Origin of the sequence: Commensalibacter sp. ESL0382 (genome assembly GCF_009725775.1) — a bacterium.
Lineage (GTDB): Bacteria > Pseudomonadota > Alphaproteobacteria > Acetobacterales > Acetobacteraceae > Commensalibacter > Commensalibacter melissae.
The window spans coordinates 230,687-288,357 of record NZ_WNII01000011.1; the positions used below are offsets into that span (position 1 = coordinate 230,687).

The 57,671-nt window shown below is 36.6% G+C and carries 52 protein-coding genes (2 of these 52 running past the window's edge); 17 read left to right on the top strand and 35 right to left on the bottom strand.

What is annotated here, in order from left to right; translation table 11 throughout:
• The 7 genes from era to folK all read right to left on the bottom strand — a co-directional run.
• A protein-coding gene (gene era / locus GM552_RS05330; RefSeq protein WP_155565586.1) for a GTPase Era crosses the window boundary here: on the bottom strand, positions 1 to 332 show its 5' portion. The gene continues 553 nt to the left of window position 1, outside the view; the window shows 332 of its 885 coding nt (coding positions 1-332); the start codon lies at positions 330 to 332; its stop codon lies beyond the left edge, outside the window.
• Positions 332 to 1,084: a ribonuclease III gene (rnc, locus tag GM552_RS05335; protein WP_155565587.1), complete on the bottom strand. Its 753-nt coding sequence runs from the start codon at positions 1,082 to 1,084 to the stop codon at positions 332 to 334. The genes era and rnc overlap by 1 nt, the downstream gene beginning before the upstream one ends.
• Positions 1,081 to 1,941, bottom strand: a complete 861-nt coding sequence (gene lepB, locus GM552_RS05340) for a signal peptidase I (RefSeq protein ID WP_155565588.1) — start codon at positions 1,939 to 1,941, stop codon at positions 1,081 to 1,083. The genes rnc and lepB overlap by 4 nt, the downstream gene beginning before the upstream one ends.
• 69 nt (positions 1,942 to 2,010) lie before the next feature.
• Complete coding sequence (gene acpS / locus GM552_RS05345; RefSeq protein WP_370533596.1) at positions 2,011 to 2,433, bottom strand: holo-ACP synthase; 423 nt, start codon at positions 2,431 to 2,433, stop codon at positions 2,011 to 2,013.
• 16 nt (positions 2,434 to 2,449) lie between these two features.
• A complete protein-coding gene (locus tag GM552_RS05350) occupies positions 2,450 to 4,717 on the bottom strand; it encodes a bifunctional (p)ppGpp synthetase/guanosine-3',5'-bis(diphosphate) 3'-pyrophosphohydrolase (protein WP_110438162.1) in 2,268 nt (755 codons plus the stop codon).
• 70 nt (positions 4,718 to 4,787) lie between these two features.
• Positions 4,788 to 5,195, bottom strand: coding sequence for a DNA-directed RNA polymerase subunit omega (gene rpoZ / locus GM552_RS05355; RefSeq protein ID WP_110438163.1), 408 nt, complete (start codon positions 5,193 to 5,195; stop codon positions 4,788 to 4,790).
• Between the two features lie 57 nt (positions 5,196 to 5,252).
• On the bottom strand, positions 5,253 to 5,750 hold the full coding sequence (folK, locus tag GM552_RS05360) for a 2-amino-4-hydroxy-6-hydroxymethyldihydropteridine diphosphokinase (RefSeq protein WP_155565589.1): 498 nt from the start codon (positions 5,748 to 5,750) through the stop codon (positions 5,253 to 5,255).
• Between the two features lie 178 nt (positions 5,751 to 5,928).
• Here folK and GM552_RS05365 point away from each other — a divergent pair, with 178 nt between their 5' ends.
• The 4 genes from GM552_RS05365 (at position 5,929) to GM552_RS05380 (ending at position 9,448) form a co-directional block, all read left to right on the top strand.
• Entirely contained in the window at positions 5,929 to 6,474 is a 546-nt protein-coding gene (locus GM552_RS05365) for an NYN domain-containing protein (RefSeq protein WP_110438165.1), read from the top strand.
• A gap of 62 nt (positions 6,475 to 6,536) precedes the next feature.
• Positions 6,537 to 7,172, top strand: a complete 636-nt coding sequence (locus GM552_RS05370) for a uracil-DNA glycosylase (protein WP_155565590.1) — start codon at positions 6,537 to 6,539, stop codon at positions 7,170 to 7,172.
• Positions 7,173 to 7,556: 384 nt separating this feature from the next.
• Entirely contained in the window at positions 7,557 to 7,805 is a 249-nt protein-coding gene (locus tag GM552_RS05375) for a hypothetical protein (protein WP_155565591.1), read from the top strand.
• A 173-nt stretch (positions 7,806 to 7,978) separates the two neighbouring features.
• Positions 7,979 to 9,448, top strand: coding sequence for a PepSY domain-containing protein (locus tag GM552_RS05380; RefSeq protein ID WP_155565592.1), 1,470 nt, complete (start codon positions 7,979 to 7,981; stop codon positions 9,446 to 9,448).
• Between the two features lie 331 nt (positions 9,449 to 9,779).
• Here GM552_RS05380 and GM552_RS05385 read toward each other — a convergent pair whose 3' ends face one another.
• The 3 genes from GM552_RS05385 to GM552_RS05395 all read right to left on the bottom strand — a co-directional run bounded on the left by GM552_RS05385 (position 9,780) and on the right by GM552_RS05395 (position 14,383).
• Positions 9,780 to 11,273 carry a Ppx/GppA family phosphatase gene (locus tag GM552_RS05385; RefSeq protein ID WP_155565593.1) on the bottom strand — a complete coding sequence of 498 codons (1,494 nt, stop codon included), beginning with the start codon at positions 11,271 to 11,273 and terminating at the stop codon, positions 9,780 to 9,782.
• 41 nt (positions 11,274 to 11,314) lie between these two features.
• Complete coding sequence (locus GM552_RS05390; protein ID WP_155565594.1) at positions 11,315 to 13,510, bottom strand: RNA degradosome polyphosphate kinase; 2,196 nt, start codon at positions 13,508 to 13,510, stop codon at positions 11,315 to 11,317.
• 132 nt (positions 13,511 to 13,642) lie between these two features.
• Complete coding sequence (locus GM552_RS05395; protein ID WP_155565595.1) at positions 13,643 to 14,383, bottom strand: DnaA ATPase domain-containing protein; 741 nt, start codon at positions 14,381 to 14,383, stop codon at positions 13,643 to 13,645.
• 109 nt (positions 14,384 to 14,492) lie between these two features.
• On the opposite strand from GM552_RS05395, the gene purM reads away from it, so the two are divergent.
• Together purM and purN are read left to right on the top strand one after the other, a co-directional pair.
• A complete protein-coding gene (gene purM / locus GM552_RS05400; RefSeq protein WP_155565596.1) occupies positions 14,493 to 15,608 on the top strand; it encodes a phosphoribosylformylglycinamidine cyclo-ligase in 1,116 nt (371 codons plus the stop codon).
• 19 nt (positions 15,609 to 15,627) lie between these two features.
• Positions 15,628 to 16,245: a phosphoribosylglycinamide formyltransferase gene (gene purN, locus GM552_RS05405; protein WP_155565597.1), complete on the top strand. Its 618-nt coding sequence runs from the start codon at positions 15,628 to 15,630 to the stop codon at positions 16,243 to 16,245.
• Between the two features lie 40 nt (positions 16,246 to 16,285).
• On the opposite strand, the gene ndk is transcribed toward purN, so the two are convergent.
• On the bottom strand, positions 16,286 to 16,708 hold the full coding sequence (gene ndk, locus GM552_RS05410) for a nucleoside-diphosphate kinase (protein ID WP_155565598.1): 423 nt from the start codon (positions 16,706 to 16,708) through the stop codon (positions 16,286 to 16,288).
• A gap of 116 nt (positions 16,709 to 16,824) precedes the next feature.
• Between ndk and GM552_RS05415 the strand changes: the two genes are divergently transcribed.
• A complete protein-coding gene (locus tag GM552_RS05415; protein WP_370533597.1) occupies positions 16,825 to 18,714 on the top strand; it encodes an ABC-F family ATP-binding cassette domain-containing protein in 1,890 nt (629 codons plus the stop codon).
• A gap of 66 nt (positions 18,715 to 18,780) precedes the next feature.
• Here the strand turns inward: GM552_RS05415 and proP are convergent, their stop codons facing one another.
• From proP to GM552_RS05435, 4 genes are all read right to left on the bottom strand, one after another.
• On the bottom strand, positions 18,781 to 20,283 hold the full coding sequence (proP, locus tag GM552_RS05420; RefSeq protein WP_155565600.1) for a glycine betaine/L-proline transporter ProP: 1,503 nt from the start codon (positions 20,281 to 20,283) through the stop codon (positions 18,781 to 18,783).
• Positions 20,284 to 20,380: 97 nt separating this feature from the next.
• Positions 20,381 to 20,887, bottom strand: a complete 507-nt coding sequence (locus GM552_RS05425) for a hypothetical protein (protein WP_122123727.1) — start codon at positions 20,885 to 20,887, stop codon at positions 20,381 to 20,383.
• Between the two features lie 4 nt (positions 20,888 to 20,891).
• Positions 20,892 to 22,025: a DegT/DnrJ/EryC1/StrS aminotransferase family protein gene (locus GM552_RS05430; protein WP_155565601.1), complete on the bottom strand. Its 1,134-nt coding sequence runs from the start codon at positions 22,023 to 22,025 to the stop codon at positions 20,892 to 20,894.
• Positions 22,026 to 22,082: 57 nt separating this feature from the next.
• Positions 22,083 to 24,041 (bottom strand): nucleoside-diphosphate sugar epimerase/dehydratase, encoded by a 1,959-nt coding sequence (locus tag GM552_RS05435; RefSeq protein ID WP_230882763.1) that lies wholly within the window; start codon positions 24,039 to 24,041, stop codon positions 22,083 to 22,085.
• A gap of 63 nt (positions 24,042 to 24,104) precedes the next feature.
• Between GM552_RS05435 and GM552_RS05440 the strand changes: the two genes are divergently transcribed.
• On the top strand, positions 24,105 to 25,139 hold the full coding sequence (locus tag GM552_RS05440; protein ID WP_155565602.1) for a UDP-phosphate alpha N-acetylglucosaminyltransferase: 1,035 nt from the start codon (positions 24,105 to 24,107) through the stop codon (positions 25,137 to 25,139).
• Positions 25,140 to 25,179: 40 nt separating this feature from the next.
• On the opposite strand, the gene GM552_RS05445 is transcribed toward GM552_RS05440, so the two are convergent.
• From GM552_RS05445 to GM552_RS05455, 3 genes are all read right to left on the bottom strand, one after another.
• Positions 25,180 to 25,779 (bottom strand): hypothetical protein, encoded by a 600-nt coding sequence (locus GM552_RS05445; RefSeq protein ID WP_155565603.1) that lies wholly within the window; start codon positions 25,777 to 25,779, stop codon positions 25,180 to 25,182.
• A gap of 158 nt (positions 25,780 to 25,937) precedes the next feature.
• Positions 25,938 to 26,282, bottom strand: coding sequence for a MarR family transcriptional regulator (locus tag GM552_RS05450; RefSeq protein ID WP_155565604.1), 345 nt, complete (start codon positions 26,280 to 26,282; stop codon positions 25,938 to 25,940).
• Positions 26,283 to 26,506: 224 nt separating this feature from the next.
• On the bottom strand, positions 26,507 to 27,886 hold the full coding sequence (locus GM552_RS05455; protein ID WP_155565605.1) for an amino acid permease: 1,380 nt from the start codon (positions 27,884 to 27,886) through the stop codon (positions 26,507 to 26,509).
• A 200-nt stretch (positions 27,887 to 28,086) separates the two neighbouring features.
• Here GM552_RS05455 and GM552_RS05460 point away from each other — a divergent pair, with 200 nt between their 5' ends.
• From GM552_RS05460 to fdxA, 3 genes are all read left to right on the top strand, one after another.
• Positions 28,087 to 30,585 (top strand): helicase-related protein, encoded by a 2,499-nt coding sequence (locus GM552_RS05460; protein ID WP_155565606.1) that lies wholly within the window; start codon positions 28,087 to 28,089, stop codon positions 30,583 to 30,585.
• Positions 30,582 to 30,863, top strand: coding sequence for an RNA-binding S4 domain-containing protein (locus GM552_RS05465; protein ID WP_155565607.1), 282 nt, complete (start codon positions 30,582 to 30,584; stop codon positions 30,861 to 30,863). Before GM552_RS05460 ends, GM552_RS05465 begins: the two co-directional genes overlap by 4 nt.
• Before the next feature lie 147 nt (positions 30,864 to 31,010).
• Complete coding sequence (gene fdxA / locus GM552_RS05470; protein ID WP_155565608.1) at positions 31,011 to 31,343, top strand: ferredoxin FdxA; 333 nt, start codon at positions 31,011 to 31,013, stop codon at positions 31,341 to 31,343.
• A 112-nt stretch (positions 31,344 to 31,455) separates the two neighbouring features.
• Here fdxA and cyoD read toward each other — a convergent pair whose 3' ends face one another.
• From cyoD to GM552_RS05495, 5 genes are all read right to left on the bottom strand, one after another.
• Positions 31,456 to 31,791 (bottom strand): cytochrome o ubiquinol oxidase subunit IV, encoded by a 336-nt coding sequence (gene cyoD / locus GM552_RS05475; protein ID WP_110438187.1) that lies wholly within the window; start codon positions 31,789 to 31,791, stop codon positions 31,456 to 31,458.
• Positions 31,791 to 32,411, bottom strand: a complete 621-nt coding sequence (gene cyoC, locus GM552_RS05480; RefSeq protein WP_196424137.1) for a cytochrome o ubiquinol oxidase subunit III — start codon at positions 32,409 to 32,411, stop codon at positions 31,791 to 31,793. Before cyoC ends, cyoD begins: the two co-directional genes overlap by 1 nt.
• The gene (cyoB, locus tag GM552_RS05485) at positions 32,411 to 34,399 is read right to left on the bottom strand and encodes a cytochrome o ubiquinol oxidase subunit I (RefSeq protein ID WP_155565609.1); all 1,989 of its coding nucleotides are present in this window, start codon (positions 34,397 to 34,399) and stop codon (positions 32,411 to 32,413) included. The genes cyoC and cyoB overlap by 1 nt, the downstream gene beginning before the upstream one ends.
• Before the next feature lie 4 nt (positions 34,400 to 34,403).
• Positions 34,404 to 35,366: a ubiquinol oxidase subunit II gene (gene cyoA, locus GM552_RS05490; RefSeq protein ID WP_370533598.1), complete on the bottom strand. Its 963-nt coding sequence runs from the start codon at positions 35,364 to 35,366 to the stop codon at positions 34,404 to 34,406.
• Between the two features lie 329 nt (positions 35,367 to 35,695).
• Complete coding sequence (locus tag GM552_RS05495) at positions 35,696 to 36,466, bottom strand: Bax inhibitor-1/YccA family protein (protein WP_122123732.1); 771 nt, start codon at positions 36,464 to 36,466, stop codon at positions 35,696 to 35,698.
• A gap of 137 nt (positions 36,467 to 36,603) precedes the next feature.
• Between GM552_RS05495 and thpR the strand changes: the two genes are divergently transcribed.
• The gene (thpR, locus tag GM552_RS05500; RefSeq protein ID WP_155565610.1) at positions 36,604 to 37,149 is read left to right on the top strand and encodes an RNA 2',3'-cyclic phosphodiesterase; all 546 of its coding nucleotides are present in this window, start codon (positions 36,604 to 36,606) and stop codon (positions 37,147 to 37,149) included.
• Here thpR and GM552_RS05505 read toward each other — a convergent pair.
• The gene (locus GM552_RS05505; protein ID WP_155565611.1) at positions 37,146 to 39,212 is read right to left on the bottom strand and encodes a lysylphosphatidylglycerol synthase domain-containing protein; all 2,067 of its coding nucleotides are present in this window, start codon (positions 39,210 to 39,212) and stop codon (positions 37,146 to 37,148) included. The genes thpR and GM552_RS05505 overlap by 4 nt on opposite strands.
• Before the next feature lie 51 nt (positions 39,213 to 39,263).
• Positions 39,264 to 40,877, bottom strand: a complete 1,614-nt coding sequence (locus GM552_RS05510) for a lysine--tRNA ligase (protein ID WP_155565612.1) — start codon at positions 40,875 to 40,877, stop codon at positions 39,264 to 39,266.
• A 126-nt stretch (positions 40,878 to 41,003) separates the two neighbouring features.
• On the opposite strand from GM552_RS05510, the gene GM552_RS05515 reads away from it, so the two are divergent.
• Positions 41,004 to 43,835, top strand: coding sequence for an ATP-dependent DNA helicase (locus GM552_RS05515; RefSeq protein WP_155565613.1), 2,832 nt, complete (start codon positions 41,004 to 41,006; stop codon positions 43,833 to 43,835).
• Positions 43,836 to 43,920: 85 nt separating this feature from the next.
• On the opposite strand, the gene GM552_RS05520 is transcribed toward GM552_RS05515, so the two are convergent.
• The 3 genes from GM552_RS05520 to groES all read right to left on the bottom strand — a co-directional run bounded on the left by GM552_RS05520 (position 43,921) and on the right by groES (position 46,593).
• Entirely contained in the window at positions 43,921 to 44,124 is a 204-nt protein-coding gene (locus tag GM552_RS05520) for a cold-shock protein (protein WP_110438195.1), read from the bottom strand.
• Between the two features lie 462 nt (positions 44,125 to 44,586).
• Positions 44,587 to 46,233 (bottom strand): chaperonin GroEL, encoded by a 1,647-nt coding sequence (gene groL, locus GM552_RS05525; RefSeq protein ID WP_110438196.1) that lies wholly within the window; start codon positions 46,231 to 46,233, stop codon positions 44,587 to 44,589.
• Between the two features lie 69 nt (positions 46,234 to 46,302).
• Positions 46,303 to 46,593: a co-chaperone GroES gene (gene groES / locus GM552_RS05530; RefSeq protein WP_110438197.1), complete on the bottom strand. Its 291-nt coding sequence runs from the start codon at positions 46,591 to 46,593 to the stop codon at positions 46,303 to 46,305.
• Between the two features lie 339 nt (positions 46,594 to 46,932).
• On the opposite strand from groES, the gene GM552_RS05535 reads away from it, so the two are divergent.
• From GM552_RS05535 to GM552_RS05545, 3 genes are all read left to right on the top strand, one after another.
• Complete coding sequence (locus GM552_RS05535) at positions 46,933 to 47,520, top strand: TetR/AcrR family transcriptional regulator (protein WP_122123737.1); 588 nt, start codon at positions 46,933 to 46,935, stop codon at positions 47,518 to 47,520.
• A 70-nt stretch (positions 47,521 to 47,590) separates the two neighbouring features.
• Positions 47,591 to 48,676 (top strand): alkene reductase, encoded by a 1,086-nt coding sequence (locus GM552_RS05540; RefSeq protein WP_155565614.1) that lies wholly within the window; start codon positions 47,591 to 47,593, stop codon positions 48,674 to 48,676.
• A 111-nt stretch (positions 48,677 to 48,787) separates the two neighbouring features.
• Positions 48,788 to 49,879: an alkene reductase gene (locus GM552_RS05545; RefSeq protein WP_155565615.1), complete on the top strand. Its 1,092-nt coding sequence runs from the start codon at positions 48,788 to 48,790 to the stop codon at positions 49,877 to 49,879.
• A gap of 55 nt (positions 49,880 to 49,934) precedes the next feature.
• Here GM552_RS05545 and GM552_RS05550 read toward each other — a convergent pair whose 3' ends face one another.
• Genes GM552_RS05550 through GM552_RS05560 form a run of 3 tightly spaced genes read right to left on the bottom strand, consistent with a single transcriptional unit; the run spans position 49,935 to position 52,870 of the window.
• On the bottom strand, positions 49,935 to 50,828 hold the full coding sequence (locus tag GM552_RS05550; RefSeq protein ID WP_155565616.1) for an S-methyl-5'-thioadenosine phosphorylase: 894 nt from the start codon (positions 50,826 to 50,828) through the stop codon (positions 49,935 to 49,937).
• The gene (locus GM552_RS05555) at positions 50,815 to 51,612 is read right to left on the bottom strand and encodes a cytochrome c1 (RefSeq protein WP_196424857.1); all 798 of its coding nucleotides are present in this window, start codon (positions 51,610 to 51,612) and stop codon (positions 50,815 to 50,817) included. The genes GM552_RS05550 and GM552_RS05555 overlap by 14 nt, the downstream gene beginning before the upstream one ends.
• A gap of 16 nt (positions 51,613 to 51,628) precedes the next feature.
• Positions 51,629 to 52,870, bottom strand: coding sequence for a cytochrome b N-terminal domain-containing protein (locus GM552_RS05560; protein ID WP_155565618.1), 1,242 nt, complete (start codon positions 52,868 to 52,870; stop codon positions 51,629 to 51,631).
• A 180-nt stretch (positions 52,871 to 53,050) separates the two neighbouring features.
• On the opposite strand from GM552_RS05560, the gene GM552_RS05565 reads away from it, so the two are divergent.
• A complete protein-coding gene (locus tag GM552_RS05565; RefSeq protein ID WP_110438204.1) occupies positions 53,051 to 54,118 on the top strand; it encodes a hypothetical protein in 1,068 nt (355 codons plus the stop codon).
• An 8-nt stretch (positions 54,119 to 54,126) separates the two neighbouring features.
• On the opposite strand, the gene GM552_RS05570 is transcribed toward GM552_RS05565, so the two are convergent.
• The 4 genes from GM552_RS05570 to GM552_RS05585 all read right to left on the bottom strand — a co-directional run.
• The gene (locus tag GM552_RS05570; protein ID WP_155565619.1) at positions 54,127 to 54,615 is read right to left on the bottom strand and encodes a Smr/MutS family protein; all 489 of its coding nucleotides are present in this window, start codon (positions 54,613 to 54,615) and stop codon (positions 54,127 to 54,129) included.
• A gap of 220 nt (positions 54,616 to 54,835) precedes the next feature.
• Entirely contained in the window at positions 54,836 to 56,254 is a 1,419-nt protein-coding gene (locus GM552_RS05575) for a cytochrome-c peroxidase (protein ID WP_155565620.1), read from the bottom strand.
• A 102-nt stretch (positions 56,255 to 56,356) separates the two neighbouring features.
• Positions 56,357 to 57,208: a site-specific DNA-methyltransferase gene (locus tag GM552_RS05580; RefSeq protein WP_370533599.1), complete on the bottom strand. Its 852-nt coding sequence runs from the start codon at positions 57,206 to 57,208 to the stop codon at positions 56,357 to 56,359.
• A gap of 16 nt (positions 57,209 to 57,224) precedes the next feature.
• A protein-coding gene (locus GM552_RS05585; protein WP_155565621.1) for a murein transglycosylase A crosses the window boundary here: on the bottom strand, positions 57,225 to 57,671 show its 3' end. Its footprint extends 753 nt past the window's final position; 447 of the gene's 1,200 nt are visible here — the last part of the coding sequence; its start codon lies off the right edge, out of view; its stop codon occupies positions 57,225 to 57,227.

A 57,671-nucleotide genomic window follows, 5' to 3' on the forward strand; every position in this document is an offset into this window, starting at 1 on the left:
CTAGTTTCCTTCAATTTTTGAATTATAAGGTTAATCTCTTCATTTAATCCATTATGTGCATCCAGAATAAAAAGGGTTATATCTGAATCCACCGCACCGGTCCAGGCATTTGAAACCATCAATTCGTCCAGACGTCTCTTAGGCTTAAATATACCTGGTGTATCGACCAAAAGAATTTGAGATTGCTGATGCATAACAATTCCCAATATCCTCATTCTTGTTGTTTGTGCCTTGGGGCTGACAATTGACAATTTCGCCCCTACCATTTGATTTAACAAAGTTGATTTACCAGCATTTGGCGCGCCTATTAATGCAACAAAACCGCAACGCATCACTTATTACCCTGTCTCTTGATTTTATTAACCTTATTTAGTTTGCCCAGCAAATCCTTGGCTGCCGCACTCTGTGCACTTCTTTTGCTTCCCCCTTTACCTTGTCCCTCCATATTTTGTGCCTTGACGTTTATAATAAATACAGGCGTATGGGACGGACCCTCCTGGGAAACCAATTCATATACTGGTAAAGGCAATCCTCTTGTCAACAGCCATTCTTGCAATGCTGTTTTTGAATCTTTGGGAGGCAGCGCCTGCGCTTTCATAATATCAACCCATAATTTACGGACGAATTTTCTGACAGGTTCAAGTCCTCCATCAAGATACATCGCCCCCAAAATAGCCTCTACAGCATCAGCCAGAACACTTTCGGTATAATTGACCCCGGCTTTTTCTTCATGTGACGCAACATGAATACTGTTATGAATTTCAAGTTTTGATGCTATTTTTGCCAAAACTGTTTTGGACACAAGATTGGCATGACGAGGTCCAAGATCACCTTCCTGCTCATCCGGAAAACGTTCCAATAACCATTCCGCCATCACCAATCCTAAAACACGGTCACCAATAAACTCCAACCGTTCATTTGACCGGGCTCTTTTCTTTTTTTTATGTGCATATTTTTGTTCATACACTGCGGAACGATGGGTTAAAGCCTTTCGGAACAATGACTTTTTTACAAATTCATATCCCAGTTTATTTTCAAGTTCTTTTTCAGAAGAATTCAGGGAGTTAATAGTTATTTTTGTCATTTTACCGCTTTAAACAATCTATCCCAACGTATTTCAACTGGCCAATACCAAAATTGCCAAACTGGATGCTGACTATCATAAGAATAAAAAATAAACTGCACTTTCCCGATTAAGTGATCAATTGGGACATATCCAAGATAATCTGGCGAATTAGGATCTGTGAATCGACTGTCCGCACTATGTTCACGATTATCACCCATAGCGAAAAAATGTCCCTGAGGCACCTTGTAGATAACAGTATTATTTACGTTTAATTCCCCATTCCATAAATAGGGAGATTGTTCATATTCATCAAAATCTTTTTGCAGAATATCGTGTTTAACAATTTTACTATTGGCTGGTAGGAATTCAGTAAATCGATGATCCACTTCAACAGGAACAGAAGAATTCTCTTTATAGTGATATTCTCCTCTAAATTGACGTTCAACGGCCTTGCCATTTACGTATAAAACACTATTTTTTACCTGAACAGTGTCTCCCGGCAAACCGATAATTCTTTTTACGTAGTAATCGTAGGGAGGCTTAGTACTTCTGAAAACAGCTACATCTCCTCTTTTCGGAGCTTTATACCATAGCCTGCCTTTAAGATCCGGATGATAGAAAGGTAAGGAATAGCGAGAATACCCATAACTGTATTTACTAACAAAAATATAATCCCCAACCAGAAGGGTCGGGATCATTGAACCAGATGGGATATTGCAGGGCTCGAATAGTAAAATGCGTATAACAAGAATAATAAGACCACCCCAAAAGATAGTAGAAATCAATTCCTTGATCTGATGCCATATTGAATCATGTTTTTCATTATTTCCTGTATCTTTTACAGGTTTATTTATCTTATCCTGATTATTTTCCATATAAACAATCTATCTTGTTAAATTCCTAATAGGTGCCCGATTTAGATGCGGTATTTCAAAGTTTCACGATCACTGTTTATTTACGGTATTCATTGGAAGCATTTCAATAATAACTTGCGCAAATGCATAAGGATATTCATCACTCATGGTCAGTAAAATATTCGTTTTTTTATTTTTATCAATTAATTTTTGTAAAGATCTGAAAGCGCCATTATATAATCTTAATGTTGGTTTACCTTTTTCGTTATTGACAATTTCAATATCCTTGTAAAAAACCTCTTCTGTAAATCCCGTACCCAATGCCTTGGCACAGGCCTCCTTTGCTGCCCACCGCTTGGCATAAGTTCCAGACTTAAGTTTGTCTGATCGCGTTTCAGCCTTTTTTATCTCTTTATCAGTAAATATACGATGAAGAAAACGTTCCTTATGGTGTGTAATGACTTTTTCGATACGACGAATGTCACATAAATCTGACCCAATACCAATAATCACTTTATTTCTCCATTAATCATGAACATGATCGTTCAACATGAACAATCCCCTTGACCATTTGCAAACCATTGATAACCTGATTTAAATGTGTAAGGTCTTTAACTTCCACATCCAACAGAATTTCGATGAAATCCATATGTCGGTTAACAATTTTCAAATTTATCAAAGAGCCATCATACTGAACAATACGATTGGCAATAGTTGCCAGAATGACGTTGTCGTTTTCCGCCACAATTTTAATACGCGCTGTATAATTTTTCTGTCTATTCACCTGGTTTAATATATCATAGTCCCAATCCAAACTCATAAAACGTTCTGGGGTAGCAGAAAAACTGTTTAATGTTGAACATTCCTTGCGATGAATAGTGATCCCCTTGCCTGTTGCAACAATACCAACAATGGCATCATCGGGAATTGGATGACAGCAACCCGCAAAATGAACCACAATTCCCTTATCCATACCTTTCAATGGGGAAGAGAATTTATGATCGTCTTTATTTTTATTTTGGCTAATACGACCTTTATCACTTAACCCGGGCACAAAACGAGGGGCACGTTTAATAGGTTTTAATTCTGGGTAAGCAACATATACTATATCTTTGGCAGAAATATTATCGCTACCCACCGCTATATATAATTCATCAAGAGAGGTTTGTTTAAAATTCTTTAGAACAGTTTCAAGAATTTTTTGTGATCCATCAACACCTTCCTGCCGAAAAGCCTTAGCCAACGCAACGCGTCCAGCTTCCATTTTCAATTCTTTTTGTTGATTACTTACAAAATGACGAATTCGAGCTCTGGCTTTTCCAGTAACTACAAATCTTTCCCAGGATGGAGAAGGATTACCTTCCCGTGCAGTCATAATTTCCACTTGATCACCATTTTTTAATTTTTGGCGCAAGGGGATAAGTCGTCCATTCACTTTTGCACCAACACAACGATCCCCAACCTGACTATGAACCGCATAGGCAAAGTCGACAGGTGTCGCTCCTCTTGGTAGCTGGATCAATTCCCCTTTCGGTGTGAAACAAAAAACGAGATCCTGATATAATTCCAGCTTCGTATTTTCCAAAAATTCATCTGGGGCTGTTGAATCTTCAAGAATTTCAAGAAGATCCTGAACCCAGCGTAATTTTTTCATCTTGGCAGCAATGCCAATAACCTGGTCATTATTTTTACTGTTTTTGTTAATAATCGGCAACTGCTTATATATCCAATGAGACGCAACACCATTTTCAGCAATATCATGCATCTCTCTTGTACGGATTTGAATTTCAATTTTCTGATTGCGGGGAAAACGCAAGGTTACCCCCGTATGAATACTCTGATAACCATTGGCCTTGGGCGCTGAAATATAGTCTTTAAAACGTCCGGCTACAACAGGGTAATGACTATGCACTATTCCAAGGGCTGTATAACAATCCTCTTTGGTTTCAACCACAATTCGAAACGCCATTATGTCGGAAAGCTGTTCAAAGGTAACCTGCCTTCGCTGCATTTTTTCCCAAATAGAGTAACAAGATTTTTCCCTTCCCGTTACCTCGACCTGCTTCAACCCACCCTTTTGGCAGATTGCCTTAAGCTCGGCACAGACTTCCTCAATAATATCTGCACCCTGTCCACGCAAGAAATTTAAACGCGCTTTAATAGAAGCATCTGCCTCAGGTTCCAAAACAGAAAATGCAATATTTTGCAATTCCCTTTTCACATTATCCATTCCGATACGTTCAGCCAATGGCGCGTAAATATCCATTGTTTCACGAGCAATACGCTGCCTACGATCCAGTCTTTGAACATAGTGTAAAGTACGCATGTTATGCAGACGATCAGCAAGCTTGACAATCAATACACGTATATCCTTGGACATCGCCAAGACAAGTTTACGAAAATTTTCAGCTTGTTTTGTCTTATCAGATTGTAATTCAAGCCTTGTCAGTTTGGTAACGCCATCCACCAAATCTGCAACAACCTTGCTGAATTCCTTTTCTATAAATTCTCGGGTAATTTCTGTATCTTCTATCGTATCATGCAAAAGACCTGTTACGATAGAGGCAATGTCAACTTTCATATGAGCCAAAATATTTGCCACAGCCAAAGGATGTGTAATATATGGAGCCCCATTGTCACGATACTGTTTCTCGTGTGCTTGAACAGAAATTCTAAAAGCTTTCTCTACACAAGCAACATTCGCCTCCGGCTCATATTTCCGAATACGATCAATTAGTCCAGCGCAATCAATTTGATTGCTTTCACTCAAGGCTATGGGAAAGCTGATATTTTCCACTTATAATCCAAAAATTAAATGACACTCTTATTTAATTTTATAGATTATAAAACTGAAAAATAAAATTAAATTATTCCTCTTTATTTTCAGAAGCCATACGACGACGATCCAATTCATGCATGATCTGATTAATGTTCTCAAAGGAATTTGTCGGTTTGGCCTGTTCTTCCTCGATTGAAACATCTTGAAGGCCAAAGATATTTTTTTCCGCCGGGATCAGATCTGCAACCTCTTCCTCCACTGGTTCAGGTTCAGGAGCACGAGTCAGGGTACGGATAATATCATTTTTAATTGTTGCAAGATCAATTTTTTCATCTGCAATTTCTCTTAGGGCAACCACTGGATTTTTATCATTGTCACGATCTATAGTTAACGCCTCACCTCTTGAAATGTTGCGTGCTCGTTGTGAAGCATAAAGCACCAATTCAAAACGATTAGGAATTTTTTCAACACAATCTTCTACAGTAACGCGTGCCATTCAAATTAATCTCCAGATTCAAAAGGATTTAACCAATATCATATTTTTATCAAGAAATCAAATGTAAGGTTCAATACCCTGATCAGGTGGTAGTTCTGATATTAATTCATCAAGTGATTTCTTGCTTTCGGGATGAACCCAATTTGGCAATACATCTCTTAAGGGATATAAAACAAAAGCCCTTAAATGTGCCCGGGGATGCGGCACGATCAATCGTGATGAATCTTTGATGATTTTGTCATGATATGCGATTATATCGAGGTCAAGCGGGCGAGATTCATTTATCTTTTGACGTATTCTACCTGCTTTGTCCTCCAAATCATTTAAAATTGACAGTAAATCTTCGCATGGAATTTGACTATCAAATAATATGACACCATTTATATATAAAGGTTGAGATGACGGCGGAATTGGTGTAGTTTGGTACATTGGAGAAACGATCATGGAGGTATCATTAAGTTTTTTACCCAAATAATAAAATGCTTTTTGACACATTTCATAAGGGTTGTCTCCCCATGCTCCTGGAAGGTTGCTTCCGATTGAAATAATAATCATAGTTTTGTAATAATTACCTAAATAATAAATTTACATCACAAGGATACAAAATATCTCGCCTTTTAATGTAAAATTGATATAACCTATAAAATGTTGATATAACTGATAAAACAAATTATGTATAACGATTTTTATTCTTATTTAACTCCTGCTTTCAAAAATTTTAAGGTGCTTATAAATGTTTCTTAAAAATAATGAAAAGGTCTGCTTATTTATCGATGGAGCAAACCTTTATTCCGCATCACGTAATCTGAATTTTGATGTCGATTACAGAAATTTACTCAATTTTTTTAAAAAACAATGTAACGTCATTCGTGCCTATTATTATTCTGCTGTTCTGGATACAGAAGAATATTCTCCATTAAAACCCCTGACTGACTGGTTGGCCTATAATGGGTTTCTTCTGGTTACCAAGAATGCCCGTGAATTTACAGACCAAAATGGTCGGCGAAGGGTAAAAGGAAGCATGGATATTGAATTGGCTGTCGATATGATGGAAATTGCTCCAAAAATTGATCATGCCATATTATTCAGTGGTGATGCCGATTTACGACGCCTTGTTGAATCCGTTCAACGACAGGGGGTACGTGTTTCTGTCGTATCTTCTATCAAAACCAACCCACCCATGATTGGTGATGAATTAAGAAGACAAGCCGATCAATTTATTGAATTAACAAGCATTGCACCCGAGTTCACTCGACGGCCAAATGAAGCCCAACAATAACTATACATAATCTTTATATCCAATTTTATTACAGTCTATTTTTTCAAAAAATATTTGATTTCATGATAAATTTAACACCTGACATAAATTGTAGCATTTGTCCTCGTCTTAAAAATTTTAGAGAAGAAAATAAAGAAAAATTTCCCACAGGCTGGAATGCACCTGTTCCAACCTGGGGGAATATTGATTCAGAATTACTTGTTGTTGGTCTAGCTCCGGGATTAAAAGGGGCAAACTTGACCGGGCGTCCTTTCACGGGAGATTATGCAGGCATTTTACTCTACAATACTCTTATCAAATACAAATTTGCCTCTGGAACCTATCAGGCTGATCCCAATGATGGTTTGACCCTGATCAATTGTAAAATCTTGAATGCCGTTCGTTGCGTGCCACCTCAAAATAAACCAACAACGCAAGAGGAAAAAAACTGTCGCCCTTATTTGAAATCAGCAATTGAAAATATGATGAATTTAAAAATTATTTTGGCATTGGGTGTAATTGCACATAAAAATATTTTGTCATGTTTTAACATTTCGAATTCTAAAGTGAAATTCAAGCATGGACAATATATTCAACTAAATGAAAAAATATCGCTGGTCGACAGCTATCATGTATCAAAATACAATACAAGTACCAGATTATTAACAACGGAAATGTTTGAAAATTTGATAGAATCTATTCACGTCAAACTTGATTAGGGTTACTTTCTCTTTTTTAAAAAAAATTGAAAAATAATTATCAAGATCATTATTACAACTAATAATCCATAAACAAATAACGGGAATATTCCAAGAGCCATCTCTACTGTCATAACTTAAATTCTACAGTTTTTACAAGTTATAATATTTTCTAAATAAAATAACCCATTTCAATTAAAATAAAAAATTTTGTTTCTAAAAATTGCAATAGATTTTGCTGATATTTTTATCTACTCATTTTATTTAAAATATTCAAATATACTCTTTAATTTTATTAAATAAATACCTTTATTAAAAGAAAACAAATATAACTAAATTAAAACTACAAACAACCTTTATAAAACAAAACACAAATCTTATACTTACACTATAATAGGAAATACTATGCCTTCTAAAATAAATGTAAGAGATATCCCCGTACAAAACATTAATTGTGGAAATATCATTTTTTATCTTGATCAACTATGGAAGGTCATAAAAATAAGATATTCCTTTAAAAATTCATGCATCAATTTTCATGCCATAAGACAAATCAATAATACAGACACAACATCTCTTGAAAATATAGACAAGGATATTATCCAATTGCAAAGAGTTCCCGAGGCTTCCATCACAATTGTTGAAAATACCTAACTTATTACTTATCAGCCATCTGAATTCTTTTTTATATATAAATGTTTCATTATTATTATAATTATTATTTATATATAAAAAATTTAAATTCCTCTATAATGATGTCAAGACTATTGCTTTTATATTATTTCTGATAATAATAATTATTATCATTAAGCGTTACAAATCATATTATGCATCAAAAAACTTTATTCTTGATAAAATCCATTCATCGCTGGATAGGGATGGCAGGTGGATGGTTTCTTTTTATAATTATTATTTCAGGCAGCCTAACCTTATTTGATAGTGAAATCAATCAATGGATGCGGCCAGAACTTGCACGGGTCAAACCGGCCCCCCTTTCCTCCAAGGCACTGGATAATGCCTACAAAATTTGGACATATAGCCAAAATATGCCCAAAAATTTAATTAAACTTCCCTCTTCTCGCGATCCCTATCTATATGTTTCCTATTTAAAGGGCAATATAAAACGCAATATTGTTCTTGACCCTCATGAAGGGAATATTATTCCAGTCCGAAATACAGCAGGCGCTTCATTTATCGTTTCCATTCATAAAAAACTATATATGAATCCTAGATATGGACAATTTATTTTACTTATTGTCGCTTTTTTCTTTATTCTTTCAATCATTACTGGTGTGATTTTACATTATAAACCCTTTATCAAAATGCTTTTTAACCTTCAGGTCAAGGCTGCCCCCCTTCGACAACAACTTAATTATCATACGTCCATTGGAGTAATTTTCTTGCCATTTCTTTTTATAATAGCATTAAGCGGTTTTTTATTCATCATTCCTCATTATCTACCTTCTCCTCATCCTCAATCAAAACCTGAAAATATATATAAAGACAATCTGAACACATTATCTAAACAAAATTTACTCAATTTAGTTAATGAAACTGAACGTTATTTTAATAATCCCGCAGGATTCATTTTTTTTACTCCTAAAGAAATAAAAATAAGTGAAGCGAACAATAGTCATCTAACCAGCTTTAAAAATCTAGTCGGCTTTGATAAAACTACAGGAAAATTAACATCACATTCTTCCTTATCCCCCATGTTTGGTTATCCTGAAAAAGTTATTTTTGGCATTCATATGGCCAGGGCAGGTGGAGCCATATTCAGAACTATCAATTTTATATTAGGATTGGGCAGTGCGTTTTGTGTAGCTTTTGGTCTTTTATATTATTCTAATCGCCATAAAAATAAACTTTTTACAAACAAAATAACCTATATTGGATATAAAACCATTGAAGGAATTAATACTAGCGTCATTATGGGAACTCTTATAGGATTCATATCCCTTTTATGGATTAATCGATTTATTCCCTTTGATTTTCCAAACAGAATCCATAATGAAATTTTTTTATTTTTCACAATATGTCTTCTTGTCTGCATTTACGGTTTTTTATCAGCATATTTTAACTATACAAATAATGCCTTAAAAAAATTAATGACAATATTCAGCTATCTCTGTCTACTTCTTCCTATTGTGGATCTGTTATTCAATAATACCCTGATAAAAGCCTCGTTGCTGAATGGAAATTTCCTTTTTATAAAAATGGATGGCACAGTTTTTATTTTAGGTATTGTTTCATTATTGTTTCGCTCATATTTAAATAAAAAATCTTATCTATCATGATCATACTTATTATAACGTTAAATATTCTTGGCATATTCGTTTTTGCTGGCAGTTTGAAGAAATTTCAAGATAAACTACCAAACCAGTATTCAAACGAACAAATAAAATATTATTGTAAAATTATCAGTGTGTTGCTTATATTTTGCAGCTTTATACTTTGTCATTTATGTTGGAGGAAGATAGGCTGGATAATTGGGGTCAACCTGACTTCCATCAATGCGCTTGCGGTCACTATCGTGATAAGTTACTTTCCTCAATTTTTTTTAAAATGGAATGACAAATTTCATTCTATATTTGATTCATAGTCAGTCAAGCATCTATATAAATTTATTCATTTATGGTCAGGCAGTAATTTCGTATCAAGACCCATCAATTGACCTAATCGGGACAAACGACGTGAGACTGTCTCACTGATAACAGCATCCAGATGATGATAATAATATAATGTAAGTTTCTTTTTCCCAACTTTTAACCGTGTTCTCAACAAAAGGTTGGGAAGATTTCCTGATAATGTATATGCCAATCGAAATGCCAGTCCCAATATCACGGCCTGTTCATAATGTTTAGGAGAAAGAATTTTCTTGGAAGCAGACAGGAATTTGTCATTCATGGTGGCATCATAACGTATCGCAATTGTCAAGGCCAAAAAGGCTCGCAACTGATGGTCAAACGCCATGCCGGCCATCCGTAAAATACGATAATAAGCCTGCTCTTTACGATAGGCTGGATGGTCATGACAACCACAATCAGAAATCATACAGGCTACCCAGCGTTTTTGCTGCATATCCTGATCTTCATTATTAAAAAGTGAATCTGTCCACTTGATCAGAGCGGAAGGAAATTCCTGTACACGACCCAATCGTTTACAAATATCTAAAGCTGCAGCTTCTTGTGGATTTTGATTACGATTATTTTCGGCAATAACATTTCGCATATACCAACCTTCCCGAACCCCCTCTGCACAAAAAATAATTTTTGACGGTTTTAAAATCATTAATAACTGTTTCAACACCGTGGCGGCATATGGTAAATCGTTTAACCTTTTATGAATTAAGGCCTGTGTATTTAAATTCCCATCTTTTAGCTTAAGTAAAATCCAATCCACAAGAATTTTTGCTTCATTATAAGAAAGCGTGTAATAATGAACGATACAAATCGGATAAGAAGTGTATTCCATATATAATTGTGCCATTGCTCGAAAAGCACCACCGACCAAATATAATTTTTTCTTTTTGGATTCATGCAACCATTTAACTGATTTTATGTCCTTACCCGCAATAACATTCGCTTTTGGAATTTTCTTGCCTGCACGATCCATCAGGCGAATAACACCCAAAGACAAGGTTTGGGCATTATATCGCTGTTGATTTGAAATTTGCACCAGCTCCATAGAGCCACCACCAATATCCGCAACAACACCATCCGCATTCGGAATACTGCACATTACACCCGCAGCGGCATAATCTGCCTCCTGTTCACCAGTCAATATTTGAACAGGTACACCAGGCATCCATTTATGCAACTTTTTTAAAAATTCATGTCCATCATCTGCATCTCTAACAGCTGCAGTCGCTAGGACAACAAATGGATCCGCCTTCATTGTCGTGGCAATTGCATAAAACCTTTTAAAAACATCTTCGGCTAACAAGACACCTTGCGGATTGAGTTTACCTGTTTTTTCCAACCCGCTTCCCAATCTAAGTGTGGCTTTTTCATTAAAGATAATTACGGGATTACGCTCCCTTCCTTCAAAAACAACTAAACGAACGGAATTCGAGCCCAAATCAACAATTGCTGATCGTATTGAGGAAGAGGAATGGATCATTATTATTTCCTTTGAGGCAAAAAATTATAATAGATTATAGTCTAATCCAAAGGCCTTGTATCCAACGAGGGATTCTCCATAAAATAGTTATGTGCGGAAAAAGGAGGTTCCGAAGATTCAAGACGTTTCCATTTTTTATCCCTCCCCAATTGCCAAGACTGCATATTATCTTTCAGATTTGCAACCATTAACTGATTTAAAATTTTATAATGAATATCTTCTGGCAAGATAGGTATCATTTCCTCGATCCGACGATCCATATTTCTTTCCATCCAATCTGCAGAAGACATATAGACTTTAGCCGATCTTGAAGGAAGCTCGTACCCGTTTCCAAATACAAAAACTCTGGCATGCTCAAGAAAACGGCCAACAATTGATTTGACAAATATATTTTCAGAAAGATTTTTGATACCCGGACGAAGACAGCAAATTCCTCGAACAATTATATTTATTTTTACACCTGCACAAGACGCCTCATATAATTTGTCAATTAATTGTGGATCCACAAGAGAATTCATTTTAAGCCACATCGCACCCGGTTTGCCTGCATTTACAAAAGCAATTTCATCATCAATCAATTCATTTAAGGTTTTACGGATGGTTAGAGGCGAAAACGCAATTTTTTCCATTTTGTCAGGACGTGCATATCCCGTGACATAATTAAATAATTTGGCCGCATCACGCGTTAATTCGGCATTACAGGTAAAATAAGATAAATCAGTATAAATTTTTGCTGTAATCGGATGATAATTGCCAGTGCCAAAATGGGCATAAGAGCGTATGTTTCCCCCCTCTCTTCTAACAACAAGACTCAATTTTGCATGGGTCTTCCAATCGGCAAAACCGAAAACAACCTGCACACCGGCTGCCTCCAAATCCCGTGAAAGACGAATATTGGCTTCTTCATCAAAACGGGCCCTTAATTCAACAATGGCTGTTACGGAAATTCCATTTTCTGCCGCCTCAATTAAAGCTTTGACAATGGGACTGTCCCGGGATGTTCGATATAAAGTTTGTTTAATGGCTAAAACCTGAGGGTCTTGAGCCGCCTGACGCAAAAATTGAATCACAACATCAAAACTCTCGAAAGGATGGTATGCCAACAAATCTTTTGAGCGTAACAGGGCAAAACAGTCCCCGGCACTTTCCCGAATACGCGCGGGAAGATGAGGTGCATAATATGGAAAAAGGAGATCTGGCCTGTTATCAACAATGAGTTGCTTAACATCCACCAATCCCAGTATTCCCTTATGAACCGTCACCTCTTCCGGAGGCACTTCCAGAGCATGGGCAACTATTTCACCAAGTTTTGGAGGGAAATGTTCATCGATATCCAAATGAATCACAACCCCGCGTCTTCTTCTTTTCAAGGCTGTTTCATAGGATCTCACCAGATCCTCCGCTTCTTCTTCAAATTCGACATCTGTATCACGAATAACGCGTAACAAGCCATAATTCGCAATTTTGTATCCAGGAAAGATCGATGAAATAAATATCCTAACCAAATCCTCCAATAAAACAAACCTTTGAATTTTATTGCTACATAACGATAAAGGCAAAGGTATAAAACGCAACAGCTGCGACGGCAATAAAATCATCACATATTTGCGGCTGCTATTTTGGCTAATCAATCTTAAAGCAATTGCGAGATTTAAATTCGGTATAAATGGAATGGGATGGGCAGGATCCAAGGCAATAGGGGTCAGGATTGGAAAAATACGCTCCATAAAAAATTGATGTAACCAGGTCAGATCTTCCTTGTTCAACTCTTCTGCCTTACAAACAATAATACCTGAATCACTCAATAATTTTATAAGTTCATGATAGATCCGTTGCTGGTCACTAAATAGTCCCTTAACCCTTTCCTGAATGGCAACCAATTGTTCTGCAGGTGTTAAACCATCAGGAGAAAGTGCTATCAACCCCTCTCTCACTTGACCGGTCAGTCCCGCAACACGTACGGAATAAAATTCATCAAGATTGCTTGCACTAATGGATAAAAAACGTAATCTTTCCAAAAGTGGATTATGTTTGTTTTCGGCTTCCTCTACGACCCTTTGGTTAAAATCAAGCCATGATAATTCCCGATTAATAAAACGCTCATAATCCATTTTGATATTATTAGATATCTGAATACTGTTTCGCTGTTTAATTTTGCGACCCGACTGTTTCATAGCAATTTTATTTTGTGTCAAATGATTGATATTCGATATATTTTTACGATTTTTTTGGATCATGTAATATTACTTTATACTGAATTATTTGCATTAAAAATTATTTTATTAATTTATCAATTTTAACACAATTTTCTCTAGTTTTTTCAAATAATTCAAAATCACGTTTAATTATAACATATTATTTCTATTTCATTATGAAATTGACAATTCATCAAGAATTTTCATGACTAGATTTCTGGTCATTCCCCCCTGCTCAACAAGGGTTATTTCATCTAACCGTTCAATAAACTGACGTACAGCAAAAGCTGTTCTTGGTAATCGTAACTGAATAATATCCATAATGGACGTTGGAATAACCAATTGCCTGTCAGCTACTAACCGAAGAAATAAAAGCCGTAATAATTCCTCTTCAGGTTGTTCAATTTTAATCGCTATGATCGACCGTAATCGGCTAGCCAAATCAGGCAACTCAACTTCCCATCGAGCTGGTGGAGAACGACCTCCTAGAACGGTTACGATCCGCAACTCTTTGGCCATGTTTAAAATATGCAACAATGAATGAAAATCAGTGACTAGATCGGCATCATCTATAACAATGGCTTTTATTTCTTTATTTTGTAATTTTTCCGACCAATATACAGAAGAGGTTTGTTGTAAAGCAGAAGCTGGAATATATAGGGCCTGTTCCCTTTCCGCCCATATTTGCAATAAATGCGTTTTACCTGTTCCTGAATCTCCCCATATTGCCAAACGTCGATCTGGCCAATCTGGCACATTGTAGGTTGTTTTACTGATCCCAAGCCAGGTCCGTGCAGCAAAATTTGAAGGTGAATGTATAAAATCTGAAGAAATAAAACGAGGCTGATAGGTAAAGGGTAAAGCGAGCTGCCTTGACGTATTAAAAAAACAATTTTGTTTATTTTTTTCCTGCATTACTACTTTACCAAAATTCAATCTATCCTATAAACCCTATTATGGTGTAAAACTATCCTATAACCATTTCAAGATAAACCTATAAAGCAAGAATAGAGGCTGCTTAATAATGAAGTCAGATTTTTCTGAGAATACAGAACTAAATAACCAGCAGGATGAAATCACCTATGAAAATGCTGGTGTCAGTATTGCCACAGGGGATGCATTGATCGAAGCTATAAAACCGGTTGTCTCCCAAACTCATAATAATGGTGTTATGGGTAATCTGGGCGGATTTGGTGCGTTATTTGACTTAAAAGCAACCGGCTATCAAGATCCAATTCTTGTTTCAGGAACCGACGGGGTTGGAACAAAGCTTTTGCCCGCAATCGAAACAGGGCTGTGCGACAATATCGGATTTGATCTAGTTGGAATGTGTGTGAATGATATCGTTGTGCAAGGTGCAAGACCTTTGTTTTTTCTCGATTATTTTGCTACCGGAAAATTAGAGCTTGATCAGGCACAACGTATCATACAAAGTATCAGTAAGGCCTGTGAAGCAAGTGGCTGTGCCTTGATTGGTGGCGAAACAGCGGAAATGCCGGGGATGTACAAGGAAAAACATTATGATCTGGCCGGATTCGCCGTTGGAGCAGTTGAAAGAGATCAGATTTTACCCAAAAATATCACTAGCGGTGATAAAATTATCGCTTTGACATCAAATGGTGTTCATTCTAACGGATTTTCCTTGGTACGCTCAATCGTAAAAGCCCAAAACCTGTCATGGGACGATGTGGCACCTTTCGATCCCAACCAGTTTCTTGGAGAGGCATTACTCGCCCCGACACAGCTTTATGTAAAACCTGTACTAAAACTTCATGAGGCTGGTCTTCTAAACGGGGCTGCCCATATTACAGGCGGTGGAATTGTCGGCAATCTTCCACGTATTTTGCCAGACAATCTTGTGGCTGTTGTTGACGGACAAAGCTGGCCCATGCCACCAGTATTTTCATGGCTGGCCCACGCTGGCAACGTTCAACCAGAGGAAATGCTGAAAGTATTTAATTGCGGTATTGGTATGATATTGATCACATCAGATTTTGAAGCCGTGAATAAACTACTTAATGATACCGATGTCCAAGCCTATATCATTGGCCAGATTGAACCAAAAACAGAACTCGATAATAATCAACAGGTATTCTTCAGCGACCTACCCGATTTTACCTTTATTCCTGAAATTGATTAACAAGGTGAGAACCCTTTAAATGTCGAAGAAAAAACGTATAGCGATCATGATAAGCGGACGCGGTTCAAATATGCGTTCCCTTATTGATGCATGTGCCAAACCCTCTTTCCCAGCATCAATTGAGTTGATCATTAGTAATAACCCGGATGCAGAAGGATTGGAAATCGCCCGCAAATCGGGTATTTCCACTCAAGTCATTGATGACTATGATTTTGGCAATAACAGACAAGCTCATGAACGCCAAATTAATGCGGCCCTTCAAGCCCATCATGTTACAACAGTCTGTCTTGCAGGTTATATGCGACTTTTAAGCCCGTTTTTGATCAATGAATGGAAAGGTAAAATCCTAAATATTCATCCAAGTCTCTTACCAGCTTTTCCTGGTTTAGATACCCATAAAAAAGCCCTTAAAAAAGGGGTTAAGATACATGGTTGCACCATTCATATCGTAACAGAAAAAATGGATGATGGTCCTATTCTAGGTCAGGCAGCAATTCCTGTTCTTCCCGATGATACAGAAAACACCTTGGCAAAACGTGTATTGGACCAAGAACATCTTCTTTATCCAAGAGTTTTAAAGAATTTTCTATTGGGATTTGAAGCTGATTCGACTTCTGATACCCTGATTAATGGATAAATTTAAAAAGGCTGGAGATAAAGATCTCCAACCTTTGGTTTTATACGCAGATTTCAATGTCTGAAAAAAAGAAGCGAATTTCAATAGCTGCATTTTCGGCAGAATCAGATCCATGAACTGAATTGGCCTCAATTGATTCAGCAAATTGCGCACGAATCGTGTGTGCCTGAGCTTTTTTAGGATCTGTTGCACCCATGATATCACGATTTTTTTGAACAGCGTTTTCGCCCTCCAAAACCTGAACCACGACAGGACCACTTATCATAAATTCAACCAGATCATTGAAAAAAGGACGTTCTTTATGAACTGAATAAAAAGCTTCAGCTTGCTGCTTGCTTAGCTGAATACGTTTTTGTCCAACGATTTGTAATCCCGTCCCTTCAATTAAAGCGTTGATTTTACCAGTCAAATTACGACGTGTTGCATCTGGTTTTAAAATTGACAGCGTTCTTTGTAAAGTCATATTGAAATTTCCTTTAATCTGTAAATATATTGCAGAGAAAAAATACTCTATTGGTAAATAGAAGTATTTCTCTTATCTTGTCGATAGTTTTTTTATCATATTTTGCAGGCAAATTTGTGAGTACGCTGGTTATAAATCACCTTACCCTTCGAATTTTAGGTCGCCCCCTCTTGGAAGATGCTTCCCTTACCATTGAGAATGGGCAAAAAGTTGGACTGGTTGGCCGAAATGGAACAGGCAAATCAACATTGCTAGCCGCAATTTCTGGAGATATATCAATTGATGGAGGTGAGATCCTTTTATCAAACCGTATAAAAATGGCACGGGTTAAACAGGAAACACCATCTGGTAATTTATCATTAATTGAAACAGTGCTTTCAGCGGATAAAGAACGTACGCATCTCATAAATGAGGCTGAATCAACACGGGATGGGTATCGGCTTGCTGAAATTCATGAAAGACTAATAGCCATACAAGCTGACAGCGCTCCGGCTCGCGCAGCAACCATTCTTGCAGGTTTGGGTTTTAGTGCAGAAAACCAACAACGTCCTATTTCAGATTTTTCTGGTGGATGGAGAATGCGAGTTGCTCTAGCGAGCACATTGTTTTTAAATCCCGATTTACTGCTCCTTGATGAACCCACCAATCATCTTGATTTAGAAGCGACTTTGTGGTTGCAATCCTGGATCAACAATTTTTCTGGCAGTGCAATAATTGTCAGCCATGATCGCAATCTTTTGAATGAATGTGTTGATGCAATTGCCCATCTTCATCATCAGAAATTGTCCATGACAGTTGGAGGATATGATGAATTTATCAGAGTACATAACGAAAAAATACTTCAACAAAATCGGGAAACTGAAAAAATAGCCGCGAAACGTGCTCATATGCAAGCTTTTGTCGATCGCTTTCGTGCCAAGGCAACCAAGGCCCGACAAGCGCAAGCACGCTTAAAAGCACTTGAAAAACTGCCTGTTTTGGAAGAAATTGTTGAGGAAAGGGCAATACATTTCGAATTTCCCCAACCTGTACAATTACCGCCTCCATTAATTACCCTTGATCAAGTCAAGGTTGGATACGGCGATCATGTTGTACTTTCCAATTTAACATTAAGAATTGATCCAGATGACCGTATTGCCCTCTTGGGTGCAAATGGTAACGGTAAATCAACCTTTATCAAACTTATCGCAGGTTGCCTGAAACCAATGGAAGGTAGCATTCATAATCACACCAAACTTTCTGTTGGTTATTTTGCTCAACATCAGTTAGAAGAACTTATTCCTGGTCAAACCCCATTCAGTCATCTTGAAAAGGTTTTACCAAAAGCCACACCCACTGAATTGAGAGCGCAACTTGCCCGATTTGGATTAAATACCGAGCAAACTGATACCCCTGTTCAATCCTTGTCTGGTGGAGAAAAAGCTCGACTTGTTCTGGCTCTTATCACACGTCATAAACCCAATATCCTATTGCTTGATGAACCTACCAATCATCTGGATCTTGATGCCAAAGAATCCCTAATTCATGCATTATCCTCCTTTGAAGGAGCCGTCATACTTATTTCCCATGATCCACGTCTGATAGAACTGATAGCTGACCGGCTTTGGTTGGTTAATAATGGTACAGTTGAATCTTTTGATGGTGATATCAATGATTACCGTCAATGGCTAACGGATAATAAACGTATCCTTGATTCATCCGTAAAAAATACAGAAACTGGCTCATCTCAAAAATTAGCACGCAAGGAAAGAGCGGAAAAACGGAAAATACTTCAACCGTTAAAAAATAAAATAAAGGCTCTAGAATTACTTATTCAGAAAAATAGTGACGCCTATCTCAAAATTGAACAAAAAATGGCTGCACCAGAGTTTTATTCAAATATATCAGCTGAAGAAATAACAAAATTACAAATCGAATTGGCTGAATATCAAAAACGAAAAAATCAAGCCGAAGAAGATTGGCTTATTTTACAAGATAAACTGGAAAACACCGAAAAAAAATTGTAAATAATTTATAATATACTAACAGGCAATGAATATGATTTCATCATTGCCTGTTAATAAAATATTGAATCAGTCCAGTTTAGGATGTTGATCAATCAGTATCTGTCTACGTCGTTCCAAATCTGCGATTTTTTCATCAATTTCCTCAACTTTTTGCTCTATCGTATCAAAATGTTCTGATAAAATTTCTTTGGCCTCATTACGATCGGAAGCTGTTGGTGTTTCACCTCTTAAGGGTTTATTGGCCGTTTCAGGCATTCGTATTCCTGTCCACAGTCCTATTAATGAAATACCCATCAAATAAAATGCAGGCATATTTAAGTTATGCGTTGCTTCAACCATCCATGCCACAATTGTTGGTGTCATTCCTGCGATTAAAATCGAAATATTAAAAGCAATCGCCAATGCGCTATAACGAATTTGAGTTGGAAAAATAGCTGGCAGGATTGAAGCCATCACACCAATAAAACAATTCAATAATATGGCAAGAATTAATAAACCAATAAATATAAAACCGACTGAATTGGTTTGAATCATCAAAAAGGCAGGATAAGATAATAAAAAAAGTCCAGTGCTACCCCCCAATATAAAAGGACGCCGTCCAATTTTATCACTTGTCATTCCAATTATAGGCTGAACAAATAACATACCAACCATTACGGCAATAATAATCAGTACGCCGTGATTTTCTGAATAATGCAAATTATGTGAAAGATAACTTGGCATATAAGTCAAAAGAACATAATACGTCACGTTGGTAACAATTACTATTCCAACACATATCATTAAACTTTTCCAATATTTACCGGCCACTTCCCGATATGATAGCTTGGGTGAATTTCTGAGGTTTACCTTACTTTCAGCCTCCATATCCTCGACATGCTTTTGAAAGGCTGGTGTTTCCTCCAATTCATGACGCAAATATAATCCTATTGCTCCCAAAGGAAGGGCTAAAAAGAAAGGAATACGCCATCCCCAACTTTCAAACTGCACATCAGAAATCATGCTGGATATCAAAACAACAACACCCGCACCAATTACAAACCCTGCGATGGATCCGAAATCAAGCCAACTTCCCATTAATCCACGTTTACGATCAGGGGAATATTCCGCGACAAAAATTGCGGCACCGGAATATTCTCCACCTACTGAAAATCCCTGTACAAGCTTTGCAATCAATAATAAGACCGGGGACATAATACCAATGGATTGATAACTTGGGATTAATCCAATACTACAAGTACCCAAGGACATTATGATTATAGTTATCGCCAGGATTTTTTGTCTTCCGTATCGATCCCCCAAAATACCACAAACTATTCCCCCCAATGGACGAACAAGAAAAGGAACAGAAAAAGTCCCCAATGAGGCAATCATTTGAACACTTGGTGAAGCATCAGGAAAAAAAACCTTACCCAATACAAAGGCCAAAAATCCATAAACCCCAAAATCGAACCATTCCATTGCATTTCCAAGTGCGGCTGCAGTTATGGCTTTTTTTAATTTATCATCATCGATAATGGTGATGTCATTAATATTCATTGGTTTATATATTTTTTTTGCTGGCCTCATTAATATTTCCTTCAAAAGTATAATTTATCTTCATAAATCAATTTTTTTATTTTTTAAATTTTTTAATTTTTTTTGATTTTAACAAGATTTAAACATTTTAAGGAAAATCTGTCCTTTCATAATCATATTGATCAACAAGCTTTCTTAATGGATCAAAAGCACTATCATTACAATCTTTTACAAATATCTTGCTTTCATTCTCATTGATGACTTCATAAAATATCTTGTTATTCCAATCCGCCTGGCTGATCCCAAGCCACAATACCAAAGTGAAAGGATGGGGTTTTTCATGTTCAGGTTTGTTAATATAATAGTTTTTATCCAGATCACGATTAAACTGAATTTCAACATCCCCAGTGGATGGCGGGTTCTGATGTAATGGTCCCCAACCTTTTAGATTGGATTTTATCCATTTCTTAACCGATTCAAGCTCTGAAGGTGTTAAACTACGTTTTTTGTGCAAGGGCCCAACAACAAGTTCTGCATTGACTATCGGTGGAAAAGTAACAGGTTGAATTTTATCCCTGACCGAAAGCCATATAATCATCACAATGGTAAGACAAACGATTAATACAAGGGTTAAAATTATATTTTGCTTTCTCATTCTTTTATTTTTTTACTTTTAAAACTGCTTGAATAACACGGTTAACCTGAGCATTCGAAAGTTCTGGATGAATAGGTAATGCCAAAATCCGTTTGGAAACTTCCTCTGATACTGACAAATATGTTCCATCATGATAGGAGTGATAGGCAGGTTGTAAATGCAATGGTAAGGGATAATAAATGGCCGAGGGAATATTTTCAGCCTTTAACGTATCTTGTACAAATTTGCGTTCTGCTTCATCACTTAATAGAATTGAATAAATTGCCCAGGCACTTTTACTATTTAATACCCGAGCGGGTATTTTTACACAAGACAAAAGCGCGGCATCGTATAAAGTTGCAATTTCTTCTCTTCTTACAAGCTCCTCTTCAAGATAACCGAATTTGGCCAACAATATTGCTGCCTGTATCGTATCCAAACGTCCATTTATTCCCGTTCGCAAAACCTGATAACGTGTCTGTCCTTCGCCATGCGAACGCAACGAGCGATAAAGTTCAAACTTTTCTAAACTGTTTGTAAAAATTGCACCACCATCCCCATAGGCTCCAAAAGGTTTGGATGGAAAAAATGAGGTGATCGTGGCATCTGCCTGACTCCCCAGCTTCTTTCCATGATATTGACCACCAAAGGACTGAGCACAATCATCCAACAAAAATAAATTTTCATCGTTAGCAATCTGGCATAATTCATTCCATGGCGCAGGCTGTCCAAAAAGATCTACCCCAATAATGGCTTTAGGTTTTAATTTATTTTCTTTTTTAACCTTATCAATTGCACTTTTGAGATTAATTGGATCAATTTGAAAAGTTTCAGGATTAATATCAACAAAAATGGGAGTTGCACCCAGCAATAATGGAACCTCAGCTGTTGCTGTATAGGTAAATGCAGGTAAAAATACAGCATCCCCTCTTCCAACATTTTCACCCATTAACGCAATCTGGATTGCATCTGTTCCAGATGAAACCCCTATACAATATGAAGCCCCGACATATTCCGCCAAACGATCTTCAAGTTCCTGAACTTCAGGTCCTAAAATAAACTTTCCATGTGAAAAAACCTTGTCTATACGATCTTTTAAAATCTTTCCTATACGTGCCTGTTGTTTGTTCAAATCTAAAAATAATATCGGATCATTCATATTCACCTCTAGTATAATTTTTTAAATTATCTTATTCGATTTTTTGATTTCGTTCATTTAATTCGACAAATGTTTAAATTCAGGCACTAATTTCTGCACATATGTTATTGCCTCAACAACATCATTATTATCACATGCATATCTAATCCGATCGATATATTCAGTAACCACCTTGATATCCATACCTTTGGGCGTTGCCATCAATAAACCGTCATGATCAGTTGGAACTGGGGCTTCACGACCATAAAATAATTCCTCAAATAATTTTTCACCAGGTTTTGCTCCGGTAAATTCTATGACTATATCCTCATCCGGTTTTAACCCGGCAAGGCGAATCATCTGACGTGCCAAATCCAGAATTTTTATGGGTTTTCCCATATCAAGTACAAAAATGCCCCCCTGATGCAACATCTCATCCGTTTTGTCTCCATTCCCAAATCTTATTGTTGCTCTTACGCTAGCCTGTAAAACCAACCCTACCGCTTCTGGAATAGTCATAAAATAGCGTTGCATATTTGGATCGGTAACCGTCAAAGGTCCTCCATGACTCAACTGACGCTTGAACAGGGGAACAACAGATCCTGTTGAGCCAAGAACATTTCCAAACCTTACCGTAATGAATCGCATTTTGCTCATACCCAACCATTCAAAGCCCTGATTTTTCTTTTCAGGATCATGGTCACGAATGGTTTTATCGAGAGACTGACAATACATTTCTGCAATTCGTTTTGAAACACCCATAAAGCTTGAGGGATTAACCGCTTTATCAGTTGATATCATAATAAATGCCTGTGTCCCGCATTTAACAGCAGCATCAGCCACAACACGCGTGCCAATAATATTTGTTAAAAATCCCTCGATTGGATTATTCTCGATTGTAAATACATGTTTCAAAGCTGCAGCATGAAAGACCAAATCTGGTTTATATTTTTGAAAGAGGGAATCCACTCTTTTCTTTTCTCGTATATTGATTAAGATCGTTTCCCTTAAACCTGCATATTTACTTTCCGATAATTCAATATTTATCTTCCATAGTGCATATTCGCTTTGATCAAGCAACAATAATAATTTAGGGGATAAATCAGCAACTTGCCGAACCAATTCTGATCCTATACTCCCTCCCGCACCTGTAATGGCCACGACTTTGCCCTTTATCATTTCAGCCATGCCAGCACGATCCAAGACAATCTGTGGCCTGTTCAATAATTCATCAAGAGCAATCGGTTTCAATTCTAAATTGTCGGCAGGTGATAAATGGGTAATTACTGGTGTTCTCTGAACATCAATATTCCATTTACCCGCAATTGCTAAAAAATCCCGCAATTGCTCCCCTCTTAATTCTTGACCAATAATCACGAATAAAGAAGGTAATTTTTTTTGTGCATCAAGCTGTGTAAGTATAACAGAAAAATCATCCAAACTTCCTAAAATGGGAATATTATGAATACGATGACCTTTTCTATTCTGACGAAAAGAGATCAGTCCCATAACCGATAATGCGTTTGAATGATCAAGCCGTATAGCCCGCATAAACAGATCAATATCTGCATCATTTCCAACAATGATAATTTTTCTTTTTTTATTGAAATAATTCCTAAATGCTTCTGCAGATAAAATCCGGTAACCTATTCTACCACCGCCCATTAATAGCAAAAGAACCATTGCATAAATAAACGGAAATGTCACGGAAGGTAATGGATATCCGGTTACATATAATAAACAGGTGAATAATATCGCACTGCCTACAGATGCAGCGGCTATATTTAACAAATCCGCTATCCCGGAAAAACGCCAATATTGTTGTGGAATATGAAATGGTATTCCACTAACCAGCAAGGTCAATACACCACCCGTTAAAAACCATAATGGATGGATAAACCCGCCCTGTGGATCAGAAAGCCAACGTGCCAATGGAGCGGCAATGGCTGCCAACAGACCATCCATAAAAATATTGATAGCAATACGATTAAATATCTTTTTTTGTTGGCTAGAAATAGTTACACTAGGCTGTTGCAAAATCACTTTTCCATTTAAATAATGTAAAATAACTTTATTTAATTACATTACATTTAAAAAACAATGAACTCTGTAAACTATAAATATTTGTTACTTATCTGGCTTATCTCCAATACACTATTATCCGCAACAATTGTGAAATATGTTGCCTCAGTTGGTATTATGGATAATCCAAACCAACGGAGTTCTCATACATTTCCAATACCAAAAGGCGGTGGGATAGGTATCATTTCCGCCTTTTTAACTGCCAATATAAGTTTTATTTACTTAATTAACCAGCATTATTCTTTATCAATCATAGGTTTATTATCAACCATTACATTCATATCATTATTTTCGTGGCTGGACGATATCAAACAATGGTCAGCCTTATCCAAACTGGCAATTCAGTTTATTGCATCCATAAGTGTTTGTATTTTTGTCTTTCCAGCCTCTTTCTTAGAAAGCCATTTATATTTACTTCCTTTTTTTATAATCTGGCTTGTTTATATAACTAATGCTTATAATTTTATGGATGGTTTAAACGGTTTGGCTGCTGGAGTTGCCGCAATCTGCTGCCTGTTTATTTATTTTTATAGCACAAATCTGGAAAATAAAATTTTTGCATTATCCCTGTTGACTGGATTGCTCGGTTTTCTTCCTTTTAATTTTCCAAAAGCTGAAATTTTTATGGGAGATGTCGGCAGTCAAGCTTGCGGTTTGATATTGGCCTCTTTTGCCATTATTCCCTTAGGCACAGCGATCAACCCAGACTTTGTCACCTTAATTTCTCAAAATATAATAATATTTTTTCTTTTGTTTGGTTTCATTTTTGATGTGACTTTTACATTAATACGTAGAATAATTAACAAGGAACCTTTTTTACAAGCACATCGCAGCCATTTATATCAAATGGCACATCGCAGTCATATTTCTCCGATTTTAATCACGTTTATAGAATGTTTATTTTGCATTTGGGGTGGTTTTTTATTCTATATATTCCCCCTTACTTCATTGCAAAACATTGAACTCGCGTGCTCGCTACTGATTTTGCCTCAACTTATCTGGACTTTATTCATTCTTTACAAAACACAGTCTTTAAATATAAAAAAATGGTAACTGTATGATATCCAGTTACCATTTCCAAAAATTCAAACAACTATTTTTTCATTTTATCTAGTTGTTCACCATTTAATTCATCTGCAGTCATATGACTTTTATTTGCAGATTTCTTAATGTTTTTTTCTTTCTGCTTGTCAGCTTCAGCTGCTTTTTGCAAATGTTTATCAACAAATTTAATTTCAAAACCTGCAGGTGCACCGGCCAATCTTCCGCCAACAGTGTTTGTATCCATTTTAATGATAACATTCTTTGCATTTTTTAGATTTCCAGCCCCTACACCAACACCAGCTGTGGCTTCACCCGTAGCGGCAGCATATTTTCCAGCAAAATCATATATATTTTTTAACTGAAAAACACGTCCTGTTGCTTGAGATTTTGAAAAACCTAATGCAACAACATCACCACCCTTTATCTTGAACTTGTAAACATGTCCCCTATAATGAAGAATACCATCTCCCCAAGTATAACCAACGCCTAAATCTGCTGAATGAAAGGTCATAGTCACCGTACCTACGGATTTTTCAGAAGATGCAGCAGCTTGATGAACACGTTTGTGATGATTGGCCGCAAATACTGGATTAATTAAAAAAGACGATCCAATCAGAGTAGCGGCAAAGAGTAAGTTATTATTTTTCATTATGATTTCCCCAAATAGTTTCTGTACTATAATAACACTTACCTGGAAATAAATAAATATATTAAACTACATTCTCATTTTGGGTATTAAATAAAAAAGCAGTTATTAAATTAATAACTGCTTTTACAACATATATAGTAATTGTTATATAACCATTATTATTGCTTCACAGCTTCGCTCATAATGGATTGAATATTCTGCAAATATTCATAACCTTCTTCTGTACGCTGCACTAATACAGAGCGACGATCCATAGGGTCTGTTTTTCTACCTAGCAAATTGAGTTCTTCCAATCGATCCAGAGCTCTTGTGATAGCCGGTTTTGAAACTCTTAGAGCCGCTGCCAGTCCACGAACAGTCTGAACTGTTTCATTCAAATAACAAATCAAGAAAACAGCCAATTGACGTGCTGACAAGTCAGGTTTATCCTGACGTAACATTGTCGTGATTGTATTCTGGAGAATAACAATCTGTTGTTCAAAAGGGATTTTTTTAGAAGTCATTTTATAACCTTTGAATAATTACTTACATATAACGTTGTGTCAGTTAAACAAATGAGTATTATGACTTAAAATATCAACCTTCTCTACAAAAAATTATAACAAATTAATTACAATTAATTTGACACACCAAAAAAACATAGGAAAAGTAATAAAAATTTCTCATTGAAAAATTAGTTTATTAAGCTTTAAGCTTTATTTACCTCCTTTTTATTTTGATAATAAAATTATTTTACTCCTTTTTTTGATTTTGTAACTATATAATAACAAAAAGTAATAAAAATAAACCAAGCGCTTCCGATATATAATGCCATACGCGTGTCAAACTGTATCATTAGCGTCAATAACGTGAAAAAAATAAAAATTATGCAAAGAATACAGGAGATATATCCACCAGGTAATTTAAAGAAAGAACTCATGTGTTTATGAAGATGTTTTTTTCTATACTGGATATAGGACAGTAATATTAGCAACCAGGTAAATAATGAAATAATTGTCGCAACGGAAGCCACCAAAGTAAAAATTTCAATAATACTTTTATTATTAAAAAGTAATAAGATGACTGAAGTTAATAAACATAAGCAAGAAAATCTCAGACCATTTATCGGTATAGAATGTTTAGATAATTTCCCAAAAAAAGCAGGCGCTTTATTAAGTCTTGCCAAACCATATAACATACGGCTACTGGAAAATACCCCGCTGTTTGTGGATGATGCCGCTGACGTAATCACAACAATATAGACTATTGCAGCAGCTGCAGGGAGACCAGCAAACAAAAACAACATGATAAATGGACTTTTGGATGGATTGATACTTTGCCAAGGAATAACCGCCATAATAACCATTACAGAAAATACGTAAAACATCAAAATTCTTAAAGGGATATTATTAATGGCCTTGGGTAAATTTTTTTCCGGATCTTTAGATTCAGCCGCAACAGTACCAATAAGTTCAACTCCAATAAAGGCAAAGGTGGCACTTTGAAATCCAGCCAAAAACCCCTCAAATCCATTAGGAAACAAATTGCCATGATTCCATATGTTTTTTACAGAGGTCACGTCTCCTGATGGAGAACGAAAACCCGTAACGATAAAAAAGATACCAACAAGAATTAAAACAATAATGGCTAGAATTTTGATAATGGCAAAACTAAATTCCATTTCACCAAATATTCGAACAGTCAAACGGTTTAAAATATAAAATATTGCGATACAGCATAGAGCCGGTATCCAAGAATACAAATTGGGATAAAATATTTGCGTATATCCTGAAATGGCAATTAGATCTGCAATACCAATGACAATCCAGCACAACCAGTAAGACCAACCCAAAACAAAGCCGCAACAAGGTCCAAGCAATTCTGTAACAAAATCTACAAATGATCTGTATCGTAAATCAGATAAAAGAATTTCGCCCAAGGCACGCATTACAAGGAATACAATAATACCAATAATACAGTAAATAAAAATAATAGAGGGACCAGCAAGTGAAATCGTATTAGCCGCTCCCATAAAAAGACCAGTGCCTATACACCCTCCAATTGCAATTAACTGCATATGTCGGTTACTCAAATTTCTTTTTAGTTCTGTATCTATACCCTGACCCATAAAAAACCTTTATTACATTGATTTTTCAAACGTGTTTGAAAATGATTAATTTTTTGCAAGCAATAAATTAATCATTTAATTATTAATTAAAATAAAATCTCAAAACAATTGTAATTTATAATTATCATTGAATGATTATCTAATTAATTTATCTATTATCCTGTACGCTTATCAAAAACAGCTGATATAAATTACCTATAATGACACAAATCAAAGCAATACTTGGACCAACAAATACTGGCAAGACCTATACAGCCCTTGAACGCTTGCTTGCTTATCCTTCCGGAATCATTGGATTTCCCCTAAGGCTTCTTGCCAAGGAAAACTATGAGCGAATGGTTAAAATCAAAGGGAAAAAAAATGTCGGGCTTATAACAGGTGAGGAAAAAATTGTTCCACCCCAGGCAAAATGGTTTTCCTGCACTGTTGAGGCAATGCCCGTTCATATACCCGTTGATATTGTCATCATTGATGAAATTCAGCTTTGTTCAGATCCAGATCGTGGACACATTTTTACCCACCGGCTTCTTCATTGCCGCGGAACATATGAAACAATTTTTCTCGGGGCTGATACAATCATCCCTATTTTGAAAAAACTTGTTCCATCTATCGAAATACAAACACGGCCAAGACTTTCATCATTAGTATATAATGGATTTACCAAATTAACAAAATTACCACCACGTTGTGCAATTGTTGCCTTTTCAGCCCATGAAGTTTATGCCATTGCAGAATTGGTCAAGCGTCAAAAAGGTGGATGTGCAATTATCATGGGAAGACTTTCTCCCCGTACCCGTAATGCACAAATGGAACTTTATCAAAATAAAGAGGTTGACTATTTGATTGCCACCGATGCAATTGGCATGGGTTTGAATATGGATGTCAATCATATCGCTTTTGTGAATTTATCAAAATATGATGGACGACAGATGCGTAATCTCTATCCAAGTGAAATTGCTCAAATTGCAGGTAGGGCTGGGAGAGGCTCAAGGGATGGAACATTTGGCATAACCGCGAATTGTCCAATAATTTCTGATAAAATTGTCAATGCCATAGAAAATCATGCTTTCGATCCCATAAAACAAATTTATTGGCGTAATCATGATCTCGATTTTCAAAATCCCCTGACACTTTTTTCCACCTTAACCACACCTTCACTGTTTCCACAGCTTATAACTGGTCAATATTCCTCTGATCTTAAAAACCTATCTTATCTTATCCAAGACCATGAAGTACGTTCAATATGTACGTCACAATTTAAAACTGAATTGTTATGGGAATGTTGTCAAATACCCGACTTTAAAAAAATTAGCAGTGAATATCATGCACGGATATGTAAACAAATTTTCCTTTTTTTGATCAAACAAGGCCATATACCTGAAAATTGGATTGATCAGCAAATTCAACAGCTAAATCATTTGCAGGGGGACATCGATACTTTAATGCAGAGACTTGCCAGTATTCGTATCTATTCATTTTTAACAACAAAAAATAATTGGGTAGAATCATCATCTTATTGGCACGCCCAAACAAAAGAGATAGAAGAAAAACTTTCCGACGCGCTACATGACAGTTTGGTATCAAAGTTCGTTAATCAAAGGGTCACAAACCTTATCCATCATTTATCTCACTCTAAACAAATAAATGCCTTTACCTCTATAACAAATGAAGGGAATATTTCAATTGATGGCGAGTTTATTGGTAAAATTCGGGGATTTTGTTTTCAACTTCCGGATTCAATCCAAAAAGAAGAACGCTCTTTTATTTTAAAAAAAATTAATAAATCGATTGAAAAATTTATCCCTCAACAGGTTAATCGATTAATTCACGATAATAATAAAGAATTTACGATAGATCATGATAAAAAAATTATATCATGGCAAAAATCACCAATCGCTCAATTAAAAAAAGGCAAGGATTTTTTTCATCCAGATATCTGCCTTTTAAATAAGGATTTAATTCAACAAGTTTTTCAAAATTTAATCTTGAGAAGATTGAAAGAATTTTTAGAAAATTATAATCGAAGATTATTTCCAAATTTTTTTAATGCCTTGGATAATGATAACAACACATCAGAACTACGTGGAATTCTGCATCAACTTTATGAAAATGGTGGCATTTTATGGACTGAACAATATTTAAATTTGTCAAAAGACACAATTAAACAATTGAAACATTACAAAATTCATTATGGAAATCACGCAATTTATATCGAAAACCTTTTCAAAGAAAAACAATATTATTTACGACATACACTCCTCACACTCAATGAACAGATTGCTAATCCTGTTTTACTTTCACCTAAACAAGTTGCTTATTCAACTTCTACGAAAATGAACAAAAATCTTGTTGCCAAGATGGGATGGCTTGTTGCCAATAAACAGATCATCAGATTGGATATTGCAGAAAAATTGACGTTCAAGCTTAAGAAAGCGTCAAAAAAACATCCTGTTTGTTTTCATAAAAAATGGATAGCACCTGTTCCATATTATAATGATAATATTATTCCACTACTTAAATCGCTAAAATTGCAACCCAAAAAACCTGAAAAATTATCATATGAAAAATTTGGCCCTCCAGCACCCTTATTAATTAAGAAAATTAAAATAAAAAAACAGCGCAAAATTAAACATATGACGCATCTTACCCAAGATAATCCATTTAACATTCTTAAAAACCTACTTTTGAATCGTACATGAACTATCAAACTGAGCTAACCTGTCAACGTATTGACATCTGGCTTTGGCATGCTAGAATATATAAATCCCGATCGATCAGTCATTTCTCGATTAGATACAAAATTATAAAAATAAATTCAAAATCAGTTATCAAACCTGCAACTTTAATAAAAAAAGACGATATCATTACCATTCCCTGGAACAACAGTAGCAGGGTAATACAGATCTTGGGTTTTTCAACCCGAAGAGTTTCAGCAAAATTATGTCACTCTTTATACAAAGAAATTCTTGAAAAATAGATTCTGATGTAATAAAGAAAATGAATAATTTTCTTGTTAGTCATCAAGATGATACCTAACTTATATAAGTAAGCTATTTTATATAATTAAGAAAAACAATTATTTAGGGAAAAACCCTTATTTAACTAGTATGAATCGGAGAAAACAATGGCCTATGTGGTCACAGAAAACTGTATCCGCTGCAAATATATGGATTGTGTAGAAGTATGTCCCGTCGACTGCTTCTATGCGGGTGAAAATTTTCTAGTTATAAGCCCAGAAGAATGTATCGATTGTGGAGTATGTGAACCTGAATGCCCTGCAGAAGCTATATTCCCTGACAGTGATGATCGTTCTACCGACTGGATTGAGATCAATGCTGAACTGTCCAAAACATGGCCAAACATTACAAGAAAAGAAAATACACCTTCGGATGCTGATGAATGGAACGGAAAGCCTGATAAAAAAGATATGCTTTCCCGGGAACCGCATAAAAGCTAATGTATATCAGTCTTTAATCAATAAAAAACCCTTTATCATTTGATAAAGGGTTTTTTTATAACTTGATTTCATTTTGCCCCATAATGATTTACAGGACAAAACGTAAATATAATTATCGAGACATCATGTTATAACTTGCATTATGCATTACGAATAACGTTCCAAATACAATAACGATTGCTACGAAAAGCGAAAATGCATAACTTACCAAATCAACACGTTTTTCTGGAGACACACTGACATGCAAGAAGAATACTGACTGAACAATAATTTGTAATGCTGCCAATACCCCAAGCGTAGTTGCAGTAGCCATCGTTGAAAACATATGTTCCATAACGATATAAAAAGCAATTACCGTAAGGATGATCGATAATACATACCCGACTATATAGGATGCTACAGAGCCGTGTCCTGCCTCCTCTGAGGCTGTAGTGTGATTTTCTGTCATTATGCCATACTCAACAGGTAAACGAAACTAAATACGCAAATCCAAACAATATCCAAGAAATGCCAAAATAAACTCATACAAGCCAATCTTGGCATCATTGTTTTGTTTAGACCCTTTGTTACCAATTGAATCATCAGAACCGTCATCCAAATCAGACCCAAAGTAACATGTAAGCCATGCGTTCCAACAAGTGTAAAGAATGCCGACCAATAAGCGCTGACGGTTGGTGAGGCACCATGTTGAACAAAAGCGATAAACTCTTGAACTTCCAAAACAAGGAACCCTAAACCAAGAATGGCTGAGACCACCATCCATAAAAGTGTTCCATTGTTACTGTTACGACGCGCCTGAATCATCGCGAAACCGAAGGTAAGTGAACTTGTCAACAGCAAGGCAGTTTCAATAGCCACTCGTCCCAGTTCAAACATTTCTTTACTGGTTGGTCCACCAGCAAACTGATTTCTTAAAACCGCATAACTGGTAAATAAACACCCAAAGACAATGCAGTCCGACATCAAATACATCCAAAAGCCAAAGAATGAATGATTTTCATGCTCATGTTCGTGTTCATGAACATTTTGTGAAGTATTTGACATCGTTGTACTCATATTCTCAGCCATTATTCAGCCACCTGTGTCATAAGTTTACGAGAATGTTCTTTTTCAATACGTTCAACTTCTGAAGCAGGAATGACATATTCTTTATCATCTTTAAAGCTATAGCCAATAGCTAATACAAAATTCAGAATTACGGTAACAATCACAAGCCACCAGATATGCCAAACTGCCGCAAATCCCAGAACCAATGCAAACATGCCATGCCAAAAACCTGCAGACGTGTTTTTGGGCATAAGAATATCCTTATAGGTTTCAGACGTACGACGTGTATCAATTCCATGCTCTTTATTATATGCATAAGCATCACGTGATTGAACAACTGGAATATGAGCAAAGTTATAAACAGGAGCTGGAGAAGAAGTTGACCATTCAAGACTACGACCATCCCATGGATCACCCGTTACATCAATATTTTCAGGTTTTTTCGCGTTAATAATACCAAGGAAAATCTGTAATAATTGGCAAACAACACCACAAAGGATACAAAATACACCAACACAGGCAATCTGTAACCAGAAATGCCAATTGGGATTGTCATAATGATTCAAACGACGAACCATTCCATCAAATCCGGTAATGTATAATGGAACAAATGAAAGGAAGAATCCAAAGAACCAGAAAAAGAATGCGGCCTTACCAAGTTTCTGACTCATCTTGAAACCGGTTACTTTTGGAGCCCAAAAATTCATTCCCGCGACATAACCAAAATAAACACCACCAATAATAGTATTATGGAAGTGAGCAATCAAGAATTCACTATTATGCAAAACGAAATCACTGGCTGGAATTGCAAGCATAACCCCGGTCATACCACCAATAACGAAAACAATCATAAATCCGATTGTCCAATACATTGGTGCAGTAAATTCGATACGTCCTCTAAACATGGTAAAGAGCCAGTTAAAGACCTTAACTCCTGTTGGGATGGCAATGATCATCGTCATGATACCAAAAAAGGTATTAACATTTGCTCCGGCACCCATTGTAAAGAAGTGGTGAACCCAAACCAGCAAGGACAAGGTCGTAATCGCCAAACTTGCATAAACCATTGTTGCATAACCGAATAATGGTTTTTTGCAAAATACAGGAACAACTTCCGAGAAAACACCAAAGGCAGGAATTACAAGAATGTAAACTTCAGGATGTCCCCATGCCCAGATCAGATTCAAATACAACATTACATTTCCACCACCATCATTGGTAAAGAAATGCATTCCACAATAACGATCCAGTGCCAATTCAGCCACAGCTACTGTCAAGGCAGGGAATGTCGTAAAAATCATGATACAAGATGCAATAACAGTCCATGTGAAAACAGGAACACGCATCCATGTCATTCCCGGGGCACGCATTTTGACAACTGTAGTTATAAAGTTAACAGCGGTCAAAAGCGTTCCAACACCGGAAATCTGAACAGCCCAGATATAATAGTCTACCCCTACGCCAGGACTGAACTGCAATTCAGAAACAGGTGGATAGGCCAACCAACCAGCAGTCGAGAAATCACCAATAAACAAAGAGATGTTAACTAGTATAGCACCAGCAGTCGTTAACCAAAAACTTAATGAGTTAATAAATGGAAAAGCGACGTCACGGGCACCAATCTGCAAAGGAACGATAAGGTTAAATAAACCCTGCATAAATGCCATGGCCATGAAGAAAATCATGATTGTACCATGAGCAGTGAAAATTTGGTCATAATGCGATGGAGGCAGGTAACCAGGACTATTATAAGCCATGGCCTGTTGCAGACGCATCATGATAGCATCCGCAAATCCACGGAATAACATAACAAGTGCAAGCACGATGTACATTATACCGATACGCTTGTGATCAACCGAGAAAAGCCAGTTTCTGAACAATACACCCCATTTACCATAGTATGTGATCGCTCCTAAAACAGCCAATCCAACAATAACTACCCCAATAAATGTCCCTACCAATATAGGTACATGATATGGAATAGCCGAAAGACTTAATTTACCTAACATTTATCTATTCCTCTGCGTGCTTCATTTCACCAGATTGACTTGAGCTCATATGAATCATTTGCCCAGTAGCTTTATCCATAACCATACCATTGTTATATTTTGCTATGATTGTATCGAATAAAACCGGTTCAACATGAGCATAGTATTCAACTGGATTTTTAATACTATCTTCATGCAGTTTAGCATATGTTTCATTGTTCAAGTCTTGAGAAGACGCACGAACTTTTTCAATCCAGTCCTGAAATCCCTTTTCATCTTTAACCAATGTACGGAATTTCATATCTGAATATCCAGCACCACTGTAATTATTGGATTCCCCAAAATAATCACCTTCTGTAGAAGCCAATAAATGCAATTGAGTTTGCATACCGGCCATTACATAGACTTGTGACCCTAGCTGCGGAATCCAAAAAGAGTTCATTGTCGCATCGGATGTTAATCGGAAGGAAACTGGTGTATTAACAGGTACCACCAATTGATTAACTGTGGCTATACCATATTCAGGATAAATAAATAACCATTTCCAGTTTAACGCAACAACCTGAACATCAATTGGCTTGACTTGTGGATTATCAGCAGGTGCAGCGATTGGTTTATAAGGATCCAATTCATGAGATGAAACAAATGTTTTATATGCAAGAAAAGCAATCAAACACATTGGAATTCCCCACATACATATTTCAATCGGAAGTGAGAAATCCCATTTTGGTGAATATGTCGCACTGGTATTTGATGCACGATAACGTCTTGCAATAATTAAGGTTGCAATAATAACGGGAATAACAACGCAAAGCATTGCCCCTACCGTCATCATAATCAATTCTTTCTCACTTTGTCCTATCGGTCCTTTTGGATCAAATAAAACCAAGTTACATCCACCCAACATAAGAGTAGATGTTAAACCCACTACCGATAATGTAATTTTCGGTAATAATTTTTTCATTCTATGCCTCGTTGATTCTGACATCGCTCAACTCATCAGCGTGTTTATTTTATAAAACTTCTTTTTAATTGAGAAATCATATAAAAAAACAGTTTTATATTATTAAATTTTTACATAAAATTCATTCTTCATAAAAAGACCACAATTTTTTCTAAATTTAGACATATAATCATGATCTTAGTATAATGTTATTTTATATCTAATTGTTTACTATAAATAACATCCCATTACAACTCACTTTATAAGCAAGCACTTATTTTAAATATTGATTATGGATTATACCTATAGTCAAAAAAATAGTGCTGAAAAAAAACAGCACTATTTTCAACATTCATAAAACTGTTATTTTAAGCCTAGTTATCGTTTTGACGAACACCCATGAATTGCAGCATAAACTGAAACAGGTTGATAAAATTCAAATACATACTTAATGCATCATAAACGCTGGCTTTAAGTACGATATCAGACCCTTCATATTGATAGAGATTTTGATATGAAAGCTTAATACGTTGAGTATCCGTAGCGGCAAGACCTGTAAAAATGATCACTCCAACTATATTAATGATTAATCCTAGTTGTCCGCTTTTGAAAAAAATATTCGCAACCATGGCTAAAACAAGACCAAACAGGCCCATTCCTAAAAAAGAACCAATACCTGTCAAATCTTTGTGAGTTGAGTATCCCCACAAAGACATTCCTGCAAACATACCTGCTGTGACTACAAACGTCCTTACGATGGATTCACCTGTATATACATAAAAGATATTTGCCATACTAACGCCCATGACACCACAAAATACCCAGAAAAGCGTTTGTGCAGCTTGCGTTGAAAGACGATTGACCCCAAAGGACATTACCAATACAAATGCCAATGGTGAAAAAATAGCGATATAACCCAATAATGTTGGAGTGATTCCAATGGTTCTGTACCCCATCACTACCGGATGATAAAATATATCACCTAAAGATGTGTTAACAACCAAATATGAAACTAATGCAGTTAGCAACAACCCTGATGCCATCCAATTATAGATACGAAGCATATAATTTCTAAGACCTGCATCATATGCAACTTTGGCATTGACATTGGTCATATTGTTATAAGAATCAGGACGAAATACCATTTACTTTACTCATTAAAATTTTCATAGACTTATATAATATATTTCATTTACAGCCCAAATATCAAGCATTGAAAAAAAATATGTTATATTCATAATTAATACGCAAAGAGTTGAATTATAAAAACAGAATTGATCATATGCGCTTATTTATAGGTATTGATTTCCCAGATTATGTAACTCGCCATTTAAGTCAATTAAGAGGTAGTTTGACCTATGTAAGATGGTATGACCCTGGGACTTACCACCTCACACTAAATTTTATAGGTGAAATTAATGACTATGATCTGTTGAATGATCTTGATTTAACACTTGAAAAAATATCGCCCCCTTCATTCAATTTGACAATTGATAAGGTTAATCTATTTCAAACAGCATCCAATACCCAAATATTATGGGCGGGGATCCAGCCTTCGGAGAGTCTGGTTCATTTACGTAAAAAAGTGGAACAAATCTTAAGACAATTAGAAATCAAAACTCAAAAACAAAAATTTGTTCCCCATATTACACTGGGGAAAGGTTCTTACCTTCCTCAAGAACATATCAAACAATGGTTGAATCATTATAACCTGTTAAAAATTCCCGATATTGAAATAACCCACTTCTCATTGTTCAGCTCGTATCCTGGTAAGGAGCAGCCCAATTACATAATTGAGAAAAATTATCCATTATCTTTTCAAACTTAAGATTTTTTGAATTTACCAATCAGATTAATCATAAAACTAGCATACTGGACTTCACAACAAACAAAATGATCCGTTTTATCCAGTTTCAAACTCGCCAATCCAAAATCGTGATAAATGGTCAGGTATTTTTTTCCCGCACCCCAAAAACCAATAGACCGATTTTCCTGTAACGCCAAATCCCTAAGACGCCAGATAGTATTGACAATTTCACGTTCATTACCCACGGGATCTCCTATTCCGACTAAAAAATTATCCTTACGAATAAAAGGTATAGCCGTTCCCTCCTTTGAGCAGATCAAGATACCATTCGGTTTAATATCATCCAGTAATTTATTGTCTGTATCAGACATAACCCGATATAATTCTTTAGTTTCCCCTGACCAGGGCCATGAAACTATTTTTGCTGGAAGCATCAGTTTAAACAATATTAAAATTCCGCTTATTCCCACCACTGCAATAATTATTTTTGTTGCGATTGAAATATTGCCAGAGAAAAAAACCTGAACAACTCCATATTGAGCAATTGATTGCGGGATTAACCAGTTTATTATCAATACAGTGGTTAAAAATAAAATAACCTCTACTATAATTTTGCTGGAAAACGGTGCATCCGTTAAACTGGCTGATCGATAATAACATTTTCTAAACGGAGCAATAAAAAACGCAACCAAAGTCAGTATGGCCGGAATAATGAGATAAGTTCCCATAATCAACGTAATTACTGCTGATGCAATTAAAATACAAAGACTTAATCCCCATGCGAGTGTAATTCTACGGACTAATGACACCGTAAGAGTTAACAGGATAAAACCTAAAAACGATAAAATATAATCGCCTGTAAGTTCAATAAATAATGAAAAAGTTCCTGCATCGTGAAGAATCAATCCTGAATCAAACAAAGGCACAGCCAGATCAATCAAAGCGCAAATAAAAACTGCCGCTGCTGCAATGGCTACAGAAAAAGCCGCATCACTCTCCCGCAGATTTTCATCAATGAATAGAGATGGATTGAATCGTAACAAATTCTTTTTTCTGGGCTTATCAAATATGGATTTGCTTCTAATTAAAATTTCATGCACTGCAAACATACTGCCTGCAATAAACAATGGTATTAAATAATACAAAAACCGGAAAACAAATATAACACACATAATATTGGCCATTGGCATATAATTTTTTAAAGCCAATATCATGCTGCCCTCAAACACCCCTGCACCTCCAGGTACACTTGATATTAACCCGGCAATATAAGAAGCGATATAAATCGCCATAAAAGACATAAAATCAAGTGCAGGATAACCGATCATGATTGAATGAGACGGCACGACACAATAAGGGATTGCAGCCGTTATTATAACTTCAGCAGTTGCGACAACAATTTGTGAAATAGCCATGGATGGTCGAGGAAACGATAAAGTATATTTCCAGACTTTTAACGTGTTGCATCGGAATGAAAGAAAAATATAACCAAAGACCCCTAACCACGCGACAATTCCGATAAAAATAAATATCCAGCCTGGCAATGCCTGCCCAATGATTGGTAATGAATTCGATTTAAATATTAATAACGCGCCTACTAGCACCGCAACACCTATAAAATAGGTAATGGAACAAAAGGCGATAACCTGAAGGATTTCTAAAGGCTTAAGCCCCCAACTCCCATATAACCGGAAACGAACCATTGCTCCAGAAACTGCCGATAAACCAATATTATGTGAAAGCACATAGGAACAAAAAGATGCAAAGGCAGTTTTCAAAAAAGACAAGCGGTATCCAATTTGTCTAACAGCCATTTTATCATAAAACGACAGGACAAAAAATGACAATAAGGTGCACGCTCCAGCCATTAACAAGGAAAAAGTGGGAATTTGTTCAAAAGATAGCTTAATCTCTTTCAGGCTGAGATGTTTGAATTCCTTTTGCACAACATAAATTGCAGCCATGAATAACAAAACACCAAGAATACGAGAACAATATTTTAAATGAATCTTCCAACCCGTGTTTTTATAATGTTTCCCATCATTCTGGGTGTTATTGAGTTTTTCGAAATCCGATGGCTGCATGAATCTTCTATGTTATAATTGATAAAGCAAAATCTTTCGATCTTCTTATATTTATCTTTTTACCGCCTTGTTAATCAACTCTATTGTTTCTTTTATTCCATATACGGCGATAAACATTCCGAAACGTGGCCCATCTTTTTGTCCGAGTAACACTTCATAAAGACAACCAAACCAATCCCTTAACGGTTCAAATTCGTATTTTTTACCGATTGCAAACACCAAATTTTGTAAAATATCAGGTTTATGCTCTTCCGCTGGCAATTTCTTCAATTCAACAGATAACTCAATCAAAGCCCTTGCCTCTCGTTCATCCGGTGTACGATAAACCTTATGGGGACGAATGAAATCAGCATAATATGCCAGGGCATTCTCTACTAGCTGAGCCAACATGGTGTTATTGTCTGGCGATACAGATTCATCATATCGTTTAAGAAATCCCCATAATATTTCGGCTCTTTCCGCATTCGTAACACTGGCAAGATTTAATAACATTGCGAATGAAATTGGACTTCCCGCTTTTTTTGGTAAAACACCTCCATGTATGAACCAGGCAGGATTAGCATATTTCTTTTCTTTTTCAACGGGTCCGACACTATCATCTCCCCGCTCTGATTTCTGCCAATTTTCAACATGTTTAAGATATTCATCTGTAGTCTTGGGTATAACATCAAAAAATAATCTTTTCGCCCGTCTAGGTGCATTAAACATATATTGCGCAAGACTTTCCGAGGGACCATATCGCAACCATTCTTCAATCGACAGTCCATTTCCTTTCGATTTTGAAATTTTTTGCCCCTGATCATCAAGAAATAATTCATATGTTAGATTGGCTGGTGGAGTGCCACCAAGAATTTTACAAATCTTGCTTGAAAGTCGAACACTGTCAATCAGATCCTTTCCTGACATTTCATAATCTACCCCCAAGGCATACCAGCGCATTGCCCAATCAGCTTTCCATTGTAATTTTGCATATCCACCTGTAACAGGGGTTTCAAAAAGCTTGCCATTCCCATCACGCCATTGAATAGTTCCAGATACCGGATCAATTTTTTCCATAGGAACTTGCATAACAATTCCCGTTTCAGGATGGACAGGTAACACAGGGGAATAGGTGGCCCGTCTTTCTTCTCTCAGTGTCGGTGCAATTACAGCAACTATCTTGTCGTGAACTTCCAATATTCTTTTCAAAGCGGAATCGAATTTTCCTGATTGATAATATTCTGTTGAGGAGGCAAATTCATATTCAAATCCAAAATGATCAAGAAAGGAACAAAGTTGGGCATTATTATGTGCACCAAAAGATTCATGTGTTCCAAATGGATCAGGTATACTTGACAAAGGTTTTCCTAAATGTTCTTTTAACATTTCCTGATTAGGTACATTTTCTGGAACTTTACGTAAACCATCCATATCATCTGAAAATGCAAGAATGACCGCTTTTTTCCCTGTCAGGGCCTGATATGCCTGGCTGACCCAAGAAGTGCGAGCCACTTCGCCAAACGTTCCGATATGCGGTAAACCAGAAGGACCATATCCTGTTTCAAGCAAGGCGGGTTTATCCGATTTATCTTTTTTATTCCGAACATGTTCAGCCAATTTTACGGCTTCCTCGAAAGGCCATATTTTGGGTATTGAAGTAAAAGAAGAAAAATCGTTTATTGTCATTATTTTACAGCCACTATAAAAATGCCTGCCCTCTGATTAAATATGGATTTAAAAAACTATTATCTGTTAGATTAACAGGATAAAAATCAATATATTATCATATACGTATGAATTGTTAGAAAATAAATGGTTTTAAAAGATTATTCCGCATTAATTATTCATGATAATCAGTTTTCATTATTTAATACGGATGGAGAAATTCTTAATTTACCGTTACAGACATTGATTGCTGAACTTGAACAAACAACTGAATTGCTGATCATACACAAATCTTATACCTACCGTAAACTAAAATCCCCAAAAACCATTCATACTGACCGGTGGCTTGATTTGCTTGAACTTGCCGCATTTGTATTTCCCGTTCAATCCTTCGGCTATACAGTCACAAATTTTGCCAATGCATTAAAAATCCCCATGCCTTTAAATCCTGAAGCTGATTTTTTAATAATTATCTGCGATTATCTTATCCTAAAATTCAAGGAAGAATATAATCATGGCAACAAAGACCTGATTGCCGCTCGGCTAGCGGCCCTCTATCATGCACAATGGTTATGGGCTCCAATATTATTATCTGCACTTGATATTTCTCTACCGTTACCAGCGCAACAACTGCAAGCTTCTGACGCGCTCAGAATATGGCAACGATTACCAAAATGGCAAGAACTTTCCCCACGTCCCCAACCCAGCCAATTTCCTGTCAAACGCCAGGAAACCTTTAATCGTTTGGCCGAAATTCTGGGACCTGGCGCTGAAGATCGAGCTGGACAAATTGATTTTACAGATGTTGCCCGTTATGCATTTGAACCTTGTGTGGAACAGGGAAAACCCAATATTGTATTAGCCGAGGCAGGAACAGGTACAGGAAAGACCTCTGCCTATATTGCTCCAGCAAGTTTATGGGCTGAACACAATAAAGGAACAGTTTGGATAAATACCTACACGCGCCATTTACAAAGGCAAATCGAACATGAATTCCATCATCTTTATCCAGATCCTGTCACCCGCAAGAAAAAAATTGTTGTCCGAAAAGGTAGAGAGAATTATTTATGTTTATTAAATTTAGATGAATATATTACGCTTCATTTCAATAAAAATGATGGTAACGGTAATAATATCGCCATTATTTTATTATGCAACTGGGCTGAACAAAGCAATGATGGTGATCTTTTTGGAGGTGACCTGCCCAACTGGTTCCATGATCTTTTTGACAACAGAATATTATCTATTCTTGCTGAAAGACGCGGTGAATGCATTCATGCAAGTTGCCCACATTACCAGACTTGTTTTGTTGAACATTCCATTCGCAGAGCCCAAAATGCAGAAATTGTTATTGCAAATCACGCCCTGGTCATTAACCACTTTGCCTGGTCTTTAGATAATGCCTCTCCTGAATGGGAAAGTAATCTACCGTCCCGCTTGATTTTTGACGAGGCCCATCATATATCGGATGCAGCCGATTCAGCTTTTTCAACCGCTTTCTCGGCTACTGAAACCAGCGAATTGAGACGATGGCTATTAGGAAATGAAGGAAACAATACACGTTCAAAAGGATTGAAAAAGCGTATTCATGACGTAATTATTGGCAATAAAGCGCTTGAAAAGGATTTGGAAGAAATTATTGATTCCGCCTTTATTTTACCCCCCTTAAATTGGTCAAGTCATCTTGCATCATTTCATGACAATAAGGATGAAAACCTAACCAATTTATCTGAGCGTTTCTTTTACCTCATATATCAGCAAATACAAGCCCGTTTTTCCCGTAACCAAATTATCAATCAGTCCTACGCGGAAACAAGACAATATGAATGCGATCTCTATCCGCTATTACCGGAATTAGTTGCACTTGTACCAAATTTAATTCAATCCTTTCAAAAATTGCTAAACTGTCTTTTAAAATTTACACGCAATATAGAAACCAAATTAAATAATGAAAAAGACTCTCTGGACAAAATGTCCCTTGAGAGACTTGAGACAACTCACGCAACATTAACCCGGAAAGCGGTTACTCCCTTAAATCTATGGTTGGATCTTTTGACTTCATTGAATAAACCAGAACATTCCAATAGCCAACCTAAAACTCATGTTTCATTTCTGAAATCTGAACATAAGAATAAAAATATAACAGACGTAGGTTTATTTCATCATTGGCTTGACCCAACCATTCCATTGATGAAAATGCTGGCACCTTCAATACAAGGTATGCTTTTCACCTCTGCAACCTTACGCGATGAAAGTAACAATGACACAGAAGCATCCTGGCAAGCAGCCGAACAAAGAGTTGGGACAGAACATCTTCCCGTTCAACCTCTTAGAGCTGCATTAAGTTGTCCCTTCAATTATGACAAGCAAGCCCGTGTTTTTGTAGTTAATGACATTAATATTCATTCCATCAATGAAGTGGCCCATGCCTACCTGCATTTATTCAAGGCCTCCAAAGGTGGTGCATTGGGATTGTTTACAGCAATTCATCGGTTACGTGCAATTTATCACCAGATTAATGAATCTTTGGAAAAAAATAATATTTCTCTTTTTGCACAACATATCGATCCATTGAGTAATAATAGTCTGGTTGAATTGTTTAAAAATGATATGCGCTCCTGTCTATTGGGTACTGATGCCATGCGGGATGGAATCAATATTCCAGGTAATTCTTTACGCCTTGTTGTATTTGAAAGAATACCCTGGCCTCGCCCTGATATTCTTTATCGAGAAAGAAGAAAGTATTTTTATAAAGACAAACCCGATCTTTATGATGAGCAAATTGTTCGCTTGCGCTTAAGACAGGCTTTTGGCAGATTGATACGTAATCAATCAGACAAGGGAATTTTTATTATTTTGGACCGTCGTACACCAACTCGTGTATTGTCCGCTTTCCCAAAAAATGTTCCGATACGAAGACAGAGCCTACAAGAGGTAATCAATCAGACGACCCTTTTTATGAAAAATAAATCATCATAAACAACAAAACCAGCTCTTTATCAAAAGAGCTGGCTTGCTTACGGTAAATAGATAACTCTAATACCAGTAATCGTATGCTTCGATCTTACAAAGGCTTGAGATTAGCTGCAGCAGCTTTACCTCTTTCTGTTACAATATCATAGCTTACACGCTGATTTTCCTTCAAATCACGAAGTCCAGCAGCCTGAACAGCTGTAATATGCACAAAAACGTCCTTGCCACCTTCTTCAGGGACAATAAAACCAAATCCTTTTGTAGGATTAAACCATTTCACGGTTCCAGTATACATTATAACCGCGCATCCTTATCATATATAGAATATCAAGCCTTGAAACATAGACCTGATATAGAGTTAAAATCAAAACGAATAAATCGTTTACCTATTCAGAAAGAAAACTTTCATGAGACTATTTGACACATAAAATAAATAAACTGTCAATATAATTATTATTTATTAAATAAAAAAAACATATATATTGTAAATTTAATATAAAATATAAATAAATTTTTAGTATTTATTAAAATTTTAGAATATTTATTTATTATTTAGAATAAAACACTTAAAAAATATATCGCAACATTTCATTTACAATATTATTCAAGACTATTTAATATGGTTAATTTAATAATTACTACTTCATAATTGTGACCAAATATTCACATATATAAAAAGGTTACTGCCATTATTGGCAGTAACCTTTCAGGATAAGATAATTATTTAGTTATTATCCTTTGTGCAATAAGGGAGAAATTAGAAATCCATTCCACCCATACCGCCCATGCCACCCATACCTGCAGGCATTTCAGGAGCTTTTTTCTCTGGACGTTCTGCAACCATCGCTTCAGTTGTAATCAACAGACCGGCTACAGAAGCCGCATCTTGTAAAGCGCTACGAACAACCTTTGTCGGATCAATGATACCGGCCTGAACGAGATCCTTATATTCTCCAACCTGAGCATCAAAACCGAAATTATATGAGTCATTTTCAAGAACTTTACCAGCGATAACCGCACCGTCTTCACCAGCATTTTCAACAATTTGGCGTAATGGGGTTTGCAATGCCTTGCGAACAATATCAACACCAACACGTTGATCATCATTTTCGTGAGTATGATTGGAAAGTCTTAAGGATGCACGTGCCAATGCGGTACCACCACCTGGAACAATACCTTCCTCAACTGCTGCACGAGTTGCATGAAGAGCATCATCCACACGATCACGACGTTCCTTAACTTCCACCTCTGTAGATCCACCAACGCGGATAACAGCAACACCACCTGCTAATTTAGCAAGACGTTCCTGTAATTTCTCACGATCATAATCTGAGGTTGTCTCTTCAATCTGAGCACGGATTTGGTTACAACGTCCCTTGATTTGATCAACGTCACCAGTACCTTCAACGATTGTTGTGTTTTCCTTATCGATATGAACTTTTTTAGCGTTACCAAGCATTTTAATTGTAACGTTTTCAAGTTTAATGCCGATATCTTCACTTACAACCTGACCACCGGTTAAAATGGCAATATCTTCAAGCATTGCCTTGCGACGATCACCAAAACCAGGCGCTTTCACAGCAGCAATTTTTAAGCCACCACGCAACTTGTTAACAACCAAGGTTGCCAATGCCTCACCATCAACATCTTCAGCAATAATCAACAACGGACGACCGCTTTGAACAACACTTTCCAACAAAGGCAACATTGGCTGTAAAGATGAAAGCTTCTTTTCATGGATCAAGATTAAAGGATTATCAAGATCAGCGGTCATTTTTTCTGCGTTTGTAACGAAATATGGAGAAATATAACCACGATCAAATTGCATTCCCTCAACAACGTCGAGTTCTGTTTGCAACCCTTTGGCTTCCTCAACAGTGATAACGCCCTCTTTGCCAACTTTTTCCATGGCTTTGCTGATCATATCACCAATTTCTTTTTCACCATTTGCAGAAATGGTTCCAACCTGAGCAATTTCGGATTGGGTAGAAATTTTCTTTGTTTTTGCCTTCAATTCTTCAACAACGATTGAAACCGCCTTATCAATCCCGCGTTTCAGATCCATAGGATTCATACCGGCAGCAACCGATTTTAACCCCTCACGAACAATCGCTTGAGCTAAAACTGTGGCGGTTGTTGTTCCGTCACCGGCAACATCATTGGTTTTTGAAGCAACCTCGCGAACCATCTGGGCGCCCATATTCTCAAACTTGTCAGCAAGCTCGATTTCTTTTGCAACAGATACACCGTCCTTGGTAATACGGGGCGCACCAAAGCTTTTATCAAGAACAACGTTACGTCCTTTTGGACCCAAGGTTACCTTAACTGCATCAGCCAGAATATCAACACCACGTAACATACGTTGACGTGCATCAGCACCAAATCTTACATCTTTGGCTGCCATAATCTTAATCTCCTACAAGAAATTCTTAAAAAAAAAGTCAAAATCAAAAGCTAATGAAAAAATTGCGGATTAACCTACAATTCCCATAATATCGCTTTCTTTCATAATCAAAAGCTCTTCGCCATTTAATTTGACTTCGGTCCCAGACCATTTACCGAATAAAACTTTATCACCTTTTTTAACATCCAGAGGAACAATTTGTCCCTGCTCATTACGAGCTCCCGGACCTACGGCAATGACTTCGCCTTCTTGAGGTTTTTCTTTTGCTGTATCTGGAATGATAATTCCACCGACAGTTTTTTCTTCGCTGTTTAGCCGACGAACGACTACACGGTCATGTAATGGACGAAAATTCGTCATTTGGATCGCTCCATAATTTCTATATAATGCCCTTAATCAAAGCAGCATTATGGGTTTTAACTACGCGCGTTTTTGCCGCGTTACTCCAAATATTACAGTGGCATTATTGCCACTTATATTTGGTTTTAAGGTAACCATAATCATGTACAATGTCAACTAAATTTAATTCCTATGCACAGATATAAGTTACTTAAATTTTATCGATTGATTTATTGTGTATAATTACAATATATTTTAAAGAATAATACTTATTAAGTAAGTTGCTTACAAAAGATTTTATCACATAACATAACGTGCTTTCAGACTTAAATCTCTTTTTCCGTAACCTCATATCGTCTTATGAATGCTAAAAATAAAAAAAATCTTCTTTTGAAAATTGGTCAGGAATTTTTTGCAAGCCAAGGTTTTACAAATGTTGGTTTAGCTGAAATTCTCAAACAAGCAAATATTCCCAAAGGCTCATTCTATTATTATTTCAATTCCAAGGAAGATTACGGCGTTCAGGTCATTGATCACTATATTGACAATTATATAATGGCTCTTCAGTCCTTACTTAAGTCTTCTTCACTTTCAGGAAAAGATCGTCTACTTAAATATTGGGAAAAATGGCAATTTTCACAATGCGACAATAATTTTGAGGGACATTGTCTTATCGTTAAATTAAGTTCTGAGGTGACGGATTATTCCGAACCGATGCGTAAGGCATTCTGTAGAGGAACCGACCGGATATTATCCCTTATCGCACAAATTATTGCCATAGGCCAAAAAGATAATTCCATTCATAATCAGGCTGACAATTTTTTTATAGCTCAACAACTATATCAACAATGGTTGGGGGCAAGTTTAATGGTGAAAATACAAAAACGGTCTACAGCATTTACTATCGCTCTCCATTTCACAAACTTTCTTCTTGACAATAATATTTAATTTTTCATAGATTAATAGACGACCGGTCTACTATTTTTTAAAAATATAATTATTAGTGAGGTTTACCACTATGCCTATTCTATTTGATCCCATTCAGTTGGGCGCAATAAAAGCTTCCAACCGTATCATCATGGCTCCTATGTCACGTTCAAGAGCGACAAAAGATCACATTCCCACCCCTATGATGATTGAATATTATCGTCAAAGGGCAACAGCTGGCTTGATCATTTCCGAGGGTACAGGAATTTCACAAGAGGGAATGGGATTTCCCTACGCTCCTGGTATATGGAATAAGGAACAGGTTGAAGCTTGGAAACCCATAACCCGGGCTGTTCATGATGAAGGCGGTAAAATTATTTGCCAATTGTGGCATATGGGACGCACAGTTCATTCTTCATTTTATCCATCTCCCATTTCTGCATCAGCAACCACAGCGCCAGGTCATGCACATACTTATGATGGGAAGAAACCCTATGTTCAGGCAAGGGCTTTACCTGTTGATGAAATTCCAAGATTACTCAATGATTATGCCAAAGCGGCACAAAATGCGATGAACTCTGGTTTTGATGGTGTCCAGATTCATGCCGCAAATGGCTACCTGATTGATGAATTTTTACGTGACAGCAGTAATTTCCGTCAAGATGAATATGGCGGTTCAATTGAAAATCGCCTACGTCTACTAATCGAGATTACGCAAAGGGTTTGCCATGAGGTGGGTTCAGATCGAACATCTGTGCGTCTTTCTCCAAATGAACGTGTACAGGGTGTATTTGACAGTAATGCCAAAAGTCTTTTTATCGCTGCCAGCCAAGCGTTGAGTAGAGAAAAAATTAATTTCCTGGAAGTCAGGGAACCACAAATCGGCAATAAAGATAATTATGTGGAGAAAGATTTGACAGAAGCTGACTATCATCCACCGATTTTTCCTTCTATGCGGGAAAATTTCAAGGGTAATTTCGTTATTAATGGAACGTATAATGGTCAACTAGCCCAAAAAATTGTTAAAGCGGGACAAGCCGATGCAGTTTCTTTTGGCCGTCCTTTTATTTCCAATCCGGATTTGGTCGAAAAAATTAAAACGGGTAAACCTTTTGTCCCACATGATTCGTCCATTTGGTATACTCAGGATGAAAAAGGCTATATTGACTTCAAGTAAAATAATGAACGAATAGCCTTCCCGTATCTTTAATGATAATATCATTATGTTCATTTGCTTACGTCAATAGATAAAACTGACTTAACAAGATAATAATATTGGAAAAATTAAATGGTTACTTTATTTGACTCTATTCAATTGGGCGCAATAAAAGCATCTAACCGTATCATCATGGCACCCTTAACCCGGGGACGGGCCACAAAGGATCATATTCCAACTTCTTTAATGATAGAATATTATCGCCAAAGAGCCTCTGCAGGTCTGATCATTTCAGAAGGAACAGGAATTTCACAAGAGGGATTGGGATGGGCATATGCTCCAGGCATATGGAATAAACAGCAAGTTGAGGCATGGAAACCTATAACCCAGGCTGTTCATGATGAGGGGGGTCATATTATTTGTCAGTTATGGCATATGGGTCGAACCGTACATCCATCATTTTACCCTTCTCCTATTTCCGCATCAGCAACCACAGCTCCAAGATATGCACACACATATGAAGGAAAAAAGCCGTATGAAAAAGCGCGTGCATTACCCAAAGAGGAAATTCCCCGATTAATCAATGATTATATAAAAGCTGCAAATCATGCCATGGAAGCGGGATTTGACGGTGTACAAATACATGCCGCCAATGGATATTTGATTGATGAATTTTTAAGAGACAATTGCAATTTTAGAACGGATGAGTACGGCGGAAGTATTGAAAATAGAATCAGGCTACTAATTGAAATAACACATAATGTCTGCAAAACAGTGGGATCAGACAGAACATCAGTTAGACTTTCACCAAATGAGGAAATTCAAGGCGTTCATGACAGTAATCCCGAACCATTATTTATTGCCGCCTCAAAGGCTTTAAGTAAAGAAAATATTAATTTTTTGGAAGTGAGGGAACCACGACCAGGTGAAGACAATTTCGTCATGTCAACCCTTACAGATCAGGATTTCTATCCCCCTATCGCTCCCGCAATGAGGAAAAATTTTAAGGGAAATTTTGTTATTAATGGTTCCTATAATGGGCACTCTGCTCAAAAAATTATCAAGAACAATGAGGCGGATGCCGTTTCATTCGGCCGACCATTTATTTCCAATCCCGACCTTGTTCACAAAATTAAAAATGATATCCCCCTAAAACCATCTGATAGCAAAACCTGGTTCAGTCAGGGAAAAGAAGGTTATACGGATTATCCCGTTGCAAAATAATCCAAGCTCTACTCTGGTTTATAAAAATTGATCAGAGTAGATTTAAAAAATGAAATTATAAAACCCGACTAGCTATCGTTTTTAAACGTTCAACCAAAACAGGATCACGTTTTTCCGGTGCCGTTATCAATGCATAATCCAGGGCATGTTTACATTGACATTCACTGTTCCCCTGAGGTCTTTTCCCTAAAGCTGGAATAAATTTCTCAACCAAAGAGCTGGCATGTCTGGCATTTTGCTTCAGTATTCTGACAACAGCTTCAACGCTAACCGCATCATGTTCCTCATGCCAACAATCATAATCGGTAACCATAGCAATTGTCGCATAACAGATTTCTGCCTCTCGCGCCAAAGCTGCCTCTGGCATATTGGTCATACCAATAACCGACGCACCCCATGAACGATAAAGCTGACTTTCCGCCCGTGTTGAAAACTGGGGGCCTTCCATAACAAGATAGGTTCCCCCCTTGACAACTTTGATTTCTGATTGTTTTGCCTGTTCATACAGCATCTGACTCAATTTAGGACAAAATGGATCAGCCAGAGATACATGGGCAACCAATCCCTTTTCAAAAAAACTTTTGGTTCGTAAACGTGAACGGTCAATTAATTGATCCACCACAACAAATGTACCTGGGGACAATTCCTCTTTCAGGGAACCGACAGCAGAAACAGAAACAAGATCCGTAACACCTAGTTTTTTCATCGCTGCAATATTCGCCCGATAATTCACATCTGTTGGAGAATATACATGGCCCCGACCATGTCTCGGTAAGAATACACATGAAACACCATCAAGTGTGCCTTTTAATAACTGATCGGATGGCTTGCCCCAGGGCGTATCAACTTCCACCCACTGCTGATCACTCAAACCTGAAATATTATATAATCCCGAACCACCGATAACCCCAATGACTGGCTTATCATGAGTATGACTATTTATTGACATTTGACCACACTTTACGATTAATAAGAAATACAAGAATAACGATAAAAATCATATAAAGAAAAAGCATTATTCCCATACGATGACGTTCTGTCAAATGGGGATGTGCAGCCCAATTCAGAAAAATGACAACATCTCTTGCTTGTTGTTCAACAGTTGCTGGCGTGCCATCTTCATAATGAATATCTCCATCAGTCAAAGGAGGTTTCATCCCTATCTGGTGATGCGGTGCATAAAGATTATAATATGAGGCTTTATTGTCAAAATGAAAACCTGATGGTGCAGTTTCATAACCCAATAATAGAGCCATCACATAATCGGCCCCGTTTTTTCTGATCATCATGTAACGTGAAAAATCCGGCGGTATTTTACCGTTATTGGCTGTTTTCGCAATATTATCATTAAAGTACGGTTTTTTTAAATAATCAGTTACATTGGCTGAACGGTAATAATCCTGCCCTTGATTATCCTTGCCATCCATGACCTGATCCCTATGGGCAATTTTATCAATATGCTCAAGAGTCAATCCCATTTGCTGCAAATCAGCATAACGCATCACATTGATGGAGTGACATGAGGCACATTTTTGTCTATAAACCTGATAACCCCTTTGCACACTCGCATTGTCAAAATATCCTAATGAACCTTTAAAGCTCCACTCATAATGCGGTATAGTAATTTCATGATTTTTAATTAATTGATTTTTATCCGCTGCCCAGATTGTCATCATTGCCGTTATAAAAATCAGGATATTTAAGAAAAAACCTAGAACAATCTTCTTAACCATGCCCATAAATCGCGTCCTATTTATTATCACATAATGAAGAATCATGTAATTTACATCGAATTTCAAAACGGGCCGATAAGGGTAAAATCACTAAAAAATGGCAATAATAATACAATAATGAAAGACGTCCCATCCATATAAGTGAGTTAAATGTATGAAATTTTCCTACAATACCCAACATTACGAAAGCAATAACCAAAATAATCAATGATATACGGTAAATAGGTCTGTATCGTGCCGATTTAACAGGTGATGAGTCCAGCCACGGAACCAAGAATAGAAGAAAAATCGTTCCTGCTGATAAAACCATTCCCCCAAATTTATATGGTATTATTTGTAAAATTCCATAAAAAGGTAGGAAATACCATTCTGGAGCAATGGATGCTGGAGTTTCCAGTGGATTGGCTGGAATATAATTTTCACTATTTGTCAACAACCCTGGTTCAAAAAAAATCAAAATAACCATTATTAATCCGGAAACGCCTAGAACCAGCCCATCTTTTGCCACAAAATAAGGAAAGAAAGGAAGAACATTCTTTTTTGATGTAATATCGATTCCTTCAGGATTATTGGATTTTACATGATGCATGCAAATGATATGAAGAAAAACGATAAAACAGATTACAAACGCCATAACAAAATGAATTGTATAGTAACGATGTAATGTCAGTGCGTTTGGTATTTCCCCACCCATCAACCAACCGGACAAATTTTGTCCTATGATTGGAATGGATGAAATCGCTTGAATAACTACATTAGCAGCCCAGTAAGACATTTGCCCCCATGGCAATATATATCCAGCAAAAGCCGTTATCATTACAGAAACTGTCAAAATCATCCCCGAACACCAGACCAGCTCTCTTGGTGATTTATAAGAACCGTAATATAATCCCCTAAACAAATGCAAATATAGAAAAGCCAGAAACAAATTTGATCCTGCCATATGAATGGATCTAATTAACCAGCCGCTTGGCACCCTTCTTTCAATCATCTCTATTGATAGAAAAGCATGATAAGGCAAAGCCGTATAATATAAAGTTAAAAAAATCCCCGTCAGTAACATCAAGAATAAAATAACAGTTAAGGCAGCACCAAATGTCCACCAAATATTCAAATTCTTAGGCATTGGAAACTGAATGTATTCTTTCTGAATTACCGAAAAAAAGGGAAAACGTTTGTCCAGCCATAATTTAAAAGACTGTTTGTTCCTAACAGTTTTTTTTCTTTGCCCATTCTGGGATAAATTCAGATCACCCATGCCATTAACTTACTCAATAAAAAGCATACAAATTCTAAAAAATTATAAATAGTATAATAAATAACAATTTCGCCTTTATATTGCTACAATTCCATGTAAAATAAAACCAGTCATGTTTTTTATTAATGATTTACTTGTTTTTTCCTCTTAAAAAAATAATTTTCTATAAAGCAATCCTTCATGTCTTTATCGATATCCAGACGACATCTACTTAAATTTTTATCTCTGACAGGTATGACAACAGCTCTACCCTCATTGCCTATTAAGGCTAATGAAGTTTTATCAACGGTTGACCCTACTAAAGATGGTAAAGATGACTATTCACTTATCGTGGGTGGTACAAAAGAAAGTCGAATAGGTCAATTTTCCAGCACACTAGCAGATTTATTTAAACAGAATATCGAGAGTAACCCTTTGTTATCTCTGCAATTCACAACTGGTTATGATAGTGTAACAGCATCAAATTTATTCGATACAAGATTAACCCAAGACGGCTCGATCGCATTGATAACTTCTGGATCTGCCATTATCGCAGCCTTGGCCGCTGATCCGCGTGTTCATTTTGATTATCAACATTGGATACCTGTATTTTCAACCATCACTCCAATTATTGTCATATCGAGACAACCTTTTCACAACTCTATTCCTGATCTTTTAAAGAATAGAACAATGAAAGTGGGAGTCTCCACCCTTATTGGAAAAGAACTTCCAACATTATTGGGAATTGAACTTTTACAAATCAGTACTAAACCCGTAATCGGAATTACAACGTTATCAACTGGAATTGAAGCATTACGTAACCGAACAATAGATATATTACAGATAGATTCCCCTGAGGGGTTTGCAGAACTGCCAAAATTGTTGGCCGAGGGATTTCATATCTTTTTTTCATTTGATCAGGAATCCTCTTATAGCCCTTCTTTTTCCAGTCTCTACACGAAATTGCCCCATTATCGCACAGGCAACACATTATTTGAAATATGGCAAACCCTTGCCCTTGCAGCCAGAATTAATTTTGCCGTTTTTTTGCCCATGCTGACCCCTTCAGCGCTTGTTACAAAATGGCGTTTGAATTTCGAAAAAATCACTGATAATCCTTATTTTCAATCAATTGTACATGCCAACAATATTGTCACTCAAAATAGTTTAAAAACAATTGATAATTTTTCAAAATTGATCCCCTCTGCTACAGCAACTTTAGCATTGAGACGCTGGTTGTCATTGAAAATTTCCCAATGGGAAAATTGAAAAAAATTCTAACGCCTTTTTTTCAGTAGAATTCTAACCGCTCCATTATTCGTGGCAGACACATAGGAAGTTGCAAGTATCATTGAATGTATATAAGGACGATTTAACCAATGAGGTAATTCTCTTTTGAGTATACCACCACCTTGGGATAGATTTCCAACACCTGTTATAATTTCGATACATCTTATTTGTTGTCTATAGGCATTTAAAATAAAATTTTCCAAGGCTAAAAATGCATGATGTGCTGTAAAACCGTGTAAATCTAATCTCCATTGCGATTTTAACCCGCCATTCTGAAACTTCTTCCAGGTATTTTTATCCAGTCCGGGTTGTTTCTGTCCAATTGCCATGAAAGAATCATTTTTATTATCTAATTGATTCTTATGAGCTTTAAAAAGTTTATAATGCTGTATGAACAAGGAATTTTCATTCAGCACTATTTTCTTAATATTGTTCGTCTGTTTGAAATTATTTTTATTCGTTTGTTTTTGAGACATGAAAAATGAATCAAGATCATTTTTTATATATATTAATTTATCCCGTTTTGCAGATTTTTTAATTGAATATGTAAAATTATCCCATAATATTCGTTCCTCTTTACTAAGCTGTCTTTTTTTCAAAATAATCCTCTTTCATTTACCCTTTATCTTATCACAACAAAAAAACCTTTCACCCGTTTTAACAGGTGAAAGGTTAAACAAATAAACTAGCTTGAAATTATGGATTCATTTTATCAATAGATTGACCTTGATATTTTCCTGTTAATGATTTCAGGAATTCTACAATATCATCAACATCCTGATCTGGAATTTGATGATCAGGAGTTTGATATTTAACCATTTCAATTACAGCCTCTTTTAGGGTTTTCGCACTGCCATCATGAAAATAAGGCGCGGTCAAGGCAATATTGCGTAATAAGGGAATCTTAAAGAAGAAACGATCATTTTGATCATGTGTAAAATTAAATCGGCCAAAATCCGCATTTGTCAAGGCTTTGTTTAGACGATCCTGGAAAAAATCACGTTGCAGTCCCATTTTGGCAAAAGATGCTCCACCAACACCGACTCCATTATGGCAACTTGCGCAACCGATATTCTTAAAAACTTGATACCCATGTTTAGCCCGTTCACTAATCGCACTATCTATACCCTTCAAATACATATCAAAGGTACTGTCTGGAGTAATCAAGGTTTTTTCATATTCTGCAATCGCTTCTGTTATTGTTTTCTGGTCAATTACGGGGCTGTTATAGACATTCATGAAATCTTTTTCATATGAAGGGTCTTTACGTAATTTGTCAGCAACTTCCTCCCATTTTTTTGATCCCATTTCAATCGGGTTCATTACGGGTCCTGCAGCCTGTGCCATCAGATCGCTGGCTCTTCCGTCCCAAAACTGAGTGTGATTGAATACAGAATTATATACGGTGGGTACATTGATAGGACCTTTTTGACCATTAATCCCGGTTGCTGTTACAAGATTATCCACCCCGCCCTTTTTCAGATCATGGCATGAAGCACAGGTAAGGGTATTGTCACCAGACAAACGTTTTTCGAAAAACAGTTTTTCTCCCAGGGCAACCTTTTTGACATCGACCTCTAAAGATTCAGGAATAGGTTGAATGGGTTCATCAGCAAATTGTTCTGCCACACCTGATGTTGCGTAATTTTGTCTACGTTCACGCTTTATCCATTTAATCACGGTATCCCGTTGCTCAGCTGAAAGACGTGCATGCCAGTGCATTAACAAATACAGTGATGGCGGCATTAGATTTCGTTGCATTACGAATTCTATACGAGACAGGGAAACATTATCAACTGGCTCGCCTTTATTCATCGAATCAAGAACGGGTTCAAGATGAAAATTTTCCAGTCCCTTTGTGCGATCACTTTGCATCAACTGATTTGCCACAGGTATCTTGAAATAGAAAGGCATATCCACTTTTTGCGTATGACAGTAATCACAACGGGCTTCCCTTAAAACATTAAAAGCATCCATCGCCATTTTATCGTGACGCAATGGTGAACTATCTGACAAACTAGGAGCTGTAGAATGATCATAACGGGTTAAATACGTAACAACCCCTCCATAAACGATGGCAAAAACCACCAGAAGCATTAAAATAAGTTTTTTCATCCACTGTTTTCCAAACAATACATAACCTAGAATTTTTATAAATCTTTAGAATTTCAAAAAAAATATCAAGTTTTGAATTAATAATAAATCAGAATTTATCTTTTATTTGGTCAATACCGCTTTTTCCAACCTTTCTTTGGCAATTTTTACATAATTTTTATCAATATCCATTCCTATGGCCCTTCCCCCTTCATAATGAGCTGCCAATAAAGTAGTTCCTGTACCCATAAACGGATCCACTACAACTGGATTTTTTCTTCCATGCAACCTTAGACACATTTGGGGCAACGCAATTGGAAAAGTTCCAGGATGATTGAATTTTTCCGATTTTTTTCTAATCGTGTCATAGGGAATAAACCATACATCACCTCGACAACGTAAATCATACGTATGAGATCGTCTAGCAATATTGGACTTATCCTTATATGGAACCCCTACATTGAGACGATTTAACTGCACGATTCCAGTTTTCGTCAAATGGAATATATATTCATGATTGCGATGCAGAAATCGTTTGCTGACTACAGGTTTGAAATGACCGTAACTTTCCTCACCTATTGAAATAGACTTCACCCATTCTATGTGATTTTGCAATATGAAAATTTTTCTCAATCGGACAATCAGTTCAAATGGCAACCAAGGATTTGATGATGATCCGGCAATATTCAAAAAAAACGAAGCATCATCCTTCATGACTCTTTTAATTTCAAAACAGATTTTTTCAAGCCAATCGAGATATTCTGCCTCTCCCTTTTTATCCTGATAAGCGCTATAGACTATACCAAGGTTATATGGAGGAGAGGTAATAAAAACATCTACGGAACGGTCTTTCATTTTTTGCAAAACCGTTAAACAATCCCCCCTAATAATAGTATGCCTATCAATCCTGAAGCTATATGGACGTAATAAAAGTTCCTGTTTTATTTGAACTTTGGTCTTTTTACGTAAAGACACCTAAAATCTCACTTGATTATCGCTTCACTGATGCAGGAACTGACTGATTGGAATGGGAAAACTGACGGGGCAACAAAAGATATATCTTTCCTTTTTCATTCATCAGCCCCGCATACCATTCAGCGGTCTTACCCCATCCGGTGAATAGGTCCAGCCGGTTCATTCCATGAATATCCCCGCCCAAGTCATGGGCAAAGACCATATGTTTCCATGACCTTTTATCCTGATGTCCAGGTTCAGGCATTAGGGTTTCAATCCATAAAGGACTACCCAACGGTATCCATTTTTTATCAACAGCAGCAGATCGGCCTGCACTTAAACTAACATTAAAAGCACCTTTTGGTCCTTCATCAAGAATTTGATTATTTAAAATTTTAAAGAAAACGTAATTTTTATTTTCTTCCATCAGGGAGAGTGCTTGATCAGGATGGTTGAATAACCACGTCCTCAATGAATAAATATT

Bases quoted from the DNA above. Each gene is read 5' to 3' on its own strand.
- GM552_RS05430 (WP_155565601.1), bottom strand. From the start codon at position 22,025: ATGAATGATCCGATATTATTTTTAGATTTGAACAAACAACAGGCACGT.
- cyoB (WP_155565609.1), bottom strand. From the start codon at position 34,399: ATGTTAGGTAAATTAAGTCTTTCGGCTATTCCATATCATGTACCTATA.
- GM552_RS05520 (WP_110438195.1), bottom strand. From the start codon at position 44,124: ATGTATACTGGAACCGTGAAATGGTTTAATCCTACAAAAGGATTTGGT.
- GM552_RS05440 (WP_155565602.1), top strand. From the start codon at position 24,105: ATGAACTCTGTAAACTATAAATATTTGTTACTTATCTGGCTTATCTCC.
- GM552_RS05395 (WP_155565595.1), bottom strand. From the start codon at position 14,383: ATGCAGGAAAAAAATAAACAAAATTGTTTTTTTAATACGTCAAGGCAG.
- fdxA (WP_155565608.1), top strand. From the start codon at position 31,011: ATGGCCTATGTGGTCACAGAAAACTGTATCCGCTGCAAATATATGGAT.
- purN (WP_155565597.1), top strand. From the start codon at position 15,628: ATGTCGAAGAAAAAACGTATAGCGATCATGATAAGCGGACGCGGTTCA.
- folK (WP_155565589.1), bottom strand. From the start codon at position 5,750: ATGATTATTATTTCAATCGGAAGCAACCTTCCAGGAGCATGGGGAGAC.
- GM552_RS05390 (WP_155565594.1), bottom strand. From the start codon at position 13,510: ATGATCCAAAAAAATCGTAAAAATATATCGAATATCAATCATTTGACA.
- cyoA (WP_370533598.1), bottom strand. From the start codon at position 35,366: ATGTCAGAATCAACGAGGCATAGAATGAAAAAATTATTACCGAAAATT.
- GM552_RS05365 (WP_110438165.1), top strand. From the start codon at position 5,929: ATGTTTCTTAAAAATAATGAAAAGGTCTGCTTATTTATCGATGGAGCA.
- cyoC (WP_196424137.1), bottom strand. From the start codon at position 32,411: ATGGCTGAGAATATGAGTACAACGATGTCAAATACTTCACAAAATGTT.
- GM552_RS05375 (WP_155565591.1), top strand. From the start codon at position 7,557: ATGCCTTCTAAAATAAATGTAAGAGATATCCCCGTACAAAACATTAAT.
- GM552_RS05510 (WP_155565612.1), bottom strand. From the start codon at position 40,877: ATGACAATAAACGATTTTTCTTCTTTTACTTCAATACCCAAAATATGG.
- GM552_RS05450 (WP_155565604.1), bottom strand. From the start codon at position 26,282: ATGACTTCTAAAAAAATCCCTTTTGAACAACAGATTGTTATTCTCCAG.
- rpoZ (WP_110438163.1), bottom strand. From the start codon at position 5,195: ATGGCACGCGTTACTGTAGAAGATTGTGTTGAAAAAATTCCTAATCGT.
- GM552_RS05370 (WP_155565590.1), top strand. From the start codon at position 6,537: ATGATAAATTTAACACCTGACATAAATTGTAGCATTTGTCCTCGTCTT.
- GM552_RS05455 (WP_155565605.1), bottom strand. From the start codon at position 27,886: ATGGGTCAGGGTATAGATACAGAACTAAAAAGAAATTTGAGTAACCGA.
- proP (WP_155565600.1), bottom strand. From the start codon at position 20,283: ATGAGGCCAGCAAAAAAAATATATAAACCAATGAATATTAATGACATC.
- GM552_RS05550 (WP_155565616.1), bottom strand. From the start codon at position 50,828: ATGTCAATAAATAGTCATACTCATGATAAGCCAGTCATTGGGGTTATC.
- GM552_RS05560 (WP_155565618.1), bottom strand. From the start codon at position 52,870: ATGGGTGATCTGAATTTATCCCAGAATGGGCAAAGAAAAAAAACTGTT.
- GM552_RS05445 (WP_155565603.1), bottom strand. From the start codon at position 25,779: ATGAAAAATAATAACTTACTCTTTGCCGCTACTCTGATTGGATCGTCT.
- GM552_RS05545 (WP_155565615.1), top strand. From the start codon at position 48,788: ATGGTTACTTTATTTGACTCTATTCAATTGGGCGCAATAAAAGCATCT.
- purM (WP_155565596.1), top strand. From the start codon at position 14,493: ATGAAGTCAGATTTTTCTGAGAATACAGAACTAAATAACCAGCAGGAT.
- GM552_RS05380 (WP_155565592.1), top strand. From the start codon at position 7,979: ATGCATCAAAAAACTTTATTCTTGATAAAATCCATTCATCGCTGGATA.
- rnc (WP_155565587.1), bottom strand. From the start codon at position 1,084: ATGACAAAAATAACTATTAACTCCCTGAATTCTTCTGAAAAAGAACTT.
- GM552_RS05515 (WP_155565613.1), top strand. From the start codon at position 41,004: ATGGTTTTAAAAGATTATTCCGCATTAATTATTCATGATAATCAGTTT.
- GM552_RS05570 (WP_155565619.1), bottom strand. From the start codon at position 54,615: ATGTCTCAAAAACAAACGAATAAAAATAATTTCAAACAGACGAACAAT.
- GM552_RS05465 (WP_155565607.1), top strand. From the start codon at position 30,582: ATGAACTATCAAACTGAGCTAACCTGTCAACGTATTGACATCTGGCTT.
- GM552_RS05555 (WP_196424857.1), bottom strand. From the start codon at position 51,612: ATGGTTAAGAAGATTGTTCTAGGTTTTTTCTTAAATATCCTGATTTTT.
- GM552_RS05575 (WP_155565620.1), bottom strand. From the start codon at position 56,254: ATGAAAAAACTTATTTTAATGCTTCTGGTGGTTTTTGCCATCGTTTAT.
- GM552_RS05425 (WP_122123727.1), bottom strand. From the start codon at position 20,887: ATGAGAAAGCAAAATATAATTTTAACCCTTGTATTAATCGTTTGTCTT.
- GM552_RS05535 (WP_122123737.1), top strand. From the start codon at position 46,933: ATGAATGCTAAAAATAAAAAAAATCTTCTTTTGAAAATTGGTCAGGAA.
- ndk (WP_155565598.1), bottom strand. From the start codon at position 16,708: ATGACTTTACAAAGAACGCTGTCAATTTTAAAACCAGATGCAACACGT.
- cyoD (WP_110438187.1), bottom strand. From the start codon at position 31,791: ATGACAGAAAATCACACTACAGCCTCAGAGGAGGCAGGACACGGCTCT.
- thpR (WP_155565610.1), top strand. From the start codon at position 36,604: ATGCGCTTATTTATAGGTATTGATTTCCCAGATTATGTAACTCGCCAT.
- GM552_RS05385 (WP_155565593.1), bottom strand. From the start codon at position 11,273: ATGATCCATTCCTCTTCCTCAATACGATCAGCAATTGTTGATTTGGGC.
- groL (WP_110438196.1), bottom strand. From the start codon at position 46,233: ATGGCAGCCAAAGATGTAAGATTTGGTGCTGATGCACGTCAACGTATG.
- GM552_RS05505 (WP_155565611.1), bottom strand. From the start codon at position 39,212: ATGCAGCCATCGGATTTCGAAAAACTCAATAACACCCAGAATGATGGG.
- GM552_RS05540 (WP_155565614.1), top strand. From the start codon at position 47,591: ATGCCTATTCTATTTGATCCCATTCAGTTGGGCGCAATAAAAGCTTCC.
- groES (WP_110438197.1), bottom strand. From the start codon at position 46,593: ATGACGAATTTTCGTCCATTACATGACCGTGTAGTCGTTCGTCGGCTA.
- lepB (WP_155565588.1), bottom strand. From the start codon at position 1,941: ATGGAAAATAATCAGGATAAGATAAATAAACCTGTAAAAGATACAGGA.
- GM552_RS05460 (WP_155565606.1), top strand. From the start codon at position 28,087: ATGACACAAATCAAAGCAATACTTGGACCAACAAATACTGGCAAGACC.
- GM552_RS05495 (WP_122123732.1), bottom strand. From the start codon at position 36,466: ATGGTATTTCGTCCTGATTCTTATAACAATATGACCAATGTCAATGCC.
- GM552_RS05565 (WP_110438204.1), top strand. From the start codon at position 53,051: ATGTCTTTATCGATATCCAGACGACATCTACTTAAATTTTTATCTCTG.